Origin of the sequence: Micromonospora sp. NPDC049903 (genome assembly GCF_044460945.1) — a bacterium.
Lineage (GTDB): Bacteria > Actinomycetota > Actinomycetes > Mycobacteriales > Micromonosporaceae > Micromonospora.
Map to the genome: position 1 here is coordinate 81,484 of NZ_JBITKL010000002.1, position 56,005 is coordinate 137,488.

The following is a 56,005-nucleotide window of genomic DNA, read 5'->3' on the forward strand; positions in this document are numbered from 1 at the left end:
CCGGGCGCCGCGGGCGGGCCACCCCCCGCGCCAACACCCCCCAACCCCCCTTTAAAAGACGGTGTGTGGTGGGGTGGGGGGGGGGGGCCCCCCCCCCGGGGGGGGGGGGGGGGGCCCCGGCCGTCCGTCAGAAGTACAAGGTGCGGCTGGAGATCAGCGCTTCGAGTACTGAGGAGCCTTACGGGCCTTCTTGAGGCCGTACTTCTTGCTCTCCTTGACCCGGGCGTCACGGGTCAGGAAGCCGGCCTTCTTCAGGGCCGGGCGGTCGTCGGGCTCGTTGACGATCAACGCCCGGGCGATGGCCAGCCGCAGCGCACCGGCCTGGCCGGTGGTGCCGCCGCCCCGCAGGTTGGCGATCACGTCGAACGCCTCGGGCTTCTCGGCGGTGACCAGCGGGTCCTTGATGAGCTGCTGGTGCACCTTGCTCGGGAAGTACGCTTCGAGGTCGCGCCCGTTGCAAGTGATCTTGCCCGTGCCCGGCACGATCCGGACCCGGACGATGGCTTCCTTGCGCCGACCCACGGTCTGGATCGGGCGGTCACCACGAGGCGCGCGGGCGACGGGCGCCGGCGCCTCGGTGGCCTCGGGGGCGACCTCGGTGGCGGTGATGTCGGTCATGCTGCTTCCTTCGCCCGCGCTCACTGCGCGATCTGCTTGATCTCGAACGGCGCCGGCTGCTGCGCGCCGTGCGGGTGCTCGGCACCGGCGTAGACCTTCAGCTTCTTGATCAGCTGACGGCCGAGCTTGTTGTGCGGGAGCATCCCCTTGACAGCCAGCTCGATGGCCCGCTCGGGGCGCTTGGCGAGCAGCTCCTCGTAACCGACCTGCTTCAGGCCGCCCGGGTAGCCGGAGTGGCGGTAGGCGATCTTCTGCTGACGCTTGTTACCGGTCAGCGCGACCTTGCCCGCGTTCACGATGACGACGAAGTCGCCCGTGTCGACGTGCGGCGCGAAAGTCGGCTTGTGCTTGCCCCGCAGCAGCGTGGCGGCGTGGGTGGCCAGGCGGCCCAGCACGACATCAGAGGCGTCGATGACGTGCCACTGACGCTCGATCTCACCCGGCTTCGGGCTGTACGTACGCACAGGTCTACCTTGTCTCGTCGTCGGTCTGGGGTAGCGCGCCGAGGTGACCAGGGCTTCCCGGTCGGACCAGCGCGCACGAACGACCAAGCGTACCTCAGGCGGCACGCCCACAGATGTCGTACAACAGCAGGCAACGATACCCGTAGCCCCGTCGGCCGGTCAAAACGGGGGTCCGGCGGGCGCGCCGGATGGAGGGACAATACCCCCTCATACCCGGGCCCGCGCCATCCGGGACCCCGGCCGCAGGTACGCCACCCAGGTGACCGCCAGCAACACCAGGAAGAAGCCCACATAGAAGCGCAGTGCCGGCTGGATCCCGCCGTAGGTCGACCGGGCCCAGGCGTAACAGATCGGCACCAGGAAGCCGCCGAAGGCGCCGACCGAGGAGATGATGCCCAGCGCGCCGGCGGCCTGCCGGCGCATCGCCAGCATCACCTCCGGGCCCCCGCCCAGGTCCTCGCCCTTGACCCGGAAGATCTTGCTGATCATCCGGTAGGTCGAGCCGTTGCCCACCCCGGTGGCGACGAAGAGCAGCAGGAAGGCCGCGAAGAAGAGGGTCATGCTGCGCCGCTCCACCGACCAGAGGGCGGCCAGCGCGCCGACGGCCATCAGCACGAAGCTGACCACGGTGACCCGGGCGCCGCCGACGAGGTCGGCCAGGCGACCGCCGAAGGGCCGGCAGAACGAGCCCACCGCGGCACCGAGGAAGGCCCAGGCCAGCGCCGTGTCCGGTCGGCCGAACACCGAGGTGAGCAGCGTCGGGAAGGCCGCCGAGTAGCCGATGAACGAGCCGAAGGTGCCGATGTAGAGCAGGGACATGATCCAGGTGTCCCGGTGCCGCAACGACGACCAGACCGGCCCCACGTCCGCCTTGGCCTCGACCAGGTTGTCCATGAAGAGGTACGCGCAGACCGCGGCGATCACCGCGAGCGGGATGTACATCAGCCCGGCCCGAGCCAGCACGAGCCCGCCCCCAAGCACGATCACCTGCGGCACGACGAACTGCACCACCGCGACGCCGATGTTGCCGCCGGCCGCGTTGAGCCCCAGCGCCCAACCCTTCTCGCGTTCCGGATAGAAGAAGGAGATGTTGGCCATGCTGGAGGCGAAGTTGCCGCCGCCGAAGCCGGCACTGGCGGCGATCAGCAGCAGCGGCAGGAAGCCGATCTCGGGATGCTCGACTGCCCAGGCCAGACCGGCGCAGGGCACGATCAGCAACAACGCGGAGACGATCGTCCAGTTCCGTCCGCCGAACACCGGCACGGCGAAGGTGTACGGCAGCCGCAGCAGCGCACCCACCCCGCTTGGTACGGCGGTCAGCCAGAGCGCCTGGCTGGTGGTCAACTGCCATCCGGCGTCACCGAGCCGGACGACGACGATGCTCCACAGCAGCCACACCGAGAAACCGATGTGCTCGGCGAAGATCGACCAGATGAGGTTGCGCCGGGCGATCCGGCTGCCGGTCGTACGCCAGAATCCCGGATCCTCCGGCGTCCAGTGCCCGATCCAGCGACCGGGTCGGCGGTCCAGGTCCGGCTTGTCCTCGATAACCTCGGGGCGCGCGCTCGTGGTGGTCATGCGCCGAAGTTAGGAATCGAGCGTTACCGTGGCGTTCGTCCTCGGGGTCGGCGGCGCAACGGGGAGCGCACCGGCGCCGCGCGCCGGTGGTGAGGAAGGGGACGGTCAGAGCTGCTGGAGGATGCGCAGCGCCCGGTCGATCTGCCGCATGGTCTCGACGTCGGCCACGTCCACGCACTCGGCGAACCACTTCTTCATCGGTGACGAGATCCGGTCCGGCATCACCACCCAGCCGCCCATCCGCACCGCCAGGGGCGAGTCGCGCAGCAGCGCTGCCTCGACCACCTCGGCGACGATGACGATGGGCACCGCGGTGGAGTTGTAGACGTCCGAGCTGATCACGAGCCCGAGTCGCTCGCGGGCCCCGGCGATCCGCCAGACCTCGCCCCTACGCAGCACGCGGGCGACCGCCGAAGAGCAGGTCGTCGACCATGCCCACCTCCTGTGCGTCGGCCAGTGAGGCCGACTCCAGGTCCAGTCCCGCCCGCCCGACCGCGGCGGCGTGCGCCGCGAATACCTCACGCAGGGCCTTCTCCCGGGCCGCCTGGTCCATCCAGGCCGACAGGGAGAGCCCTTCGCGCTTGGCGAACCGCCGGGCCTCCGCGATCGTCTCGTCGGAGAACGACAGAGTCACCTTGGCTGTCATGCCGGTCAGACTACCCGCTGGTATGACCATCAGTCATCCATCGAATACCGCGAGCGGTCACCCGACGGTCGGGCCGGTGACGCCCGGGGCCCGGCCGCCGAAGACGGCGAATCGCCACGCCTTGAAGAAGCAGTCCACCTCGGTCAGCCCCGCCTCGGACAGCCAGCGGCACTGCTCCCCCACGGACGCGGGCCGGTCGTGCGCCATCCGCTGCGCGGCGGCGGCGATCTCGTCGGCGTCGGAGCCGCGCGCGGCGATCTGCGCCAACCAGACCTCGTGGTAGCGCCGGTCCAGCTCGGCCGTCGGGCCGGCGACCTGCTCGGCGTTGACGAAGACGCCGCCGGGCACCAGGGCCTCGGCCGCCCGTCGATAGAGGTCCCGCTTGCCGGCGTCGTCGAGGTGGTGCACGGCGAGCGCGCTGACCACGGCGTCGTAGCGTCCGTCGGGCAGCGGGTCGGTCAGGTCGGCCACCACCACCCGGTGCGGCACGCCACGACCGGTGAGCTGCTCGGCGGCGATGGCCAGCATCTTCGGCGCGGCGTCGACGAGGGTCAGCCGGACGCCGGGCACGGCAGCCGCGACCAGGGACGACAGCAGACCGGTGCCGGCGCCCAGATCCAACACCTCGGGGGTACGCCCGGCGGCGCGGGCGGCGTGCAGCGCCGGCTCGACGACCTCGACGGCGGTGCCGTAGAACCCGTCGAAACAGGGCACCAGTCGCCGCCGCGCGGCGTCGTAGCTGCCGGCCACCGCGTCGAACGCCCGAGCCACATCCATGTCGATCCCCTTCGCCGGAGCCTTCCCGAATATCAGGATTCTTGTCCCATATTGTAGACCCTTCGACCCCGCGCGCAGCCGACGTGCGGTGTGAGGCGCTCTTGACAGGGCCGAAACAAACGGGACGCTGGCCGGAAACCGCCCAACGGCACGCTTTGCCGACATGACAGACGGTGCACGGTTCGCGACTCGACCGGGGCGAGCGCCCCGGGAGGTGGCGACACACTGCCCGTACTGCGCCCTCCAGTGTGGGATGACCCTGCGCCAGGAAGAAGACCAGGTCTCCGTACTCCCCCGGGACTTCCCGACCAACCGGGGCGGCCTCTGCCAGAAGGGCTGGACCTCCGCCGAACTGCTCGACCACCCCGACCGGCTGACCACCCCGCTGCTGCGCGACCCGGCCACCGGCCGACTGCAACCGGCGAGCTGGGACGCCGCGCTGGACCGCATCGTCACCGGACTGGACGAGGTGCAGCAGCGGCACGGCCGCGACGCCGTCGCCGTCTTCGGCGGCGGCGGGCTCACCAACGAGAAGGCGTACGCGCTGGGCAAGTTCGCCCGCGTAGCGCTGCGCACCCGGCACATCGACTACAACGGACGGTTCTGCATGTCCTCGGCCGCCGCCGCCGGAATGCGGGCCTTCGGGGTCGACCGGGGACTGCCGTTCCCGCTGGCCGACCTGGGCCGGGCGGACACCCTGCTGCTGGTCGGCGCGAACCCGGCCGAGACCATGCCACCGCTGGTGCGCTGGCTGACCGAGCAGCGGCAACGCGGCGGCACGCTGATCGTGGTCGACCCGCGCGCCACCGCCACCGCCCGGCAGGCGGACCTGCACCTGCAACCCCTGCCCGGCACCGACCTGGCGGTAGCCAACGCGCTGCTGCACATCGCGCTGACCGAGGGCTACGTCGACGGGTCGTACGTCGCCACCCGAACCCGGGGCTTCACCGACGTACGCCGTACCGTGGCGGGCTGGTGGCCGGCCCGGGCCGAGGCGCTCTCCGGCGTACCGGTGGCCGACCTGGAGGCGACCGCCCGCGCCCTCGGCACCGCCGAACGGGCGATCATCCTCACCGCCCGGGGCGCGGAGCAGCACGCCAAGGGCGTCGACACGGTCACCGCCTTCGTCAACCTGGCGCTCGCCCTCGGGCTGCCCGGACGGCCCGGCTCCGGGTACGGCTGCCTGACCGGGCAGGGCAACGGCCAGGGCGGCCGGGAGCACGGGCAGAAGGCCGACCAGCTCCCCGGATACCGCAAGATCGACGATCCGGCGGCCCGGGCGCACGTCGCGGAGGTCTGGGGCGTACCCGAGGAGGAGTTGCCCGGTCCGGGCGTGCCGGCGTACCAGTTGCTCGATTCGCTGGGCACCACCGACGGGCCCCGGGCATTGCTCGTCTTCGGTTCCAACCCGGTGGTCTCCGCGCCGCGCGCGGCCCGGATCGAGAACCGGCTGCGCGACCTGGACCTGCTCGTCGTCGCCGACTTCCTGCTCTCCGAGACCGCCGCGCTGGCCGACGTGGTGCTGCCCACCGCGCAGTGGGCCGAGGAGGACGGCACCATGACCAACCTGGAGGGACGGGTGCTGCGCCGACGCGCGCTCCGCCCCCCGCCGACCGGCGTCCGCACCGACCTCGCGATCCTCGCCGACCTCACCACCCGCCTAGCTGTGAAAGGAGGGGTCCCTTCCTATCGCCTCGTGCATAGCAGGGGACCCCTCCTAACATCCGCCGCCGGTGCGGGCGCGGGTGCGGGTGCGGGTGCGGGTGCCGACTCGGCTGCGGGTCCGGCGGGGGCGGACCCGCAGGCGGTGTTCGAGGAACTTCGGCGGGCCTCGGCGGGCGGGCTCGCCGACTACGCCGGGATCAGTTGGGACCGCATCGACGAGACGGACGGGGTGTTCTGGCCCTGCCCGCGCAGTGACAAGTCGGACTCGCCGAGACTCTTCGCGGACCGGTTCGCCACTCCGGACGGGCTGGCCCGGTTCCACCCGGTGGAGCACCGGCCGGCGGCCGAGGAGGTCTGTCCGGAGTATCCGCTGTACTTCACCACCGGCCGGGTACTCGCCCAGTACCAGTCGGGCACCCAGACCCGCCGGGTGGCGGCGCTGCGCCGGGCCGCTCCCGACGCGTTCGTGGAGTTGCACCCCGACCTGGCCGACCGGCTCGGGGTGACCGACGGCGAACCGCTCCGGGTGGTGTCCCGGCGAGGTGAGTTCCAGGCACCCGCCCGGCTGAGCCCGGCGATCCGGCCGGACACCGTCTTCGCGCCGTTCCACTGGGGCGGCGCGGCACGGGCCAACTCCGTCACCAACGACGCGGTCGACCCGCTCTCCGGCATGCCCGAGTTCAAGATCTGCGCCGTCCGCCTGGAGAAGGTCGCTCAAGAGGGCGCGGAGCGCAGCGGAGCGGCGGCAAGCGAGCACCAGCGAGCGACCGGACAGGACGCCGCACGTCATGGCGACGCGGAGCGCAGCGGAGCGGGGACATGACCGAGCGCCAGCGAGCGGATCAGCAGTCCAGCGTCGGCATGCGCGGCGATCGGGTGGTCGTGGTCGGCAACGGGATGGCCGGTGCCCGGTTGGCGAGCGAGCTACGCGGGCGGGGCGGGGACCTGAAGGTCACCGTGCTCGGTGCGGAGCCGCACCGGGCGTACAACCGGATCATGTTGTCCACGCTGCTCACCGGCAAGATCAGCGAGCTGGACGTGGAGCTGGCGGAGGCGGCCGGGCGGGGTGTCGACGTCCGCACCGGGGTCGCCGTCCGGGCCGTCGACCGGGCCACCCGGGAGGTACGCACCGACGACGGCGACCGGATCCGCTACGACCACCTGGTGCTCGCCACGGGTGCGCGGGCGGTGGTGCCGCCGCTGCCCGGGCTCGATCCGGCGCGCCTGCCGGACCGGGTGATCGCGTTCCGCACGCTGGACGACTGCCGACGCATCATCGCGACGGCCCGAGACGCCCGACGGGCACTGGTGCTCGGTGGCGGGCTGCTCGGCCTGGAGGCGGCCCGGGGACTCGCCGCCCGGGGACTCGACGTCGCGGTGGTGCACCGGGTGCCGTACCTGATGGAGCGGCAGCTCGACGCCGTGGCCGCCACGATGCTGGCCGGTACGCTCGCCGGCCTCGGGGTGACCACCCATCTGGCCGTCACCCCGACGGCGCTCGCGGCGGACACCACCGGGGTACGCATGGAGCTGTCCGACGGGCGCTTCCTCGACGCCGACCTGCTGGTGCTGGCGTGCGGGGTACGCCCGGAGACCGCCCTGGCCAAGGCGGCCGGGTTGGCGGTGGACCGGGGCGTGCTGGTCGACGACCGGCTGCGGACCGACGACGAGCGGATCTCGGCGATCGGCGACTGTGCCCAGCACGGCGTCGCACCGACGGGGCTGGTGGCACCGGCCTGGGCGCAGGCCCGGGTGGTCGCCCACCTGCTGACCGGGGAGGACCCGTCGGCCCGGTACCGGCCCCGGCCGGTGGTGACCCGGCTCAAGGCGGCCGGCATCGACCTGGCCTCGATGGGTGACCCGACCGGTGGCCCCGGCGAGGAGCTGACCTTCGCCGACCCGGCCCGGGGCACGTACGCGCGGTTGCGGATCCACGACGAGCGGCTGGCCGGGGCGATCCTGCTCGGCGACAACCCGTCGGTGGGCACCGTGGTCCAGCTCTTCGACCGGGGTCAACCGGTCCCCGCCGACCGGCGGGCGCTGCTGCTGGGCCGGTCGCTCGGTGGTGCCGTCGCCGCTCCGGCCGCGTCCCCGGCGCTGATGCCGGACGCGGCCACGGTGTGCCAGTGCAACACGGTCAGCAAGGGCGCCCTGGTGGCCTGCTGGCGCGGCGGAGCCCGCACCGTCGACGAGGTCGTCGCCGGGACCAGAGCCGGGACCGGCTGCGGCGGATGCCGCGACGCGGTCGCCGGCATCGTCGACTGGTTGTCCAGATCGGATCCGGTGGAGGTGGGACGATGACCGGCGGCAACGTGGTCGTGATCGGCAACGGCATGGTCGGGCAACGGTTCGTCGACGCGGTGCGGTCGCGCGATCCGCGGGGACGGTGGCGGGTCACCGTCCTGGCCGAGGAGACCCGACCCGCGTACGACCGGGTGCGGCTCTCCGCGTACTTCGACGGGGCCGACGCGGACGAGTTGAACCTGCACACCCCGCACGACGGCGTCGAGTTGCGCCTCGGCGAGCCGGCCGTCGGGGTGGACCGGGCCCGCCGGGTGGTGACCACGGCGAGCGGCGAGCACCCGTACGACGTGCTGGTCCTGGCCACCGGGTCGTCGGCGTTCGTGCCGCCGGTGGCGGGTACGGACCTGCCGGGGGTGTTCGTCTACCGGACGCTGGACGATCTCGCGGCGATCCGCGAGCACGCCCGGGGCCGACGTACCGGCGCGGTGATCGGCGGCGGTCTGCTCGGCCTGGAGGCGGCGAACGCGCTGCGCCTGCTCGGGCTGGCCACCCGCGTGGTGGAGTTCGCACCCCGGTTGATGCCGGTGCAGGTCGACACCGCCGGTGGCGCGATGCTGCGCCGCTACGTCGAGGAGCTGGGCGTGGCCTGTCACCTGGGGGTGGCGACCACCGCGTTGCGGCCGGGCCCGGACGGCGCGGTCGGCGCCCTGGAGCTGGCCGACGGCACGCTGCTCGACACCGACCTGGTGGTGGTGGCCGCCGGCATCCGGCCTCGTGACGAGCTGGCCCGCGCGGTCGGGCTGGAGGTCGGCCCGCGCGGCGGCGTCCTGGTCGACGACGCCTGCCGGACCTCCGACGAGCGGATCTACGCGGTCGGCGAGTGCGCGGCGGTGCAGGGTACCTGCTACGGGCTGGTCGCCCCCGGGTACGCGATGGCCGAGGTGGTGGCCGATCGGCTGGTCGGCGGGGAGGCCACCTTCCCGGGCGCGGACACCGCCACCAAGCTCAAGCTGCTCGGTGTCGACGTGGCCTCCTTCGGTGACGCGCACGGCACCACGCCCGGGTGCCTGGACGTGACCTGGACCGATCCGGCCACCCGGGTCTACGCCAAACTGGTCCTCTCCGATGACGCGACGACGCTGCTCGGCGGCGTGCTGGTGGGTGACGCGTCGGCGTACCCGACGTTGCGGGCCAGCGTCGGCGGGCCGTTGCCGGCCGCGCCGCTGGCGCTGCTCGCCCCCGAGCAGGCGGCGGGTGCGGCGGCGAGCGCGTTGCCCGCGTCCGCCCAGGTCTGCTCCTGCAACGCGGTCACCCGGGGTGACGTGGACGCGGCGATCGCGGGCGGCTGCGCGGACGTGCCCGCGCTGAAGGCGTGCACCCGGGCCGGCACCAGTTGCGGCTCCTGCGTGCCGATGCTCAAGCAGTTGCTCGACGCGGCCGGTGTGGTCCAGTCCCGGGCGTTGTGCGAGCACTTCGACGTCAGCCGGCAGGAGCTGTTCGACATCGTCCGGGTACGCGGCATCCGGACGTTCTCCCGGCTGATCGCCGAGCACGGCCGGGGGCGGGGCTGCGACATCTGCAAGCCGGTCGTCGCCTCGATCCTCGCCTCGCTCGGCGGCGGGCACATCCTCGACGGCGAGCAGGCGTCCTTGCAGGACACCAACGACCACTTCCTGGCGAACCTGCAACGCGACGGCAGCTACTCGGTGGTGCCGCGGATCCCGGGCGGGGAGATCACCCCGGAGAAGCTGATCGTGATCGGCGAGGTGGCCCGCGACTTCCGGCTCTACACCAAGATCACCGGCGGGCAGCGGATCGACCTGTTCGGTGCGCGGGTGGACCAGTTGCCGCAGATCTGGCGTCGACTGGTCGACGCCGGTTTCGAGTCCGGGCACGCGTACGGCAAGGCGCTGCGGACGGTGAAGTCCTGCGTGGGCTCCACCTGGTGCCGGTACGGGGTGCAGGACGCGGTCGGATTGGCCGTCGCCCTGGAGCTGCGGTACCGGGGACTGCGCGCCCCGCACAAGCTCAAGTCAGCGGTCTCCGGCTGCGCCCGGGAGTGCGCCGAGGCACGCAGCAAGGACTTCGGCATCATCGCCACCGAGACCGGTTGGAACCTCTACGTCGGCGGCAACGGAGGCTTCCGGCCCCGGCACGCCGACCTGTTCGCCACCGACCTGTCCACCGAGGCGCTGATCAGGACGATCGACAGGTTCCTGATGTACTACGTCCGCACCGCCGACCGGCTGCAACGCACCGCCGCCTGGATCGAGGCGATGGAGGGCGGACTCGACCACCTCCGGTCGGTGATCGTGGACGACTCGCTCGGCCTCTGCGCGGACCTCGACGCCGCGATGGCCCGGCACGTCACGTCCTACTCGGACGAGTGGCGGGACGTGCTCGACGACCCCGACCGGCTGCGCCGGTTCACCTCCTTCGTCAACGCGCCGGACGTACCCGACCCGTCGATCACCTTCGCCACCGAACGCGGACAACCCGTCCCGGTCGGCGGTCGGTCACCCGCACCCGACGCCCGCCAGCCGGTCACCCTCGGACTGCCGGAGGTACGGCGATGAGCATCGCGACGACGACACTGCGCTGGCACGCGGTCTGCCCGCTGGACCGGCTGGACCCGGACCGGGGCGTCGCCGCCCTCGTCGACGGGGTGCAGGTGGCGCTCTTCCGCACCGAGGACGGGCTGTACGCGATCGACAACCGCGACCCGGTCGCCGAGGCGTACGTGCTGTCCCGGGGCATCGTGGGCAGCCGGCAGGGCGTGCCCACGGTCGCCTCGCCGCTGCACAAGCAGGTGTACGACCTGCGTACGGGGGTTTGTCTCGACCTGCCCGGCGTCGCCGTGGCCCGGCACGAGATCCGTTGCCGGGACGGCATGGTCGAGGTGCGGCTGCGACAGGAGGGGTGAATGGGCGAGGAACTGGCCGGCTTCACCGTCGGGGTGACCGCCGACCGACGGCGGGACGAACTCGCCGCGCTGCTGCAACGGCGCGGTGCCCGGGTGGTGCTCGCTCCCGCCCTGCGGATCGTGCCGCTCGCCGACGACACCGAGTTGCGCGAGGCGACCCGGACCTGCCTGGACCGTCCACCGGACGTGTTGATGGCGAACACCGGGATCGGTATGCGCGGGTGGCTGGAGGCCGCCGAGGGCTGGGGGTTGGCCGAGCCGCTGCGCTCGGTGCTCGGCGGCGCGTACGTGGTGGCCCGGGGCCCCAAGGCCCGGGGCGCGATCCGGGCCGCCGGGCTGCACGACCAGTGGTCCCCGGAGTCCGAGAGCTGCGACGAGGTGGTCGACCACCTGCGTCGGCGGGGCGTGGCCGGGCAGGTGATCGCCATGCAGTTGCACGGCGAACGGCAACCGGAGTGCACCCGCGCGCTGGAGGACGCCGGGGCCACGGTCATCGAGATCCCGGTCTACCGGTGGGCCCCGCCGACCGACCCGGCCCCGCTGCACCGGTTGGTCGACCTGGTGGCCGGCCGGTTGGTGGACGCGGTCACGTTCACCTCGGCACCGGCCGCGGAGGCGTTGCTGCGGGCCGCCGGTGACCGCACGGAGACGGTGCTGGATGCCCTGCGCGGAGACGTGCTGGCCAGTTGTGTCGGCCCGGTCACCGCCGAGCCGCTGGTGCGCCGGGGTGTGCCGGTGAGCGCGCCGAGCCGGGCGAGGTTGGGGGCGCTGGTCCGCACCATCGTCGACGAACTGCCCCGCCGGACGGTCACCATCAAGGCCGCCGGACATCTGCTCACCCTGCGGGGACACGCGGCGGTGATGGACGGCGAGTTGAGACCGCTCGCCCCGGCGCCGATGGCGGTGCTGCGGGCGCTGGCCCAGACGCCCGGCCGGGTGCTGTCGCGTACCGCCCTGCTGCGGACGTTGCCGCGCGGCGCCGACGAGCACGCGGTGGAGATGGCGGTGGCCCGACTGCGCGCCGGCCTCAAGGCCCCTCGCGTGGTGCAGACGGTCGTCAAACGCGGTTACCGGCTGCGGGTCGACTGACCGCACCGACCGCACCGACCGCACGAAGGAGCCCGCCGGTGGAGATCCACCGACGGGCTCCCGCCGACACTCAGCCGACCGGGGTCGGAAAGCCCCGGTCGTGCTCGGCCTGCAACCGCGCCATGGCGTGCTCGACGACGGTCATCAGCACCCGCTTGACCGAGTCGCGCTGCCGGGCGTCGGTCAGCACCAGCGGTACGTCCGGCGAGATGGCCAGCGCCTCGCGGACCTCCTCCAGTTCGTACTGCTGCGCGCCGTCGAACCGGTTGAGCGCCACCACGTACGGCAGCCGGCGGCTCTCGAAGTAGTCGAGCGGAGCGAACGCGTCGGTGATCCGGCGGGTGTCCACCAGCACCGTGGCACCCACCGCGCCTCGAATGATCTCGTCCCACATGAACCAGAACCGGGTCTGCCCGGGTGTGCCGAAGAGGTACAGGATCAGGTCCTGCGCCATGGTGATACGGCCGAAGTCCATGGCGACCGTCGTGGTCTCCTTGCCCGGCACCTTGGACGGGTCGTCGATCCCGACGCCCGCCGCGGTCATCACCGCCTCGGTGGTCAGCGGTGTGATCTCCGAGATCGCGCCGACCAACGTGGTCTTGCCGACACCGAAGCCACCCGCGACGACGATCTTCGCGGAGATGATTCCCCGGCTCTGGCGGGCCCCGGCGGGGTCATAGCTCGCGAAGTCCACTCAGCACCCTTCCCAGCATTTCCATCCGCTCCTCGAAACCTGTGGCGGGAGCGGCCGTCTGAAGCGTCAACAGGCCCTCGGCCACCATGTCGGCGACCAACACCCGGGCGACACCCAGCGGTAGCCGGGTGTACGCGGCGATTTCCGCCAGCGATTCGGGCCGGCTCTCGCAGACCATGGCGATGCGATGCTTGTCATGCCCGGCAAACCGCGACTCGGCGATCTGGGTGGGGCTGGCTACCAGCACCGCTTCCAAGGCGATGTCCTGCCGCGGCTCGGTCCGTCCCCGGGTGACCGCGTACGGCCGCACCAGTGCGCCACGCGGGTCACGTCGGTGTTGCTCCATCCGCGATCACCTCCTCTCCCCTCCGCCGGCGTGTCGCCACCGGATCTCCTCCGTACCGACGCGGGATTGCGCCGGTGCTGTCCCTGTTATGACCGCACCGCGTCCCGGGGCAGCGGCACCAGCGCTGCTCCGACCCGCTCGACCAGCAGTGCCATCTCGTAACCCACCTGCCCGACGTCGCAGCTACGCGCCGCGAGCACGGCCATCGACGACCCGTCGCTGATCGACATCAGGAACAGGTAGCCGCTGTCCATCTCGATGACCGTCTGCAGCACCCCGCCGGCACTGAACATCCGCGCGGCACCCTCGGTCAGGCTCACCACGCCGGAGGTGATCGCGGCTAGCTGGTCCGCCCGGTCCCCCGGCAGGTCACGGGAGGAAGCGAGTAGCAGTCCGTCGGCGGACACCGCCACCACGTGGGCGATACCCGCCACGCTGTCGGCGAAGTTGGTGAGCAGCCAACCCATGTCCTGCATGGCCGCTGGCCTGTTCATCGGCTCGTCTCCTTGGTCGAGGTGCTGTCCTGACTCGCTCCGGCCGTCCGTCCGCGCTGCACGCCACGGTGGTAGGCCGAGAGCAGACCGCGTACTTCGTCCGGCGTACGGCGGCTGCGCTCACGTCCGCCCCGGGGCTCGATCCCACCGGGGACGAGCTGTTGCTGCGGAACCCGCTTGGGCAGTCCGGACCGGGTGGTGCCGGCCGGGGTCGGCTCGGCCGCCTTGCTGGCCCGCGTCCAGCCCTCGTCGGCCGCGGTCCGCCAGGCGTCGGACTCCGGTGGCGGGGACGCCGCGGGGGGCGCCGCCGGGGGCGGCGTGGCCGGCGCGGCGCGCGGCGGCGTCGGCGCGGCGGCCGGAGTCACCGTGGGCAGCGGCGTGGTCGCGGCGGTCGACGCGGTCGACGCGGCCGGTGACGACTGGTACGGGGGTGGTGGCGCGGGCTGCGCGGCGGCTGCCGCACCAGGTGTACGAGTAGGCAACGGGCTCCGTCCCCGAGTCGGCTCGACGGCCGGCGTGGGTGGGCCGGCAGCCGGTTGCGGCGGCTCGTCGAACTGCGGTCGGCTGAAGATGGCGGTGGCGTCGTTGCCGTGCGAACGGAACCAGACCGCTTCCATCTCGCGGAAGATCGGCGCCTCGGCCTGGGGTTCCGGCGGGGCGGTGATCGGCGCGGTGGCCTGTGGCGCGGTGGCGGCCAGGCTGGCGCCCAGGCCACGGAAGGGGGTGTCGGACTGCGGGGTGGCACCCACACCGAACGCGGTGGGTGCGCTCATCGGCGCCCCGGCGACCGGACCGGCCGGCAGCACCGGCTCGGGTCGGTCGGCGGGCGGCGCGCTGCGCTGCGGCAGCGGGTCGAGCGACGGCTGGGCGACCGTCGGCGTACCGGCGTTGAAACCACCGGCGAAGGCGGGCGGCGCGGTACGGGCCGGCGGAGCCGGCGGCTCCGGGGTGGGGGCCGGGTTCGCGGCCGGCCAGGGCGCCGACGAGGGGGTGCTGTCACGCCACCGCTCGGTCGTCAACGTGGCGAGGTTGCTGCGACCGGCGCCGGTGAGCGGCTCGCTGGGGGCCGCCGGTGGCGTCGGCGGGGTCTGCTCGACGGCGAGCGGCTGACGCGGCCGGTTGATCTGGTCGCGGCCCCGCAGGCTCGGCAGGATCACCGTCGAGGCCGGCAGGGTGATCTGCGCCACGGTGCCGCCCTCGACGTTGCGGCGCAGCTCGACCCGGATGTTGTAGCGGGCCGCGAGGCGGCTGACCACCGCGAGACCCATCAGCCGGAAGGCGGCCACGTCGACGGTGGACGGCGCGGCGAGCCGCCGGTTGAGCGAGTCGAGCTGCTCGTCGCTGAGGCCCAGGCCCCGGTCCTCGATCTGGATGAGCACGTAGTCGCGGATGCGGCGGCCGTCGGCGACCACGGTGGTGTTCGGCGGCGAGAAGCGGGTGGCGTTGTCGAGCAACTCGGCCACCAGCCGCACCACGTCGTTGACCGCGTGCGCGGCCACCGAGACGTCGGTGTCGACCGTGCCGAACTCGATCCGGTTGTAGAGCTCCACTTCGGACTGCGCGGCGCGCAGCACGTCCACCAGCAACGCGTCGTCGCGACGCGGCACGGCCGAGTCCGCGCCGGCCAGCACGAGCAGGTTCTCGTCGTTGCGGCGCATCCGGGTGGCGAGGTGGTCGAGCTCGAAGAGCTGGGCGAGCCGCTTCGGGTCCTCCTCGCCACGCTCGATCGCGTCGAGTTCGCCGATCATCCGGTCGACCAGGGTCTGACTGCGCCGGGCCAGGTTGAGGAACATCGCCGAGACGCTGGTCCGCAGGGCCGCCTGTTCGGCCGCGACCCGGACCGCCTCCCGGTGTACGACGTTGAAGGCCAGGGCGACCTGCCCCACCTCGTCGCGGTTGTTGAGTTGGATCGGGTCCCGTACCTCGCGGACGATCTCGTCGACGCTGCCGTCGCTGACGTTGCCCATGCCCTGGAGGCGGCGCACCGCCTCGGGCAGGTCGTGGTTGGCCACCGAGAGCGCACCCTCACGCAGTCGCCGCAGCGAGTGGTTCAGCGAACGGGCCAGCACCACGGCCAGCGTCACCGCGATGATCAGGGTGAGCAGGACCAGCGTCGACTCGACGATGGCCTGCCGGATGACGCCGGTTCGAGCCTGCTCGGCCTGATCGAGCAGCCGGTCCTGGAGCTCGATCTCGGCCCAGCGCATCAGCTCGTTGACGGCGCCGATCGCCGCGGTGGCGTCCTGGGCGCTGACCGGCGAGCGGTTGCCCACCGAGCGGCTGATGTCGGTGGCGATCCGGTCGGCCAGCACCACCGCGTCACCGGAGACGGTGGTCTCGACCAGGGCCCGCTGGGTGGGGTCGGCGGCCAGAGAGAAGGCCAGCAGCGCCTCCTGCTGCCCGGTCAGGGTGGCCACGAAGGCGGAGAACTGCTCGTTGTCGAGCCGGCCCCGGCTCAACGCGGTGAACGCGATCGACTGTTCCTCGGCGACGGCGGCCTTCGCACGGGCGAAGGCGGCCACCGCGCGGCGGCTGTCGGCCAACTGCTCCTCGCCCGGCAGCTGGGCCAGGCCGTCGCCGTAGGCGACCAGGTCGGCCAGGACCACGCCGTACCGCAGGGCCGCCTCGGCGACCTCCATCTGGGAGCGGTCGAGCACCTCCTGCCGGGTGCCGTCCAGGGTGTCCAGGTGCGTGTCGATGGTCCGCAGGCGGTCGCCGACCGCGCTGGGCACCTCACCGATCTTGGACCGCTCCGCGCGGTACGCGTCGATCCGTTGCTGGGTCTGGCGGACCCGCAGGTTGTACGCGTCGGCCTGCGGCTGCGGCTGGGCCAGATAGGCCGCCGCCGCCATCCGCTCGGCGTGCAGGTCATTGGTGAGCGCGGAGATATTGATGGACAGTGCGGTCAGCGACCGCGCCTGGGTGGCGTCGTAGGCGCCCTCGCCGACGGAGACGAGACGGACGGTGGCCAGCGCGATGACCGCGGCGACCGGCACGACCAGGATCAGCGCCAGCTTGGACCGGATCCGCGCGTCACGCAGCCGGAACAGGCGGCGAGGCGCCTTCGGTACGGCGTCACCGCTGGCGGGCAGGGTCGTCGGTCCGGTGCTCACGACATCGCCTCCGTCGTTTTCTCCACGCCTGGCCCGTCGATCCGTGCATGGAGCGACGGCCAGCGCCACGCGCGGCACGGCCGCGATTTCATCAGACGAGATCGTGTTTGGGAAGCCGCAGGCGGGCAGGAATCGGTCGGACGTCGCGCATCCCGTGATCCGGTCAACTAATACCTACATTTCCACAGCGCCCTGAACAGGGCATGTAACTCCAGAGTGGCGAGGCATGTCGCCACAGTAAGCAACGGAAAACATCTGGTTACCCCAACATGTGGGATCGGCGTCCCGAAACGCCTCCAGTGGTCCCGCTTGACCGCAGCGCCCGGCATTGGCAAGGTTTTGCAGGCTTCGCGCACACGGTACGGCAGACCCTTCCCAATTATCCACTGAGGACGGTTGCCGCCACCAGTGACCGGGCCCCGCCCGCGCCACACCAGGAGGACTGAGTTGACCCCCTTCCGCTCCGCGACCGCCACGGCGCTCGCATCCACCCTGCTGGCTTCTCTGCTCGCCGGCTGCCAGTTCGGCGGGGAGGCGAAGGACACGAGCCCGATCGTCATCGCCGCCGACCTGGAGCTCTCCGGAGCGGCGGCCGGAGTCGGCAAGGCCTACCGGCAGGCGCTGGAACTCAAGGTCGAGCAGTTGAACGCGTCGGGTGCGTTGAACGGCCGTTCGATCGATCTGCGGGTGAAGGACAATCGTTCCGACGCCAGCGAGTCGCTGCGAAACATCGCGGACTTCAGCAACGATTCGGCGGTCAGCGCCATCATCATGGGCGGCTGCAACGAATGTGCGGTCGGCGCGGTGCGCACCATCAACGAAAAGCAGATCCCGACCATCGCGCTCGCCGCCGCCGGCGCCATCACCAGTCCGGTCGCAGAACGACGGTACGTGTTCAAATTGGCACCGAACGCAGCGGACAGCGCCGACGCGCTCACCGTCGAACTGCGTCGGCGGAACATCGACACGGTCGGCATTCTGCACACCGAGGACACGTACGGCCGGGAGGGCGTCGCCGCGCTCCAGCGCGAGTTCGACAACGCCGATATCCGGGTGGTGGCCCAGGCCTCGGTCCGGGGCACGGACACCGATGTGGACGGGCAGGCCGCCACGCTGGCCGCGGCCGACCCGGACGGGGTCATCATCTGGACCTCGCCGGAGCAGGCGATGCTCGCCGCCGCAGCGGTGAAGCGGGCCGATTTCACCGGGGCGCTGTACCTCGACGCCGCCGCTGCCGGCGACCTCTTCCTCGGGTCGGCCTCCCGGGCGGCGGAGCGGGCGACCCTGGTGTTCACCCAGACCATGGTGATCGACGATGTCATCGCCACCACCCCGGCCAAGGCGGCCCGCCGCCAGTGGTTCCAGGACTACACCGCCCGCTTCGGCGGCTACCACGGTTCGTCGTCCTTCGCGGCGGACGCCGTCCAGCTCATCGCCGACGCCGAACTGCGCTCCGGCGGACCGGTCGGACAGGTCAACCGCGACGGCCTCCGCGACGTGCTGGAGACGTCCCAGTTGGACGGCCTGTCCGGACCGATCCGGATGACGCCGGACAACCACTCCGGGCTGATGCCGCAGGCGCTCACCACGCTGGTCGCCCGGAACGGTCGGTGGCGCCTGGCGGGCTGAGCGAGCTCAGCGGCTGGAGGTGGTCTCGCGCACCCACGGCAGGCTGCGACGCTCGACGAACGCCAACACGGTGTACAGCAGGATGCTGACCAGGGCGACGAGCATGATCGCCGCCCACGCCGTGGCGGTGTCGCCGATGCCCGCGTACTGCACGATGACGAAGCCGAGACCAGCCTCACCGGCCTGGAACTCGCCGATCACCGCGCCGATCGCGGCCAACGGCATGGCCACCTTGAGCCCGATGAAGATCTGCGGCAGCGCGGCCGGGAAGCGGACCTTGCGGAACGCCTGCCAGCGGGAGGCGTTCCAGGACCGGACCAGCTCGGCCAACTCGGCCGAGGTGGTGGTCAGGCCGGTCGCGGTGGAGAGCACGATCGGAAAGAAGCAGAGCAGGAAGACCATCGTCAGGATGGGTTTCTGACCCCAGCCGAGCGCCACCACCAGCAGCGGCCCCAGGGTGATCTTCGGGACCGCGTTGACGGCGACCAGCAGCGGCGTGAACATCCGCTCGACCGTCCGCGAGGCGGCCAACGACAGGCCGATCAGCACGCCGGCCACCGCCGAGAGCAGGAAGCCGAGCAGGATCTCGCCGGTGGTGGTGATGGTGTGTTCGAGCAGTCGGTCCTGACCCAGCCGGAAGGCGTTCAGCACGTCACCGGGCGGCGGCAGGGCGGCCGGGTGGACCAGCTCCAGCCGGGCGACCAGCCACCACACACTGAACGCGACCAGCAGGCCGGCGGCCGGCAGCAGCGCGGCCGTCGCGCCGTCCCGCAGGTCTGCCGGCCGCCACCGCCGGCCACGTGGTGCGGCCGGAGCCGGCTCCGGGGCGGGTGCCGCCTCCGGCTGCCGTGAGCGGACGTCGGTCATCGGATCCTCCTGCGGTTCGGGTGGTCAGACGCGGGATCGGGGTACGCCGTACCGGCTGACCGGCACGGCGTACCCCGTGGTGGAACTGAAACGGACTGGTCGACCTCAGGCCTTGGGGGCCAGGTTGAAGTCGACGATCTGGTCCGGGCTGAGGTCGGACTTCAGGGCACCGGCGCCTCGCAGGATCGCGATGCTCTTGGCCACCCGGCCACTGTCCAGCGCGCCCAGGGCGGTGCCGGAGTTGCTGGAGCGGACGTACCCGGCCATCAGCTCCAACTCGGCGGCAGCTGCGGCGGGCACCACAGCCTCGACGTTCTTGGCCAGGATCTCGGCGGCCTCCTGCGGGTGCTCCAGGGCGTACTCCAGGCCCTTGAGCAGTGCCTCGGTGAACCGCTTGACCATGTCCGGCTTGTCGGTGGCGATCTGCTTCGAGGTGATCAGCACCATGCCGTAGAGGTCCTGCATGACGTTGCTGTACGGCAGCAGGACGGCCTTCTTCTTGGTCACCGCCTCGATGGTCGGCTGGCCGACGACGAACTGGCCGATGCCGTCCACCGAGCCGGCGGCCAGCGTGCCCATCAGGCTCTGCGGGTCACTGTTGACCCAGGTCACCTTCTCGTAGTCGATGCCGGCCAGCCGCGCGTACGTCGGGAAGAGGTTCCGGACGACGGAGCCGGGGGCGTCGGCGAGCTTCTTGCCCTCCAGGTCCTTCGGCGTGCTGATGCCGGTGCCCTCGACGGTCGCGATGGCGGCCATCGTGCGCTGCTGGATCGCCGCCACCGCGACGAAGTCCTTGGCCTCGCCGTTGCCGAGCTGGAGCAGGCCGCCGGTCAGGTCGATCGGGCCGAACTGCGCCTGACCACCGACGATCGTCTGGATCACACCGTTGGTGCCCTGGCCGGGCTTGATCTCGACGTCGAAACCGGCGTCCTTGAAGAAGCCCTTCTCCTTCGCCACCCAGGCGTAGGAGTCACGCCCGAAGTTGCCGAACGAGGTGAGGTAGGTCACCTGCTCCAGCGAGGACCCGACATTCTCGTCGGCATCGTCCGAGCCGCTGCTGCACGCGGAGACCAGGGCGAGCGCGGTGGCCATCGTGGCCGCGGCGACCGTACGGGTCAGCCTTCTCATCAGTACACCTTGTCCTTTCCCACCGGGGCGTCGCGGGCCTCCGGGAGGGGATGTTGGGGCGGTACCGGCAGCCTGGGACGGAAGCCGACACCGCGTATCGAGGGGACTCTTCGCGGGCACAGCGTACGAGAACCCCACCTTTGCGACGCCAGGCATACCGGGTTGCGGAACGGAAACAACTCACCTCCACCCCGGACGGTGAGATAACGGTGGAGACCGCTAACCTTTGCACCGAATCCTGACTACCCACTCAGGGAGGCCGCCGGAGATGATCCGCCTGTCCGAGGTGTCACGCACCTTCGACGGCCGTAGCGGGCGCGTAGAGGCGTTGCGCGGCATCAACCTCGACGTGGCCGACGGCGAGTTCGTCGCCATCCTCGGTCGCTCCGGCTGCGGCAAGTCGACCCTGCTCCGGCTGATCGCCGGACTGATCCCGGTCACCTCCGGCCAGGTCACCGTGGGTGGCGAGACGGTCACCAAGCCGCGCCGGGACATCGCCATGCTGTTCCAGCGGCCGGCCCTGCTGCCGTGGCGCACGGTGCTGGACAACGTCCTGCTGCCGGTGGAGATCTTCGGCTGGAAGCGCGCCGACTACCGGGAGCGCGCCCGGCAACTACTCGACGTGGCCGGGCTGGCTGGTTTCGAGAAGCGGCTGCCGCACGAGCTGTCCGGCGGCATGCAGCAGCGGGTGTCGCTGTGTCGGTCCCTGATCGGCGATCCCCGCGTGATGCTGATGGACGAGCCCTTCTCGGCCCTGGACGCGCTCACCCGGGAGGAACTGTCCGGGGAGTTGCAGCGGGTGCACATGCGCAACCGCGCCACGGTCGTCTTCGTCACCCACTCCATCGACGAGGCGGTGCTGCTGGCGGACCGGGTGGTCGTGCTCAGCCCGCGCCCCGGCCGGGTCCGCAAGATCGTCGACGTGACCATCCCCCGTCCCCGTACCCTTGGCCGAAACGCGCACCTGGCGGAGGTCGCCCAGGTCAGCGCCGACCTGCACGAGCTGCTCATGGAGCGGGACCACCCGGCGGCCGCTGGCACGCTGAGGTAACCGTGCGGGTCACCGTCTTCACCGAGCCGCACCGGGGCGCCAGCTACGACGACCAGCTCCGCTTCGCCCGACTCGCCGAAGACGGCGGTTTCGAGGGCTTCCTCCGCGCCGACCACTACCAGTCGATGAGCGACGGGCCGGCGCTGCCCGGCCCGACCGACGCCTGGCTGACGCTCGCCGCGCTCGCCCGGGAGACCAGCCGGATCCGGCTCGGCACCCTGGTCACCTCCGCGACCTTCCGGCTGCCCGGCCCGCTCGCGGTGATGGTGGCCCAGGTCGACCAGATGAGCGGCGGCCGGGTCGAGCTGGGCATCGGCGCCGGCTGGTACGCCCGCGAGCACACCTCGTACGGCATCCCGTTCCCCGGCACCAGCGAACGCTTCGACCGGCTCACCGAGCAGCTCGACGTACTCACCGGACTGTGGCTGACCCCGTCGGGCAGCACGTACAGCTACAGCGGCGACCACTACCAGTTGGTGGACGCCCCGGCGCTACCCAAGCCGGTGCAGAGCCCGGGGCCGCCGATCATCATCGGCGGACGCGGTCCCAAGCGCACCCCGGACCTGGCGGCCCGCTTCGCCGACGAGTTCAACGTGCCCTTCACCGACGTCGCCCGGACCGCCGAGTCCTACGAGCGGGTACGCGAGGCGTGCGACCGCGTCGACCGCGCCGGCACCGGCCGGGCACCGCTGGTGCTCTCCGCCGGCATCGTGGTGGCGATCGGACGCACCGACGCCCAGGCCCGACGACGGGCGGCACCACTGCACGTGACCAGCGCCCTCCCGCCCGAGGAGGCGGTGGTCGGTTCTCCGGAACAACTGGTCGACCGGATCGGCGAGTTCGCCGCCGTCGGCACCGCCCGCGTACACCTGCGGTTGGTCGACCTCGACGACCTGGACCACCTGGAGCTGATCGCGGCCGAGGTGCTGCCCCGACTGCCGGGGACCCGATGAGGCGCCGCACATGCTGACCAACGTCGGGGACACGACATACCCGGCTCGCCTGGTCGAGCTCAAGTAGACCCGCCGGGCGCAGGTAGCAGCCGTCCCACGGCGCGCCGGTGGCGATCGGCCGCCACGGACCGTAACGTGCCGACCATGGCCCATCGGACCTTGAGCCGGCTACTGCTCACGGCGTTCGGCGTCAGCCTGCTGGCCGCCGCCGGTCAGCTGGGCGTCGCCTTCGGCTTCGGCATTCTCCGCCTCACCGGTGCCTTCACCGGCACCACCGTCAACCAGTGGCCGGCCCAACTCGTCTGGGCCGGGTGGTTCGCGGCGAACGCCGCCGTCGTCGGCGCCGTACTCACCGAACGTCTCGCCGAGCGCCACGGCGGGCTCACCGGTACGCATCGCCAACTGGCCGTGGCGTGCAGCGCCGCGCTGGGTGCCGTCGTGGTGGCACCGCTGTGCATGCGACCGGCCCGCGCTGTCGAACTCGTCTCGGTCGACCCGGTCTGGGCCGTCGCCATCTGCGCCGTCCTCGGTGCGGTGGTGGGCGCGGGCGCCGCGCTGGCCGCCCTGCTCCGGCGCGCCTTCGCCTGGAACATGGCCGGCATCGCCGGCACGGTCTGGCTGCTCGCGCTGCTGTCGGTCGCGCCGTCGCTCGCGGCGACCGGGCCACTGACCCCGGTACGCCTCGGCGTGCTGGAACCGAGCTGGCTCTCCGCCGACGCGGCGCAGCGACTGGCCCTGCTCCTCCTGCCGTTGCTCAGCCTGCTGGCCGGTGCCGCGACCGGTGCCCTGGCCCGGTGGCGCGGCCAGCCGCCGCTGATCAGCGGGCCGAGCGGGGTGGCCGGGCCGATCCTGGTGGCGTTCGCCTACCTGGCCGCCGGGCCCGGTGACGCGAGCGACCGGTACCAACTCGCGCCCTACTACGGCGCCCTGATCGCGGTCGCGGTCGGTGCCCTCGGGTCGGCCGCCGCCGCGCTGCTCCCCATCGCCGCCCTCGACCGCGACACCGCCGAGACCGCCATCGAACCGACCGCGATCCTCCAGCCCCTGCCGGCCTCCCCCACCCTGCCGACGCAGCCCGACCGCCCAGCCGGCACAGGTGCCGGCACGGAGGCAGCCGCCGGTGCCGTCGTGGTGGACGACCCGCCCGGCGGTACGCACACCAGGCCCGACCTGCCCGTCACCGGCGACACGTCGCCACCCCACTGGCACTGGCCCGGTGAGCCGGCTCCCCCGGTGCCCGCCGCGCCGGGCAGCCTGCCGATCGCGCCGGCATCCGAGACCGCGCCGGGACCCGGACTTCCCCCCGCCACCGGCCCGACCATCGACGGTGACGTCGCACCGGCCGTCGACGGCACCGCTTCCCTCGCGGCATACGAGGACTCGCCCGCCAGCGCCCCGTCGACCATCGGCGCCCCGTCGACCATCGGCGTCAGCGGACCGGACGAGTCGGACGTCGACGCCGGTCCCACCGCGGCCGAACCCGCCTCCGTCGACACCGCGTCCGGCACCTCCCCTGCCGCTGACTCCGACTCCGCCACCCGCGCCGCAGACACCGCCGACCACGACGCGGCCACGACCTCTGATCTCGACACGGCCACCACCGTCGGCCCAACCACCGTCGTGCCCGCCGGCACCGACCCAACCGCCGCCGGACCCACCGCCGCCGGACCAATCGGTAGCGGGTCCACCGTCAGCGGTCCCGACACTGTCCGCCCCGACACTGTCAGTTCCGCCGTCGTCGGGACGCCGGCCCTCGCGGTGCACGCGACGGACCCGGCGAGCGGTGCGACCGGACCCGACCCGGTAGGCGACGGCGGTGACCTCACCCCGGCGACGGGCACGGCGGACCGGGCACCCCGACGTACCCGCACACCGCGCCCCCTGGCCCAGGCACCGAACCGAGCGGTGCCCGCGACCCGGGACGGCGACCAGACCCGATCGCCGAGCCCGTTCGACGCTCCGAGCCCGACCGAGCACACGGACCGGACCTCGGTACCCAGCCAGGCCGGTGGTACGGATGCCGCCGACGCCACGCCCGTACCCCCGGGAACCGATCCTGGTCCGACTGTCCACGCCGACGCGCCGGGCAGCGGCGGTCTACCGGGCAGCGCCGTGACACCGGCCGCCCGTCCGGTCGAAGGGCCGGAGAGCGCGCCCTGGCCCCGGCACCGGCTCCCGATGCCCGACCTGAACACGACGGATACCTGGAACGCCTTCGCACCGGCCCGCCGCCCCGACCCGGCGGACGAGGCCGCGTCACCGACCGGGCCGGGCACCGCCGGACCGTCGGATGCGGATGGCGCCACCGACCGGGTCGAGTCGAGCGCCGGTGCCGACCCGGCGACCGCCGCCCGGGACGTCTCGGCGGCCTTCGCCAGCTCGGCACCGGCTGTCTCCACCGACCCGGCGGCGGCCGCCCGCGACCTGACAGCCGCGTTCACCAAACCGCCGACCCCGCGCGCCGAGCCAGGTCCGCAGAAGCACGACCGTGAGAAGGGCCGGCGGGGCCTGTTCCGGCGTAGCCGGCCCCGCCCCGCGGAGACCGACCCCGCGGAGCAGGAGGAACCGCTGGCCGAGCAGGACGAGGAGTACGTGGACTGGGTGGCCGGACTCGGCCGCCCGTCGTCCGACGACGAGCCGCTCCCGAAGGAGACCCGCCGACGGCTGCGGCCGACCGGCCGGCACCATCGGGAGTAGCCGGCCGCGAGCGTCAGGCCAACGGCAGGTAGACCCGCCCGCCGGAGGCGAGGAACTCCTCGGACTTGTCCTGCATCCCCCGGGCGGCGTACTCCTTGAGGTCCTGACTGATCTTCATGGAGCAGAACTTCGGCCCGCACATCGAACAGAAGTGTGCGGTCTTCGCTGGCTCGGCGGGCAGCGTGGCGTCGTGGTACGACCGCGCCGTCTCCGGGTCCAGCGAGAGGTTGAACTGGTCCTCCCACCGGAACTCGAACCGCGCCTTGGAGAGCGCGTCGTCCCAGGCCTGCGCGCCCGGGTGCCCCTTGGCCAGGTCCGCCGCGTGCGCCGCGATCTTGTACGCGATGACCCCCGCCTTGACGTCGTCGCGATCCGGCAGCCCCAGGTGCTCCTTGGGCGTGACGTAGCAGAGCATCGCCGTGCCGAACATGCCGATCATCGCCGCGCCGATGGCCGAGGTGATGTGGTCGTACGCGGGCGCGATGTCGGTGGTCAGTGGACCGAGCGTGTAGAACGGCGCTTCGTGGCACCATTCCTGCTGGAGGTCCACGTTCTCCTTGATCTTGTGCATCGGCACGTGGCCCGGACCCTCGATCATCACCTGCACGTCGTACTCCCAGGCGATCCGAGTCAGCTCGCCCAGCGTCCGCAGCTCGGCGAACTGGGCCTCGTCGTTGGCGTCCGCGATCGAGCCGGGCCGCAACCCGTCGCCGAGCGAGAACGTCACGTCGTAGCGGGCCAGGATCTCGCACAGTTCCCGGAAGTTCGTGTAGAGGAAGTTCTCCTCGTGGTGCGCCAGGCACCAGGCCGCCATGATCGAACCGCCCCGCGACACGATGCCGGTCACCCGGTCGACCGCCAGCGGCACGTACGGCAGCAGCACCCCGGCGTGCACCGTCATGTAGTCCACGCCCTGCTCGGCCTGCTCGATCACGGTGTCCCGGAACACCTCCCAGGTCAGCTTCACCGGGTCGCCGCCGACCTTCTCCAACGCCTGGTAGATCGGCACCGTACCGATCGGCACCGGCGAGTTGCGCACGATCGACTCGCGGGTCTCGTGGATCCGCTTGCCGGTGGACAGGTCCATCACGGTGTCCGCGCCCCACCGGGTGGCCCAGGTCAGCTTCTCCACCTCCTCGGCCACCGAGGAGGTCACCGCCGAGGTGCCGATATTGGCGTTGACCTTGACCAGGAACGCCTTGCCGATGATCGCCGGCTCGCACTCCGGGTGGTTGATGTTCAGCGGCAGCACCGCCCGACCCGCCGCGATCTCGTCCCGGACGAACTCCGGCGTCATCCCCTCCCGGATCGCCACGAACTCCATCTCGGGGGTGACGACCCCGGCCCGCGCGTACGCGAGCTGCGTCGGCCGTTTGCCGTCCACCCCGCCCAACGGGGTGCCGGCACCGCGTACCGGGGCCACGTCGCCCCGCTCGGCGATCCACGGCCCCCGCAGCGGCGGCAGGCCGACCTCCGGGTCCGAGCCCGGACCGGCGGTGTCGTAGAGCCGGACCGGCGGGTTGTCCCCGGTCAGCTCCACCTCCGCGAACGGCACCCGGACGTCCGGTCGCGAACCCTCGACATAGACCTTGCGACGTGCCTGCATGACAGCCTCCCTCGCCTAAGCGGACCAGCCGAAGTGGTCCATCGGGCCGCGTCCCGCGCCCAACTCCCAGTCCCGCGCACCGGCCAGCGCGCGGGTCACGTACTCCTTAGCGGCGGCGACCGCCACCGGCACCGGATCGCCCAGTGCCAGCCGCACGGCGGTCGCCGCCGAGAACGAACAACCGGTGCCGTGGGTGTGCCGGGTCGGCACCCGGGGTGCCCGCAGCACCGTCGTGCCGTCCGGGCCGTGCAGCACGTCCACCGCCTCGTCGCCGGTGTCCACGTCACCGCCGGTCACGATCACCCACTCGGCCCCGCCCGCCGCCAGCGCCCGCGCCGCCGCCGTCATCTCCGCCACGCCGGTCACCGGCGCCCCGGTGAGGGCGGCGGCCTCCGCGCTGTTCGGCGTCGCCACCCGGGCGTACGGGAGCAGCCGCTCCACCGCCTCCACCACCCCGAGTCGGTGTCCACTGGTGGCCACCAGCACCGGATCGACCACGAGCTGCGGCAGTCGACCGGCCGCCGCCGCCTCGGCGATCGCACCCGCCACGGCCGGCGTACCGAGCATCCCGGTCTTGACCGCGCGCACCGTGAAGTCGGACAACACGCTGTCCAACTGGTCGCTGACCGTCTGTGGCGGCAACGGCAGCACCGCGTCCACGCCCCGGGTGTTCTGCGCGGTCACGGCGGTGAGCACACTCGTGCCGTACGCGCCGAGCGCGGCGAAGACCTTGAGGTCGGCCTGGATGCCGGCACCGGCACCGGAGTCCGAACCGGCGACGGTGAGGACGGTCGTTGGGGTTCTCACGTGTCTCCTCTTGGCTTGTTCTTGGCTTGTTCTTGCTTGGGTTGCGGTTTGGGGCTGCGGCCGACCGTGCCCACTCCGGGCGGTCAGGCTTGATCCCTGCGTGGGCACGGTCGGCCGCAGCCCCGTCGTAGTCGACGCCCGTCGAGACGGATCGGTGGCGGCTTCGGGTGTCCCGCCTTGGGAGAGGCTGGCGGGGTGGGGCTTCGTGGGCGACGCCTGCCGAGGGGCGGGTGAGGGCTTCGGGTGGGGCCGGCGGGGCGGGGTGGGGGTCATCGCTGGGCCGGGGTGGTAGGGGCGGGGCTTTGGGGGGCGGGGGCGGGGCCGGTGCGGTGGGGGGTCTGGGGCGAACTCGTCTGGAGTAGCTCGTGGCGGGCGGTGGTGAGGGTGGTGGCGACCTGCCGAGGGTTTCGAGCGCGCATGATGGCGCCCTGTACGGCCACGCCGCTGGCGCCGGCCTCCAGGCAGGCGCGGACCTGGGCGGGAGTCTCGATGCCGCCGAGAGCGAGAACGGGCACCGGGCTGCGACCCACCAGGGCAGCCAGACCGTCGGGGCCCAGCGGTGGGCCGTAGCCGGGTTTGCTGCGGGTGGGGAAGACCGGTGACAGGGTCACGTAGTCCTCGGTGGTGAGTCGGTCCAGCTCCGCCTCGTCGTGGCAGGAGCGGCCGACCAGGTCGGCGACGGGTGGCGGGTACGGACCGGCGGCCGGAAGGTGGAGCGCGACGAATGCCCCGCCGAAGGTGCTGGGGATCCGTGGGGCGGGCTCGGTCTCGGGCAGGAGTGGGTCGGGGCCGGCCACGATCAGGATGCCGCCCGCCTCGGCCAGGATCGGTCGTAGCTCGGCGGCGAGCACCAGGCGCTCGGCACGCGGCAGGTCCTTCTCGCGCAGCATGACGCACCGCACTCCCCCGGCCACCGCCTGCGCCACCGCATCGCACAGGTCCCCCCGCACCGCCCGGCGATCCGTCAGCAGCACCACACCCGAGACCGGTTGGATCTTGGTGCGAAACGGCCTCTGGAGGGTCGGTTTCGCACCAAGATCGGCGAGGTGGCGGGTCACAGGTCGGGTCGACCGTCGTCGGGGGTGGAGGCGAGCGCGTGGAAGCGACGCGGAATTCGTCCCGCGCCGTACGCGAGGCGGCCCGCCTCGATCGCGTACCGCATCGCGGTGGCCATCGCGACCGGGTCCGCGGCTCGGGTGACGGCGCTGGCCAGCAGGACCGCGTCGCAGCCCAGCTCCATGGCCAGGGCCGCGTCCGAGGCGGTGCCGATGCCCGCGTCCAGGATCACCGGGACCGTCACGTCCTGACGGATCAGCCGGATGTGGTGCGGGTTGTTGACGCCCAGCCCGGAACCGATCGGCGCGCCGGCCGGCATCACCGCCGCGCAGCCCACGTCGGCCAGCCGCCGGGCCAGCACCGGATCGTCCGACGTGTACGGCAGCACGGTGAACCCGTCGTCGACCAGTTCCTCGGCGGCGCGCAGCAACTCCACCCCGTCGGGCAGCAGCGTGCGCTCGTCGCCGATCACCTCCAGTTTGACCCAGTCGGTGTCGAACGCGTCCCGGGCCAGCCGGGCCACTTTCACCGCCTCACCGGCGGTGTAGCAGCCGGCCGTGTTCGGCAGCAGGCGTACGCCACAGCGGTCCAGCAGGTCGAGCAGGCCGCCCGAGCCGACCGCGACGGTGTCCACCCGACGCAGCGCCAGCGTGACCAGCTCGGTGCCGGAGGCGCGGATGGCCTGTTCCAACACGTGCAGGTTGGCGGCTCCGCCGGTGCCGAGGACCAGCCGGGATGAGAACCGGACGCCGCCCAGCTCGAAGCCCTTCGTCCCGGAGTCCGTCTCGTGCCCGTCGATCGACGGTGTGCGGTCCATCCCGCTCACCCACCCTGGGCGGCGCTGAGCACCTCGACCCGGTCGCCGCCCCGCAGCACCGTCGCCGGCCAGTCGGTACGCGGCACCACCTCGCCGTTGACCGCCACCGCCACGCCGCGCTGCTGCGGGGTCACGTCCCGGACCAGCTCGGCGACCGTGACCTCGTCCGGCACGCTGCGCCCGACACCGTTCACCGTCAACTCCATCAGGACTCCTCCGTTTACTGAGTGGGTCGGGTGGCGTCGCCGGACGCGCCGAAGCCCTCGCCCGATCCGACGGCGACGAAGCGTTCGGGGCGGAACGGGCTGCCGATCGCGTCGGGGGAACCGCCGGTCACCAGGTCGGCGATCAGGTCGGCGGTCACCGGGGTGAGCACGATCCCGTGCCGGTGGTGGCCGGTGGCGACCAGCACGTCCGGCCGGCCCGGCAACGGACCCAGGATCGGGGCGTTGTCCGGGGTGCCGGGGCGCAGTCCGGCGATCGCCTCCACCAGGTCGTACTCGGCCAGCTCCGGCAGCAGGTCGATCGCGGCCCGCAGCAGCCGCAGCACCGCACCGGCACCGACCGCCAGGTCGGAGCGCTCCTCGACGGTCGCCCCGACCACCACCTCGCCGTCGGCGCGGGGCACCAGATAGACGTGCTCGCCGTCGGCGTACCCCCGGATCACGTGCCGGAAGCCCGGCGGACCGCCGTCGGGCGCGCGCAGCCGCAACACCTGGCCCTTGACCGGGCGGACCGGTAGCCCGGTGAGCGCGGCCGACCCGCAGCCGGCGGCGACCACGGTCACCCGGGCGCCGACGTCGGCCAGGGTCCGCACCGGCTCGGGAACCAGCGTCGCACCGGCCCGCTCGGCGGCGAGCCGCAGCGCCGGCACCAGCCGGCGCGGGTCGACCTGGTGATCGGTGGCGGCGAGGGCGCCGCCCCGGACCCGGACGGCGAGCGCCGGCTCACGGTCGCGGAGCTGCGAGGGGCGCAGCGGCGTCACCGGCAACCCCAGTTCCTGCTGGTACGCCCAGAGTCGACGCGCCTCGGCGAGGTCGTCTGCGGTCAGCCCGACCATCAGCGTGCCCTCGGTGCGGTAGCCGATGTCGGCGCCGGTCGCCTCGGTCAGCTCGGCGGCGAACGCCGGCCAGCGGGCGGCCGACTCGGTGAGCAGGGCGGTCAGCTCGTGCTCGCCGAAGTACGCCTCGGCCACCGGCGCGAGCATCCCGGCGGCGACGTGCGAGGCACCCGAGCCCGGCGCGGGATCGTGCACGACCACCCGCAACCCGCGCGCCGCGCAACGCCAGGCGATCGCCAGCCCGATCGGCCCCCCACCGACCACCGCAAGGTCGGGGGGAAGGAAGGGCCCCCTGTTAACGCCTGCGGTATAGGAAGGGTCCCCTGCTAACACGTCAACGCCCCGATCAGCTCGCCCGCGATGCGCGCGGGATCGGCTGCGGCGGAGAGCGCACCGACCACCGCCACCCCGTACGCCCCGGCGGCGCGCAGCGCGGGCACGTCCGCCGCCGTCACCCCGCCGATGGCGATCACCGGCACGGTGACCGCCTCGGCCACCGCCCGTACCCCGGAGACGCCGATCGCCGGCGGCAGCCCGTCCTTGGTGGTGGTGGCCCGGCACGGTCCGACGCCCAGGTAGCTCGCACCGGCACCGACGGCCTCGGCTGCCGTCGCCGGTTCGCGGGCGGTGGCGCCCAGCACGGCGGCCGGGCCGAGCACCTGCCGCGCCGCCGCGACCGGCAGGTCGTCCGCACCGACGTGGCCACCGGCCGCACCGGTGGCCAACGCCACGTGCAGCCGGTCGTTGACCAGGCATTCGACCGCGTACGGCGCGCAGAGGGCGAGCACCCGTCGGGTCAGGTCGTACGCCTCGCGGTCGGTGGCGGAGTCCTCCACCCGGACCTGCACCAGCAGTTCGGTACGCGCCACCGGGAGTACGGCCCGGAGCACGGCGAGCGGATCCCGCCCGGGCCGGGTGTCGGTGATCAGATGCAGTCGTCCCAGGGACGGCACGGCAACTCTCCTCCCTGCGCCGGCATTACCCGGATCAGGTTCGACGGTCGGGGGCTCACAGCCCCCCTCTCAGCCCGGTCGACCGGGCTCCCGTGGGTCACTTGCGTGGCCACCGTACGACAGATCCGCTGACCTGCCAAGGTGCGTCCCGCAGGGACGACGGCTCTGCCTCAGGTGTTAGCAGGGGTCCCTTCCTATACCGCAGGCGTTAGCAGGGGACCCCTCCTTTCATCGGTGGAACGCGTGCTTCGTACATATAAACGGTAATTACAGCCCACCGATGCCGAAACGTTATCCATCGAGACCTTGCCATGGATCGATTCAGCGGAATTAATTTGTTCAGCGATTCGACATAATGCCGCAACGGAAGCCCTGGCACGGCCCTCCGGCTGCGGCTCCATCAGGGACGGTCTTCGGCGAGCCGGCCCCCGCGACCCCTGTCCGGCAAGGATCAAGGAGACCGGAGTGTTCCGACCACGCCGTATGCGCGTGCCCATGACCGCCACCCTTCTCACCCTCGGACTGGCCGCGACCACGCTCGCCGGTGCACCCGCCGCCCAGGCCGCCCCCGCCCGGACCGTCCCGGTCGCCCAGGCACCGGCGCCGCAGGCCGACGCCGACCCGTTCTCGGTGCTGGTCTTCTCCAAGACCGCAGGCTTCCGGCACGGCTCGATCCCGGTCGGCATCGCCGCCATCCAGCAGCTCGGCGCGGAACACGGGTTCACCGTCGACGCCACCGAGGACAGCACCGCCTTCACCGACCAGAACCTCGCCGGATACCAGGCCGTGATCTGGCTCTCCACCACCGGTGACGTGCTCAACGCCGACCAGCAGGCGGCGTTCGAGCGCTACATCCGGGCCGGTGGCGGATACGCCGGCATCCACGCCGCCTCCGACACCGAGTACGACTGGGAGTGGTACGGCGGTCTGGTCGGGGCGTACTTCAACAGCCACCCGGCCAACCAGCAGGCCACGGTCAAGGTGGAGGACCCGGCCCACCCGTCCACGGCGGATCTGCCGGATCGCTGGTCCCGGTTCGACGAGTGGTACAACTACCGGACCAACCCGCGCGGCAAGGTGCACGTGCTGGCCACGCTGGACGAGACCAGCTACTCCCCCGGCTCCGGCGCGATGGGTCACGACCACCCGATCGCCTGGTGTCAGGACTACGACGGCGGCCGGGCCTGGTACACCGGTGGCGGCCACACCAACGAGTCGTACGCGGAGCCGCAGTTCCTCGGCCACCTGCTCGGCGGCATCCGGACCGCAGCCGGGGTGCAGGACGCCGACTGTGGCGCCTCGCTGACCGCCAGCTTCGAGAAGGTGACGCTGGACAGCAACACCAGCAACCCGATGGAGCTGGACGTGGCCTCGGACGGCCGGGTCTTCTACATCGAGCGCGACGGCCGGGTGCAGATCGTCAAGCCGGACACCGGCAACACGGTCACCGCCATCGACCTCGACGTCTTCACCGGCAACGAGGACGGGCTGATCGGCATCCGCCTCGACCCGGACTTCGCCACCAACAACTGGGTCTACCTCTACTACGTGCCCAACGACGGGGTGGCGCGCAACGTGCTGTCCCGGTTCACGGTGAGCGGTGACGCGATCGACGCGGCCTCCGAGAAGGTCGTCCTGACGGTCGACACCCAGCGCAACACCTGCTGCCACGCGGGCGGCACCATGACGTTCGACTCGGCCGGCAACCTCTATCTGGCCACGGGCGACAACACCAACCCGTTCCAGTCGGACGCGTACACGCCGATCGACGAGCGGCCGGGCCGTGCCGACTACGACGCGCAGCGCACCTCCGGCAACACCAACGACCTGCGGGGCAAGGTCCTGCGGATCCACCCGGAGGACGACGGGACGTACACCATCCCGGAGGGCAACCTGTTCCCGCCGGGCACCGAGAAGACCCGGCCGGAGATCTACGGCATGGGCTTCCGCAACCCGTTCCGGATCGGCATCGACCCGGCCACCGACACCCTCTACGTCGCCGACTACGGTCCGGACGCCGCTTCGGCCAACCCGAACCGTGGCCCGGCCGGTCTGGTCGAGTGGAACATCGTGGCCGAGGCCGGCAACTACGGCTGGCCGTACTGCCACGGCGGGAACCAGGCGTACAACGACTACCAGTTCCCGTCCGGCCCGAGCGGGCCGAAGTTCGACTGCGCCGCCGTGGTCAACAACTCGCCGAACAACACCGGCCTGACCAACCTGCCGCCGGCCATCCCGGCCACCGTCGACTACGGCTACGCGGGTGACCCCCGGTTCCCGGAGATCGGTGGCGGCGGCGCGCCGATGGGCGGCCCGGTCTACCGGTACGACGCCGACCTCGACTCGGACCGCAAGTGGCCGGCGTACTACGACGGCAAGGCGCTGCTCGGCGAGTGGAACCAGTCCAAGATGTACACGATGCAGGTCAGCGCCGACGGGCAGGAACTGGTCGACATCAACCAGTTGCTCACCGGGATGACCTTCATCAGGCCGATGGACTTCGAGTTCGGCCCCGACGGCGCGATGTACCTGATCGAGTGGGGCAGCGGCTTCGGCGGCAACAACGACAACTCCGGCGTCTACCGGATCGACTACATCGCCGGCGACCGGGCCCCGATAGCAGTGGCCTCCGCCGAGCCGACCTCCGGTCCGGCGCCGCTGACGGTCGAGTTCTCCAGTGCCGGGTCACGTGACCCGGACGGCGGCGTGCTGACGTACTCCTGGGCGTTCGGCGACGGCGGCACCTCCACCGAGGCGAACCCCACCCACACGTACGCCGAGGCCGGCAACTACACCGCCCAGCTCACCGTGACCAACCCCAACGGCCGTACGGCGGTGGCGAACGTCCCGGTGACCGTGGGCAACACCGCGCCGACGGTGGAGATCGAGTTCCCGCCCAACGGTGGCTTCTTCAACTGGGGCGACCAGGTCAAGTACTCGATCACGGTGACCGACCCGGAGGACGGCGAGATCGACTGCGCCGACGTCCAGCTCCAGGTGCTGCTCGGGCACGACGAGCACGCGCACCCGCTGGAGCAGCACACCGGGTGCAGCGGCACGGTGCAGACCCAGCTCGCCGCCGGGCACGGCGCCGAGGCGGACGTCTTCACCGTCCTGGAGGCGACCTACACCGACAAGGGTGGCTCCGGCGGCGCCAGCCCGCTGACCGGCCGGATCATCGAGATCCTCCAGCCGAAGCGCAAGCAGGCCGAGTACTTCAGCGACACCGGCCGCACCGCGGACGGCACCGGCGGCGGTGAACCCGGCGTGCAGCGGGAGACCACCGGCGACACCGCGGGCGGCGGCGAGAACATCAGCTTCATCGAGGACGGTGACTGGTGGTCGGTGGACCCGGCCGACCTGACCGAGATCGACGAGATCCGGTTCCGCGCCTCCTCGGGCGTTCAGGGCGGTGTGATCGAGGTCCGGGCCGGCGCGGTCGACGGACCGGTGGTCGCCACGGCCACCGTTCCGGGCACCGGTGACTGGCAGACGTACACCGACGTCACCGCAGAGGTCACCGGGCCGGCGAGTGGATCGCTGTTCTTCGTGGCCCGGCACCCGAGCGGCGGCTCCGGCTCGCTGTTCAACGTCAACTGGGCGGACTTCGTCGGCAAGGGCGTCACCGACAACGCCCCGCCGACGGTCACCGCCACCGCCACGCCGGGCACCGGCACCGCGCCGGTCACCATCGCGTTCGGCGGCACGGCCGTGGACCCCGAGGGGGACACCCCGCTGACGTACGAGTGGGACTTCGGTGACGGTGGCACCGCCGACACGCTCCAGGCCGAGCACACGTACGAGCGGCCCGGCAACTTCACCGCCACCCTGACGGTGACGGACAGCCGGGGCGCGTTCTCGTACGCCACCGTGCCGGTCCGGGTCGACGCGCCGAACACCTCCTGCGTCGGCACGCGCTCGGACGACTTCGGCGGCACCACCCTGGACCGGGAGCGCTGGACCAGCGTGGTGCGGGAGAACCAGCTCCTGTCCGTCGGCGACGGCGCGCTACGCCTGCCCACCTCGGCCGGTGATCTGTACGGCAGCCGCAACGACGCCACCAACCTGGTGCTCCAGCCGGCACCGTCGGGCGCCTGGTCGGCGACCACCAAGGTGACCCTGCCGGTGACGGCCGACTACCAGCAGGCCGGTCTGCTGGTCTACGGCGACGACGACAACTACGCCAAGGTGGACCTGCTCTACAACGGCAGCCGACGGGTGGAGTTCATCCGGGAGACTGCGGGTACGCCTCGCAACGAGGGTGCCGACAGCACGGCGGCACCGGCCGGTGACACCGTCCACCTGCGGATCAGCAGCGACGGCACCAGCCTGACCGCCGCGCTCTCGTCCGACGGGCTGACCTTCACCCCGGTCGGTCGGGCGGCGGCGCTGGAGGGCATCGAGAACCCACGGATCGGTCTGTTCGCCCTCAACGGCGGTACCACCGCGCCGGTGGTGGACGCCGCGTTCGACTGGTTCCAGGTGACGCCGGACGAGCCGGCCGGACCGGTCGACCCGTCCGACGAGTTCACCGGCGCGGCGCTGGACAAGTGCCGGTGGAACGCGATCCTCCGGGAGGACGCCACCGCATACCTCGTGGCCGACGGGGCGTTGCACATCGACGTGCCCAACGGTGACATCTACGGCACCGACAACACCGGGCCGACGAACTTCATCCTGCAGAACGCGCCGGACGGCGACTGGACGCTGGAGACGAAGGTCGACGGCAGCCTGCTGGACGAGCAGTACCAGCAGGGCGGGTTGATCGTGTACGGCGACGACGACAACTACGTCAAGTTCGACTTCGTCGTCGACAACCAGGCCGGCTCGCCGGTGTCGCGACGGATCGAGTTGCGCAGCGAGATCGACGGGGTGATCCAGAACCCGCAGCCCGGCGCGGAGGGCCTGACCGAGTCGGTGTGGCACCTGCGGCTGGCTCGCAGCGGCGACACCTTGACCGGGTCGTACTCGGCGGACGGGGACACCTGGACGACGCTGACCGAGCTGACCAACGCGGCGGTCGGGCCGACCCCGAAGGTGGGCCTGTTCGCCCTCGGGGGCAACCAGACCGCCTCGAAGCAGGTGTCGTTCGACTACTTCCGGCTGAGCACCGGCACGGTCGACGACACCGCGCCGGTGACCACCGCCGAGGTCGCCGGCACGCCGGTGGAGGGCTGGTACACCGGCCCGACGACGGTCACGCTGACCGCCACCGACGAGGGCGGCAGCGGGGTGGCCCGCACCGAGTACCAGCTCGACGACGCCGACACCTGGACCGCCTACACGGCTCCGGTGGCGGTCTCCGGGGACGGTGAGCACGAGCTGCGGTTCCGCTCGGTCGACGAGGCCGGCAACGTGGAGGAGACCCGGACGGTCGACGTCCGGATCGACACCACCGCGCCGGTCAGCACCGCGGCGTTCGCCCCGGCGAACGACGCGGGCTGGCACGACGGCACCGTTCCGGTGGTGCTCTCCTCGACCGACGCCGGGTCCGGGGTGAAGTCGCTGGAGTGGTCGCTGGACGGCGGCGACTGGACGCCGTACACCGAGCCGGTGGAGATCAGCGGCGACGGGGCCCACGAGCTGCTCTACCGGGCCACCGACAACGTCGGCAACGCCGAGACGCTCAAGTCGGCGGTGGTCCGGATCGACGGCACCAAGCCGACGCTGCTGGTCTCCGGCATCGCCGACGGCCAGCTCTACGGCGACAGCCAGGACGTACGGGTGTCCTGGCAGGCGGTGGACCCCACCTCGGGGATCGCCACCGTGGTCGGCCGGCTCGACGACCGCCCGTACGTCAGTGGCACCCTCCAGGCGATGTACGAGCTGCCGCTGGGGCTGCACGAGTTGACCGTGACCGCGACCGACAAGGCGGGCAACGCCACCACCACGACGGTCCGGTTCTTCGTCACCACCTCGTTCCGGGACATGCAGAACCTGCTGGACCGGTTCAAGGCGACGGGCCGGCTCTCCACTCGGGCGCACACCCAGTTGTCGAACCGGCTCTCCAACGCCCGTACGGCGGAGGCGGCCGGTAACGACCAGCGGGCGATCAACCAGCTCACCGCGTTCCGAGGGCTGGCCGCCGACGCCTCGCTGGTCGGTGAGGCGGAGATCCGGGACGTGCTGGTCCGGGACACCGATGCCATGATCGTCCGGCTCGGCGGCACGGCCAGCAAGGCGGGCGTACGCGCCAACGACGGCGAGTCCGTCGCCGGCACCGGACGGCTGGGTGGCGATCCCACCCGGCTCGCGCCCGGCCGGAAGTTGTAAGAGCGACCGGCAGTAGGGCGGTGGAGGCGAGGCGGGTCCTGGCCGAGGATGGCAAGGCGGAGGAGGAGGCCATGCCGGTGTTGCATGGCCGACGACTACAACGCCGCCAGCCGACGTGCCAGGGCGCGCCGCAGCCCCGCCAGTCCTACTGCCGGTCGCTCTCAGCGAGTTCTCGGGGCCCCGTCCGGCTGTCCGCCGGGCGGGGCCCCTTCGCGTGCGCTGTCCCCTACCGGTCGAGCACCGCGCGCAGCGCCTTGAGGTCCACCTCGCCCGGCTGCCAGTTGCCCGCCTCGGCGTTGGCGCGCACCTGGTCGGGCGTGGTGGCTCCGGCGATGACCGAGGTCACCGCCGGCTGGGCGGCCAGTCCGCCGATCGCCACGTGCAGCATCGACACCCCCCGCTCGGCGGCGTACGCCTCGATGCCCTCGATGGTGTCCCAGTCGGCGGCGGCGAGCCGCTGGGCGTATCGGCCGCCACCGGCGAGGCGGCTGCCGGCCGGCGGCGCCTCGCCACGCTTGTACTTGCCGGTGAGCAGCCCGTTGGCCAGCGGGAAGAACGGCAGCATGCCGAGACCGAACCGCTCGCAGGCGGGCAGCACCTCGATCTCGGCGTCCCGGTTGAGCAGGCTGTAGTGGTTCTGGGCGCTGACGAAGCGGGCGGTCCCCCGGGTCTTCGCCGTCCAGTCGGCGTCCGCGATCTGCCAGCCGGCGAAGTTGGAGTTGCCCAGGTAGCGCACCTTGCCGGCCCGGACCAGGTCGTCCAGGGCGGCGAGCGTCTCCTCGATCGGGGTGCCCGGGTCGGGCTCGTGGAACTGGTACAGGTCGATGTAGTCGGTGTCCAGGCGACGCAGGGACGCCTCCACCGCCCGGATGACGTACCGCCGCGAGCCGCGCACGCCGAAGTCCCGTCCGTTGTCGCCACCCATCGACATGCCGAACTTGGTCCCGATCACCACGTCGTCACGGCGGCCCTTGAGGGCCGCACCGAGCTGGGCCTCCGACGCGCCGTGCGGCTCGCCGTAGATGTCGGCGGTGTCGAAGAAGTTGATCCCGACGTCGAGGGCGGCGTCGACCACCGCGCGGGTGCCGTCCAGGTCGAGTTTGCGGCCGAAATTGTTGCAGCCGATCCCCACGACGGACACCACGAGCCCGGAGTCGCCCAACCGGCGATAGGTCATCTCAGTCACGAGATCAACCCTATGTCGATCGCCCGACCTCCCACACCGGCTCCGGCGTCTCCACCACCTCACCGTCACCTCTGAACAGCAGAAAGCGGTCGAAGGTCCGGGTGAACCAACGGTCGTGGGTGACCGCCAGCACGGTGCCGGAGAACGCGGCCAACCCGGCCTCCAACGCCTCGGCCGAGGCCAGGTCGAGGTTGTCCGTCGGCTCGTCGAGCAACAGCAGGGTCGCCCCGGACAGCTCCAGCAGCAGCACCAGGAAACGGGCCTGCTGGCCGCCGGAGAGTGTGCCGAATCGCTGGTCGCCCTGCCCGGCCAACTCGTACCGGCTGAGCGCGGCCATGGCCGCGTGCCGGTCCATGCCGGCGCGGTGGTCGTCGCCCCGCCACAGGATCTCGGCCAGTGTCTTCGCCATCAGCTCCGGCCGGTCGTGGGTCTGCGAGAAGTGCCCGGGACGCACCCGCGCACCGAGCCGGGCCGTCCCGTCGTGCGCCACCGGCGCGAGCGCCGCCGCCCCGTCGACCGGACCGTTGGCCGGGTCCGGGTCGGTGCCGCCTCGGGCCAGCAGGCGCAGGAAGTGGGACTTGCCGGTGCCGTTGGCGCCCAGCACCGCCACCCGGTCGCCATACCAGACCTCCAGGTCGAACGGGTAGGTCAGGCCGTCGATCTCGAGCTGTTCGCAGACCAGGGCCCGCTTGCCGGTCCGGCCGCCGGCCAGCCGCATCCGGATGTCCTGGTCCTTCGGTGGTACGGGCGGCGGCCCGGCCTCCTCGAACTTGCGCAACCGGGTCTGCGCCGACTGGTACCGGGAGGCCATGTCCGAGTTGTACGCCGCCTTCTGCTTGTACATCAGCATCTGCTCGCGCAGCTTGTGGTGCTCCTCGTCCCACCGTTTGCGCAGCTCGTCGAGGCGGGCGTGGCGGGCCACCCGCGCCTCGTGCCAACTGGCGAAGCCGCCCGGGTGCACCCAGGCGCTGCCGCCCTCCACCGCGACCACCCGGTCGGCGGTGTGCGCCAGCAGCTCCCGGTCGTGCGAGACATAGAGCACCGACTTGGCGGACTCCCGCAGCCGCGCCTCCAGCCAGCGCTTGCCGGGCACGTCGAGGAAGTTGTCCGGCTCGTCGAGCAGCAGCACCTCCTCCGGGCCGCGCAGCAGCAGTTCGAGCGCGAAGCGCTTCTGCTGTCCACCGGAGAGGGTGCGGACCGGACGCTGCCGGGCGGTGTCCCACGGCAGGTCGAGCACGATGGTGGCGACGGTGTCGAAGAGCACCTCGGCGTCGTACCCGCCGGTCTCGCCCCAGGCGGCCAGCGCGTCCGCGTACGCGAGCTGGGCCTTGCCCGCAGTGGTGCTGTACTTGCCGCGCAGCTCGGCCGCGCGCATGGCCGCCTCGGTCTCGGCCAGCCGGCGGCCCGCGTCCCGAAGCGGCGGCGGAGCCAGCGACAGGGCCAGGTCGGCCAGCGTCGACTCGTCGCCGATCATGCCGATGAACTGGCGCATCACGCCCAGGCCACCGGCGCGTGCGATGGTGCCCGTGCGGACCGGCAGGTCACCGGCGACCATCCGCAGCAGGGTGGTCTTGCCGGCGCCGTTCGGCCCGACCAGGGCCACCTTGGCACCCTCACCGACCCGGAACGACACGTCGGTGAAGAGTTCCCGTCCGTCCGGTAGTACGTGCCCGACCGCTGCCACGTCGACGTATCCCACGCCGGCATCCTGCCGGAGCCGGGCCGGGTGGCCAACCGATTAGTCGCGCCGAACGGTCAGCGGGTGATGCGGAGCACCCGGAAGCCCTTCTGGCTGGCGTGCCGCTCGACCTGCCAGCCTTGCTCGACCAGCCAGCGGTGCAGCGAGTCGCCGCCGAGGTGGCGGGCCACCACCAGCCAGGCCACCCCGCCCGGGGCCAGTCGCGGCAGCCAGCGGCCGAGTAGTCGGTGCAGGTCCTCCTTGCCGATCCGGATCGGCGGGTTGGACCAGATCTGCGCGAATTCGAGGTCCGCCGGCACGTCCTCCGGAGCGGCCACCCGTACCCGGTCCGCGACTCCGAGCCGTTGCGCGTTCCCGGTGGTCAGCTCCCGGGCCCGCTCGTTGACGTCCACCGCCCAGACGGTCGCCTCGGGCGCCACGCTTGCCAGGACGCAGGCGATCGGCCCGAACCCGGAGCCGAGGTCGAGCAGCGGACCGTCGGCCGACGTCGGCAGCTCAGCCTTGCGCAGCAGCACGGCGGTGCCGGGGTCCAGCCGGGTGGCCGAGAACACCCCGCCCGCCGACGCCAGGGCGTAGTCGCGTCCGGCGACGCTGAACTGCACCTCGCGCGCCTGGGCGGGCGTACTCGGTTCGGCGGTGAAGTAGTGGTCCCCGGTCACGCCGGCCATTCTCGCACCGAGCCGGTACCGACCGGACCGACGGGAGTGGTCCGTACCGTCGGCACATCCGGCAAAATGCCCACTAATGGGGTAAAAATCCTTACTCTGGTCACCATGTATCGGTACGACTCCGATGAGGACGCATACCTCCAGTACGGCGACGACGATGCCGAGTCAGTCCCGGCCGGCGACGCCCGCCGTCCGGGTGGTCCCTCCCCGTCGCGCTTCCCCACACCGTCGCTGACGCGCCCCAACCAGCTCCTGCTGCCCTCGGCGGCAGCGGCCCCCGACGCGGAACCTCCGCCTTTGCCCGAGCTGGCCACAACGCCGGAGCCGATCGGCCCGCAGGCGTCCCATCCGCCGGAGCCAGACCCGGTCCTGCCCCCCGGGGTGTACGCGTCGAGCACCGCCGCACCGGCCTCGACGTCTCTCACCGGGTACGAGCAGACCGCCGCCGCGCCACCGTCCACACCGGTGAGCCCGCCACCGCCGCGCGTCGGCGGCAACCGCACCTGGCAGGTGCTGATCGGCGGTGCCGCCGCGCTCGTGCTGCTCGGGCTCTGCGGCCTCACCGCCGGCGCCCTGATGGACGGTGGACAGTTCATCGGCCAGCAGGCGGCACCCACCGCCGAGCCGCAGGACACCCCGGGCAGCGAGCCCGCCGCCAGCGACCTGGACTCGCGGGACACCGACTCCGCGCCGCTGTCCGCCCGCGAGGTCTTCCCGGCCAGCACCCTGACGATCGACGGCGGCAACGCCGGCTACGAGGTCCTGCGGACCCAGTCCAGCGCGAGCTGCGCGGTCGCGGCCACCGGCGAGGTCGCCGAGTCCCTGACCCTGCTCGGTTGCAACCAGGTGGTCCGGGCCACGCTGCGCACGCCCGACGGCGAGCACCTGGTCACCACCGGGTTGTTCAACCTGACCGACCGGTCCAGCGCGGAACGGGCCCGGGACCGCATCCGGCAGGCGCTCGACGCACGGCAGGGCCGGTTCCGGGGCATGTCGGCCGGTGACGGGACCGACGTCATCACCTCCGCGCCCGCCCGGGTCGGCTGGCAGGTACGCGGCCACTACCTCGGCTACGCGGTGGTGGCCCGCACGGACGGCGCGGCGGTCCGTTCCGGCGACACCACGGTCCGCGAGATCCTCTTCGACATGTTGGAGATGCACCTCAACCGTGACGTGCTGGAGCGGCGGGCAGCCGGTGGAACGGCCACCCAGCCGAACCCGACGCCCACCGACGACACCGGCGACCAGGGCCCCGACAACGGAAACTGAGGAGGCGGCTCAGGTCTCGGCCGGCACCCGCAGCTGTCGGGTGGCCTCGGCCCGGCGGGCGTACTCGGCCGGATCGTCCGGGTAGCCGACCGCCACCAGGGTCAGCCCGTGCGCCGGTGCCACCGTCACCTCGCTGGATCGCTCCCGCCGCGTGAGCAGGCCGGCCGGCCACTCGACCGGCCGGCGCCCGTCCCCGGCGACCAGCATCGCGCCGACCAGGCTGCGCACCATCGCCTGGCAGAACGCGTCGGCCTGCACGGTGGCGACCAGGACGCCGTCGGCCTCGCGCCGCCAGTCCAGTCGGGTCACCTCCCGCAGCGTGGTGGCGTTCTCCTTGCGCCGGCAGTACGCGGCGAAGTCGTGCTCCCCCACCAACCCGGCCGCCGCAGCGGCGAGCCGGTCGACGTCGAGCGCGCGCGGCCAGGCCAGGATCTCGTGCCGGCGCAGCGGCTCGGCGCCCCAGGGCGCGTCGGTCACCCGGTACTCGTAGCGCCGGAAGGTCGCCGAGAAGCGCGCGTCGAAGCTTTCCGGCACCACGCTCATCGCGCGTACCCGCACGTCACCCGGCAGCAGCCGGGCCAGCCGACGCAGCAGGCGGCCCTCGTGCGCCCGCCACACCTCGCCGGGCACGTCGACGTGGCAGACCTGCCCGCTGGCGTGCACCCCGGCGTCGGTGCGTCCGGCGACCGTCAGCCCGGCCGCGACACCGGCCCCGAGCACCAGGTCCAGCGCCTCGACCAGCACACCGGCGACGGTGCGCCGCTCCGGCTGGGCGGCCCACCCCGAGAAGCCGGTCCCGTCGTACGCGACGTCCAGCCGCAGCCGGGTGCGCTCCTCCACGTCGTACCTCCTCGACGAATCGGGCCCGGCACCCCCGTGGGGATGCCGGGCCCGACGACGGCCTGACTCAGGCCTTGCCTTCCTCGGTGGCCAGGTCGCTGTCCTCGCGGGCAGCGGCGGTGTCACCGGACGCCGACACCGGCGGCTCGGCGTCCTGGTCGTCCGACCGGTTCGCCGGGGCCTCGTCGGTCGGGGCCAGCGCCTCGACCTTGTCCTGCTGCGCGGCCTTGCGGGCGGCGGTCTTCTGGTTCACCTTCGGCTCGGCGACCTGAAGCTCCTCGACCAGCTCGATGATCGCCATCGGCGCGGCGTCACCCTTGCGCGGACCGGTCTTCACGATCCGGGTGTAGCCGCCGGGCCGGTTGGCGTACCGCGGCGCGATCTGGTCGAACAGGGCGTAGACCACGTCCTTGTCCTTGACCACGGTCAGCACCCGCCGACGCGACGCGAGGTCGCCCCGCTTGGCCTTGGTGATCAGCTGCTCGGCGAGCGGACGCAGCCGCCGGGCCTTGGTCTCGGTGGTCTTGATCTTGCCGTGCTGGAACAGCGCGGTGGCCAGGTTGGCCAGCATCAGCCGCTCGTGCGCGGGGCTGCCGCCGAGGCGGGGGCCCTTGGTGGGCGTGGGCATGCTTGGTGCTCCTCAGGTGTGGCGGCAGCGCGGACTAGAGCTGCTCGGTCTCGCGGTAGTCGTCGGTGTCGTAGTCGGCCTCGCCGAAGGTGTCCACGACATGCGCCGGGTCGAAGTTCGGAGCCGAGTCCTTCAGCCCCAGACCCATTCCGGCGAGCTTCATCTTGACCTCGTCGATCGACTTCTGGCCGAAGTTGCGGATGTCGAGAAGGTCGGCCTCGGTACGCCCGATGAGCTCACCAACGGAGTTGATGCCCTCGCGCTTGAGGCAGTTGTAGGAGCGGACGGTCAGGTCCAGCTCCTCGATCGGCAGGGCCAGGTCCGCCGCCAGCTGCGCGTCCTGCGGCGACGGGCCGATGTCGATGCCCTCCGCCGTCTCGTCCAGCTCCCGGGCCAGCCCGAACAGCTCCACCAGCGTCGAACCGGCCGAGGCCAGTGCGGTACGCGGGCCCATCGACGGCTTGGTCTCGACGTCGATGATCAGCCGGTCGAAGTCGGTCCGCTGCTCGACACGGGTCGCCTCGACGCGGTACGTCACCTTGAGCACCGGCGAGTAGATCGAGTCGACCGGGATCCGGCCGATCTCGGCACCCGCCTGCTTGTTCTGCGCCGCCGTGACGTAGCCCCGACCCCGCTCGACGGTCAGCTCCATGTCGAGCCGGCCCTTGCCGTTGAGGGTGGCGAGCTTCAGGTCCGGGTTGTGCACCGAGACACCGGCCGGGGGCTGGATGTCACCGGCGGTCACGTCGCCCGGGCCCTGCTTGCGCAGGTACATGCTGACCGGCTCGTCGTGCTCGGAGCTGACGCAGAGCTCCTTGATGTTCATGACGAGCTCGACCACGTCCTCCTTGACCCCGGGGATCGTGGTGAACTCGTGCAGCACACCATCGATCTTGATCGAGGTGACCGCAGCACCCGGGATGGACGACAGCAGCGTACGCCGCAGCGAGTTGCCCAGGGTGTAGCCGAAGCCCGGCTCCAGCGGCTCGATGGTGAACCGGGACCGGGTCTCGTTGATCGACTCTTCGGAGAGAGACGGTCGCTGGCTGATGAGCATGTTTTCTCTTCTCTTCCGGGACGCCCGCTATATGACGTCCACGACACAACGTGTTCCGGTGGCCCGCCCGTCGCCGGGCGGGCCACCGCAACGAGCCCTTACTTCGAGTAGAGCTCGACGATCAGCTGCTCCTGGACCTGGGTGTCGATCACCTGGCGGGCCGGGAGCGAGTGCACGAGCACCTTCATCTGGCTGGGGATGGCCTCGAGCCACGCCGGGACCGTCTTGGAGCCGGCCTCGGCCTGCGCCACGATGAACGGGGTGAGCTCCTTGCTCTTCACCCGAACCTCGATGATGTCGTGCTCCTTGACGCGGTACGACGGGATGTCGACCTTCTTGCCGTTCACCGTGAAGTGACCGTGCTTGACCAGCTGACGGGCCATGTCCCGGGACTTGGCGTAGCCGGCCCGGTAGACCACGTTGTCCAGCCGCGACTCGAGGATCTGCAGGAGGACCTCACCGGTCTTGGCCTGCTTGGCCACGGCCTCCTCGTAGTAACCGCGGAACTGCTTCTCCAGCACGCCGTAGACCCGGCGAGCCTTCTGCTTCTCACGGAGCTGGAGCAGGTACTCCGTCTCCTTGGTGCGGCCGCGGCCGTGCTGCCCGGGCGGGAACGGCCGGGACTCGAACGGGCACTTCGGACCATCGCACTTGCTGCCCTTGAGGAACAGCTTCATCTTCTCCCGCCGGCAACGGCGGCAGTCAGCACCGGTGTAACGAGCCATCTCTCTCTAACCTCTCAGACCCGACGACGCTTCGGCGGACGGCACCCGTTGTGCGGCTGGGGGGTGACGTCGGAGATCTGCCCGACCTCCAGACCCACCGCCTGCAGCGAACGGATGGCGGTCTCCCGGCCGGAACCGGGACCCTTGACGAACACGTCGACCTTGCGCATGCCGTGCTCCATGGCCCGACGCGCGGCGGCCTCGGCGGCCAGCTGCGCGGCGAACGGAGTCGACTTGCGCGAGCCCTTGAAGCCGACCTGGCCGGCGGAGGCCCACGAGATGACGGCACCGGTCGGGTCCGTGATGGACACGATGGTGTTGTTGAAGGTGCTCTTGATGTGCGCCTGCCCGTGGGCGACGTTCTTGCGTTCCTTGCGCCGGACCTTCTTGACTGCGGCTCCGGCACGAGCCTTCGGTGGCATAAGTCTGTGCGCTCCTGTTTTTGGTTCTCGATCGGGTTCCGGTCTCTCGCCCCGCTACTTCCGTAGACACCGGCTCCGGTGGGAGTCCGGCCGACCTCGGCGGAGAAGGACCAGAATTCCGGTTGAAGAACTACTACTTCTTGCCGGGCTTCTTCTTGCCGGCGACCGTCCGCTTCGGGCCCTTGCGGGTACGCGCGTTCGTGCGGGTCCGCTGGCCACGGACGGGCAGTCCCCGGCGGTGCCGGATACCCGCGTAGCAGCCGATCTCGACCTTGCGACGGATGTCAGCGGCGACCTCGCGGCGCAGGTCGCCTTCTACCTTGTAGTTGGCCTCGATGTGGTCACGGAGCTGGACCAGCTCCTCGTCCGTGAGGTCCCGGGCGCGCTTGTCCGGCGAGATGCCGGTGGCGGCGAGCGTCTCCAGAGCGCGGGTACGACCCACGCCGAAGATGTAGGTGAGCGCAATCTCCAGCCGCTTCTCGCGGGGGAGATCCACGCCGACTAGACGTGCCATCTGCGGGCGTACTCCTTGTGGTTTTCTGCCGGAGGTGTGGTCCCGTCCCACCCCGCTACGCGGCCGTCCCGTCTTTCCGGCGCGATACACGCCGGCGACCGGGATGGTCGCTGCCCGAGCGGGCCCCGGCCTCCGACCGGGGGTCAACCACGAGTGAGTACGCGCTGCGCACCGCTCGCGGCTGGGACGAGCATGTGTGATGTGTGGGCTGGGTTCAGCCCTGGCGCTGCTTGTGGCGCGGGTCGGTGCAGATCACCATGACCCGGCCGTGCCGGCGGATAACCCGGCACTTGTTGCAGATCCTCTTGACGCTCGGCTTGACCTTCACGGTTGCCTTACTTCCCATCTGGCCCGGCGCCACGAGGCGCGACACCGGACGTCGAAGACGGACACGGGACGATTCCCGGCCGCCGTCAGGCTTACTTGTAGCGGTAGACGATGCGCCCGCGAGTCAGGTCGTACGGCGAGAGCTCGACGACGACCCGGTCCTCCGGCAGGATGCGGATGTAGTGCTGCCGCATCTTGCCGCTGATGTGAGCCAGCACCTTGTGGCCGTTGGCGAGCTCCACCCGGAACATGGCGTTCGGCAGGGGCTCGATGACCCGACCTTCGATCTCGATGGCTCCGTCTTTTTTCGGCATGTCCTCCGCTGTCCTGACGTCGGTTACTCCGGACGGCCCACAACGTCTTACACGGGTGACTGATCAAGATCAGATTTCCCGCGCCAGCCGCGGCTCCGCGTCCCACCGAAGCGCTGGTGGGCATGGCGGAGTGGACGCTGTGCGCCGATCAGAAAGTGTACGCCCGCCTGCACGTCGTCGCCAAACCGACCGGCCAGAGTACGCCGATGGGATGGACAAACCCGGCGTTCAGCCCGCCGCGTCGCGCTCCGCACGGCGTACGCCACCGGTGGACTCAGGCTCGGCTGGGGTGCCGCTGCGGGCCTCCGTGCCCTGCTCCTCGGCCTGCGGGTCCGCCCCCGGCCGCTCGCGCTCCGCGCCTGGCCCGGTGACTCCGGTCGGCCGGTCCCGCTCATCGCCCGGCCCGGTGGACCCGGCAGCCGTGGCGGTGATCTCGGCGGGCTGCTCGGCGGCGAGCGCGGCACGCTCCCGCTTGCGGGCCTTCTTCTCTTTCCGACGCTGCCGACGGCGTTCCTGCTGCGCCGCCCACCGTTGCGGCTCGCCGGTGCTCAGCCCGGTGACGGTACGCACCACCTGCACCGCGCCCCACGGCCCAGCCACCCAGATGGGCCAGAAGTACACCAGATCGCGGGCGGCGAACGAGGTGACCGCCCAGATGGCGACCACGATGCCGACGGTCTTGAGCCAGGGCTCCCACACGTCGACCAGCCAGCGGACGGTCACTCCACGCCCGGCGTCGGGGAGCACCGGCGCGTCGGGCTCCTGCCGTGCCGGCACCGCCCCGGGCAGGTCTCCCGTCAGGGCGTCGAGTTCCGCGTACGTCCGTGCCGCGTAGGCCCGCTGCAACCGCTCGTCGTACTCGTGCAGGTCCAGCCGGCCCTCGTCGAGCGCCTCCCGGAGCCGTTCGGCGACGGCCTGCCGGTCGGAGTTCGCTGCCCGCATCCCGTCCTGCCCGTCCATGTCGGCAAGCATGCCATCGTGCTGCCAGTCCGGCTAACCTGCGCCCGCCCACCCGATCGTCGGGCGAGGGCGACGACAGTCACCCGGCCGCGATAACGGAGAGTGAACACCGTGACCGGGTCGTGTCGAACGTCACACTGCCGTGGTGGGGCGGCGGCCGTTGCTGGTCGTGGGTGGGCCGCGACCGGGGCAGGGCCTCCTCGTCCGGCCGAGGGCCAGCTCGTCGGCGGCGCCGCGCCGATGCCCGGCCACGGCCGACTTCGCGCCGACCGCCGGAACAGGGTCGGTTCAGCCAGCCGGCGAGTCGGCGGGCTGGCGGGCGGTGACCAGCTCACCGAGGCGGGCTCGGCCACCGTCCTGGGCGGTCAGCACCCAGACCCCGTCCGGCAGCAGCGCCATGGTGTGCTCGACGTGTGCCGCGCGCGACCCGTCCCGGGTGACCACCGTCCAGCCGTCGGCCAGTTCGGCGGTACGCGGCGAGCCCATCGTGATCATGGGCTCGATGGCCAGCGCCATGCCCGTCACCAGACGCGGCCCCTTGCCCGGCCGCCCGTGGTTGAGCACGTGCGGATCCTGGTGCATCTCGGTGCCGATGCCGTGGCCGCCGTAGCCGTCGACGATGCCGTACCGACCGCCCTTGCGGACCGCGTTCTCCACCGCGTGGGAGATGTCGGTCAGCCGGCCCTTGCCGCTGGCCGCGCCCCGGGCGGCGGCGGCGATACCGGCCCACATCGCGTCCTCGGCGACCGTGGCCATCCGCAGCAGAGCCGGGTCGACGTCGCCCACCCCGACGGTGATGGCCGCGTCGCCGTGCCAGCCGTCCAGCACCGCGCCGCAGTCGATCGAGATCAGGTCGCCCTCGGCGAGGACCTGGTCCGGCGAGGGGATCGCGTGCACGATCTGCTCGTTGACCGACGAGCAGATCGAGGCCGGGAAGCCGTGGTAGCCCTTGAACGAGGGGGTCCCGCCGGCTTCACGGATCGTCGACTCGGCGATAGCGTCCAGGTCGGCGGTGCTCACCCCGGGCGCCACCGCCTCGCGCATCCGGCGTAACGCCTCGGCGACCACCAGCCCGGCGGCACGCATCTTCTCGATCTGCTCGGGGGTCTTCAGCTGGATGTCCAGCTGGGGACGACGCATCGGGGCGCTACCTTTCGTTGCCGAACCAGCGGGGCACGCCGGACGTACCCCGCTGTTCGCACTCTATCCGGCCGGCGACTACGCCGATCTCAGCCGCCGTAGGACCGCAGGGCGTCGATCGCGCGGACGGTGACGTCCTCCACCGGACCGGTGGCGTCGATCCCGACCAGCTTGCCCTGGGCGCCGTAGTAGTCCACCAGCGGCGCGGTCTTCTCCGCGTACTCACGCAGGCGGGCGGCGATGGTCTCCGGCTTGTCGTCGTCGCGCTGGAACAGCTCGGCACCGCAGCGGTCGCAGATGCCGTCCCGACTGGTCGGGTCGAACTCGACGTGCCAGATCTTGCCGCAGCCCCGGCAGGTGCGCCGGCCGGAGAGCCGCCGGATCACCTCGTCGTCGTCGACCACCAGCTCCAGGACGACGTCCAGCGCGGTACCGAGGTCGGCCAGGAGCTTGTCCAGCGCGGCGGCCTGCGGAGTGGTCCGCGGGAACCCGTCGAGCAGGAAGCCCTCGGACGCGTCCGGCTCGGCGAGCCGGTCCCGCACCATGTTGATGGTGACCTCGTCCGGTACCAACTTGCCGGCGTCCATGTAGCGCTTGGCCTCGACCCCGAGCGGGGTGCCCTGCGACACGTTGGCACGGAAGATGTCACCGGTCGAGATCTTCGGCACGGAGACGTGCGCGGCGATGAACTCCGCCTGCGTTCCCTTGCCCGCCCCCGGCGGGCCAACCAGAACCAGTCTCATCTACCGCAGGAACCCTTCGTAGTTCCGCTGCATCAGTTGGCTCTCGATCTGCTTGCTGGTCTCGAGAGCCACACCGACCATGATCAGCACAGCGGTACCGCCGAACGGGAAGTTGAGGTACTGCTGCCGGTCCAGCCAGATGAAGAAGAAGTTCGGCAGGATCGAGATGATCGCGAGGTACAGCGCCCCGGGCAGCGTGATCCGGCTCAGGATGAAGTCCAGGTAGTCGGCGGTCGGCTTACCGGGGCGGATGCCCGGCACGAAGCCGCCGTACTTCTTCATGTTGTCCGCGACCTCGGTCGGGTTGAACGTGATCGAGACGTAGAAGTACGTGAAGAAGATGATCAGCAGGAAGTAGACCGCGATGTAGATCGGGCTGGTCGGGTCCACCAGGTTGTTCTGGATCCACGCCTGCGTCTGACCCGGGTCGTTCTGGTCGAAGAACTGCAGCGCCAGCTGGGGCAGGTAGAGCAGCGACGAACCGAAGATGACCGGGATGACACCCGCCTGGTTGACCTTCAGCGGGATGTAGGTCGACGTGCCGCCGTACATCCGCCGGCCGATCATGCGCTTGGCGTACTGCACCGGGATCCGGCGCTGGGCCTGCTCGATGAAGGTGACCGCGGTGATGACCACCAGGACCAGAGCGATGACGAGGAAGAACTTGGCCCAGCCCTGGCTCTCCTTGATCCGCCAGCCCTCGCTGGGGAGGCGGGCGGCGATCGAGGTGAAGATCAGCACGGACATGCCGTTGCCGACGCCGCGGTCGGTGATCAGCTCGCCCAGCCACATGACCACGCCGGTACCGGCGGTCATCGTCATCACCAGGATGGACAGGGTCAGCCAGTCCGGGATGCCGGTGCCCTCGGGGATGATCGGGAACTGGTCGCACTGGTTGTTGAAGAGCTGCCCGGAGCGGGCCAGCGCCACGAACGCGGACGCCTGCAGGACACCCAGGCCCAGGGTCAGGTACCGGGTGTACTGGGTGATCTTCGCCTGGCCGGCCTGGCCCTCCTTGCGGAGCTGCTCGAGCCGGGGGATCACCACTGTCAGCAGCTGCAGGATGATCGACGCGGTGATGTAGGGCATGATGCCCAGCGCGAAGACCGAGAGCTGGAGCAGCGCGCCACCGGAGAAGAGGTCGAGCAGGTTCAGTACCCCGGTCGAGCCGTCGATGGTGTCAAGGCACTGCTGGACGTTGCCGTACGACACGCCTGGGCTGGGCAGCGTCGCGCCGAGCCGGTAGATCGCGATGATGCCTACTGTGAACAGCAGCTTCTTGCGCAGGTCAGGCGTACGGAACGCACTGAGAAAGGCGGACAGCAACTTCTTCCTCCTGCGCGAGGCGGGCCGCCGGTCGTCCCTGGCGGTTTGGGGTGGGTGCCGGGCAGGTGCCCGATATCCATGGCTGGGAAGGGACTCTAACAGCCCGATCCCCGTCCGGGCAGATGTGCCCGGCTACATAAACCGAATCCGATGTTACCGGGCGCACAGGCCCCGTGGAGACCATGGCGCCCGCCAGCTGGGATCAACTGGCGGGCGCCATCGTTCGTACTGCTTACAGCTCGGTGACCGAACCACCGGCGGCAGCGATCTTCTCCTTGGCCGACGCGCTGAACGCGTGCGCCGAGACCTGGAGCGACACGTTGCCGAGGTCCCCGGTGCCGAGGACCTTGACCGGCTGGCCCTTGCGGACCGCACCGGCCTCGACCAGCTCGGCCGGGCCGACCTGACCGCCGTTGGGGAACAGCTCGGCCAGGCGGTCCAGGTTGACCACCTGGAAGACCACCTTGAACTTGTTCTTGAAGCCCTTCAGCTTCGGCAGGCGCATGTGGATGGGCATCTGCCCACCCTCGAACGCCGCCGGGATGTTCTTCCGGGCCTTCGAACCCTTGGTACCGCGACCGGCGGTCTTGCCCTTGGAGCCCTCACCGCGACCCACACGGGTCTTCGCGGTCTTGGCTCCCGGTGCCGGGCGCAGGTGATGGACCTTGATCGTCATTACTCGACCTCCTCGACCTTCACGAGGTGGCTCACCTTGAAGATCATGCCCCGAATCTCGGGCCGGTCCTCCTTGACCACCACGTCGTTGATCCGCTTGAGACCGAGCGACCGCAGCGACTCACGCTGGTTGTGCTTGGTCCCGATGTCGGACCGGAGCTGGGTGACCTTGAGACGCGCCATCAGGAGGCCACCTCCGCCCGCGAGGCGAGCATGGCGGCCGGAGCGACGTCCTCCACCGGCAGGCCCCGACGCGCCGCGACAGCCTCCGGGGACTCCAGCCCCTTCAGGGCCGCCACGGTGGCGTGCACGATGTTGATCGGGTTCGACGATCCGAGGCTCTTGGAGAGCACGTCGTGGATGCCCGCGCACTCCAACACGGCACGGACCGGACCACCGGCGATGACACCCGTACCGGCCGAGGCCGGCTTGAGCAGCACCACACCGGCGGCGTCCTCGCCCGTGACCGGGTGCGGGATCGACGAGCCGATCCGCGGCACCTTGAAGAAGTGCTTCTTGGCCTCCTCGACACCCTTGGCGATCGCCGCGGGCACCTCCTTGGCCTTTCCGTAGCCCACGCCCACGGTGCCGTCGCCGTCGCCGACGATCACGAGGGCGGTGAAGCTGAAGCGACGACCACCCTTCACGACCTTGGCGACGCGGTTGATCGCGACGACCCGCTCGAGGTGCGGGGTCTTCTCGGCGGGCGCGTTTCCGCGGCCGCCCTCACGGCGGTTGTCGCGGCGACCACCCTCGTTGCCACCGGACCCGCCGCCACGGCGCTGTTGACCTGGCATCAGCAGCCTTCCTTCTCTCTCGTGACGGGGATTGTCAGAACTCGAGCCCGGCTTCGCGGGCGGCGTCGGCAAGCGCGGCGACCCGCCCCGCGTACCGGTTGCCACCGCGGTCGAAGACGACCTTGGAGACGCCGGCGGCCTTGGCCCGCTCGGCGAGCAGGGAGCCGACCTTGCCGGCCAGGGCGCTCTTGTCGCCCTCGGTACCGCGCACCGAGGCGTCCAGCGTCGAGGCCGACGCCAGGGTGTGCCCCTTGGTGTCGTCCACGATCTGGGCCACGATGTGCCGCAGCGAACGGGTGACCACCAGGCGCGGACGCTCGGCGGTGCCACTGACGTTCTTGCGGACCCGGAAGTGCCGACGCGCACGCCCGACGGCACGCTTGGCGGCGACACCGCGGCGGCGCTTGAGCAGCGTGGCGCTCACTTCTTACCTGCCTTTCCAGCCTTGCGACGGATGACCTCGCCCTGGTACTTCACGCCCTTGCCCTTGTAGGGCTCCGGCGGGCGGATCTTCCGGATGTTGGCGGCGACCTCACCGACGAGCTGCTTGTCGATACCGGCCACGTGGAACAGCGTCGGCTTCTCCACCGTGAAGGTGATGCCGTCGGGCGCCTGCACCTGCACCGGGTGTGAGAACCCGAGTGCGAACTCCAGGTCCTTGCCCTTGGCGGTGACCCGGTAACCGGTACCGGCGATCTCCAGGCTCTTGCGGTAGCCCTCGGTGACCCCGACGATCATGTTGGCGACCAGGGTACGGCTCAGGCCGTGCAGTTCCTTGGCCTTGCGCTCGTCGTTCGGGCGGTTGACGCTCAGCTGCCCGTCCTCGGCCCGCTCGATCGTGATCGGCGCGGCCAGGGTGTGCGACAGCTCGCCCTTGGGGCCCTTGACCTTGACGGTCTGGCCGTCGATCGTCACGTCGACGCCGGAGGGCACCGGGATCGACTTACGTCCAATTCGCGACATTTCTACCTGTCTCCCGTTACCAGACGAAGGCGAGGACTTCCCCGCCAACGCTCCGCTTGCGGGCCTGCCGGTCGGTGAGCAGCCCCTGGGACGTCGAAATGATCGCCACGCCCAGCCCACCGAGCACCCGCGGGAGCCCGTCCGACTTGGCGTACACCCGCAGACCGGGCTTGGAGACGCGCTTGATACCGGCCAGGCTCCGCTCCCGGTTCTGGCCGTACTTCAGCTCGACGACCAGTCGCTTGCCGACGGCGCCCTCTTCGGGCTCCTCGACCGCCCAGGTGGCGATGTAACCCTCGGACTTGAGGACCTCGGCGATGTTGGCCTTGATCTTCGAGTAGGGCATCGTCACCCGGTCGTGGTACGCCTGGTTGGCGTTACGCAGACGCGTGAGCATGTCTGCGATGGGGTCGGTCATCGTCATGAAAACTCGTCAACCTTTCTCGCCGGGGTTCCCGCGACTCGCGCAGGCCTACGGCGAAGAGACAGTCCAGCTGATACGCCGAAGCGCGCCGGGCTATTACCAGGAAGCCTTGGACACGCCGGGCAGCTCACCGCGGTGGGCCATCTCCCGGATGCACACCCGGCAGAGCCCGAACTTGCGGTAGACCGCCTTGGGACGCCCGCACCGCTGGCAGCGGGTGTAGGCGCGAACCGAGAACTTCGGCTTCGCGGCCGCCTTGAGGATCAGCGCCTTCTTGGCCATCTCAGTTCTCCTTGAACGGGAAGCCCAGGAGCTTCAGCAGCGCCCGGCCCTCGTCGTCGGTCGTGGCGGTGGTCACCACCGTGATGTCCATGCCCCGCTGGCGATCGATCTTGTCCTGGTCGATCTCGTGGAACACCGACTGCTCGGTCAGACCGAACGTGTAGTTGCCGTGCCCGTCGAGCTTGCGCCCGTCCAGGCCGCGGAAGTCACGGATACGCGGCAGCGCGATGGAGAGCAGCCGGTCCAGGAACTCCCACATCCGGTCGCCGCGCAGGGTCACCTTCGCGCCGATCGGCATGCCCTCGCGGAGCTTGAACTGCGCGATGGACTTGGTCGCCCGCCGGACCTGCGGCTTCTGGCCGGTGATGGTGGCCAGGTCGCGGACCGCGCCGTCGATGAGCTTGGCGTCCCGAGCGGCCTCGCCGACGCCCATGTTCACGACGATCTTGACGAGCCGCGGCACCTGCATCGGGTTGCCGTACTCGTGCTGCTCGCGCAGCTGGGCCACGATCTCGTTGCGGTACCGCTCCTTGAGGCGCGGCATGGTCTTGGTTTCGGTAGCCGTGGTCATCACAGGTCCTTACCGGTGCTACGCGCGATGCGGACCTTCTGGCCGTTGTCGTCGATCCGGTAGCCGACGCGGGTCGGCTTGCCGTCGGAGTCCACGACCATCACGTTCGAGACGTGGATCGGGGCCTCCTGGGTGACGATGCCACCGGTCTTGGCGCCACGCTGAGTGGTGCTGATGCGGGTGTGCTTCTTGACCCGGTTCACGCCCTCGACCAGGACCTTGTCCTGCCGCGGGTAGGCCGCGATGACCTTGCCCTTGGCGCCCTTGTCCTTGCCGGCGATGACGACGACCGTGTCGCCCTTCTTGACCTTCACGGTCACAACACCTCCGGCGCGAGAGAAATGATCTTCATGAACCGCTTGTCCCGCAGCTCACGACCGACCGGGCCGAAGATACGGGTACCGCGCGGGTCCCCACCGTCCTTGATGATGACGGCGGCGTTCTCGTCGAAGCGGATGTACGACCCGTCCGGCCGCCGCCGCTCCTTGGCGGTACGGACGATGACGGCCTTGACCACGTCGCCCTTCTTGACACCGGCACCCGGGATCGCGTCCTTGACGGTCGCCACGATGACGTCGCCGATGCTCGCGTAGCGCCGACCGGAGCCACCGAGAACCCGGATGCACAGGATCTCCCGGGCACCCGTGTTGTCGGCGACGCGCAGTCGCGACTCCTGCTGAATCACGTCTATCTCCTATGTCTGCCGGTTCTCCGGCCGCCGGGGCGGCCGGAGCCTGGCGGAACCTGCGCCCGACCGATCTCGGCCGAGCTCGAGCCTTCGCTACTTGGCCTTCTCGAGGATCTCCACGATTCGCCACCGCTTGGTGGCGGACAGCGGCCGGGTCTCCATGATCAGGACGCGGTCGCCGACACCGGCGGAGTTCTGCTCGTCGTGGACCTTCAGCTTGCTGGTACGGCGCATGATCT

54 protein-coding genes, 2 pseudogenes and 1 riboswitch (1 of these 57 cut by a window edge) are annotated in these 56,005 nt (G+C 71.3%); of the genes and pseudogenes, 11 read left to right on the forward strand and 45 right to left on the reverse strand.

Translation table 11 applies throughout. From position 1 onward, the window contains the following. Positions 1-153 precede the first annotated feature (153 nt). The 6 genes from rpsI to ACIBO1_RS05130 all read right to left on the reverse strand — a co-directional run bounded on the left by rpsI (position 154) and on the right by ACIBO1_RS05130 (position 4,083). Positions 154-618 (reverse strand): 30S ribosomal protein S9, encoded by a 465-nt coding sequence (rpsI, locus tag ACIBO1_RS05105; RefSeq protein WP_102658823.1) that lies wholly within the window; start codon positions 616-618, stop codon positions 154-156. A gap of 20 nt (positions 619-638) precedes the next feature. Next, positions 639-1,082 carry a 50S ribosomal protein L13 gene (gene rplM, locus ACIBO1_RS05110; RefSeq protein WP_350692820.1) on the reverse strand — a complete coding sequence of 148 codons (444 nt, stop codon included), beginning with the start codon at positions 1,080-1,082 and terminating at the stop codon, positions 639-641. 207 nt (positions 1,083-1,289) lie between these two features. Beyond that, a complete protein-coding gene (locus ACIBO1_RS05115) occupies positions 1,290-2,660 on the reverse strand; it encodes an MFS transporter (RefSeq protein WP_396741648.1) in 1,371 nt (456 codons plus the stop codon). 105 nt (positions 2,661-2,765) lie between these two features. After that, entirely contained in the window at positions 2,766-3,059 is a 294-nt protein-coding gene (locus tag ACIBO1_RS05120; RefSeq protein WP_396741650.1) for a type II toxin-antitoxin system PemK/MazF family toxin, read from the reverse strand. Next, positions 3,049-3,336: a hypothetical protein gene (locus ACIBO1_RS05125; protein WP_387260316.1), complete on the reverse strand. Its 288-nt coding sequence runs from the start codon at positions 3,334-3,336 to the stop codon at positions 3,049-3,051. Before ACIBO1_RS05125 ends, ACIBO1_RS05120 begins: the two co-directional genes overlap by 11 nt. Before the next feature lie 27 nt (positions 3,337-3,363). Further along, positions 3,364-4,083: a class I SAM-dependent methyltransferase gene (locus tag ACIBO1_RS05130; protein ID WP_396741653.1), complete on the reverse strand. Its 720-nt coding sequence runs from the start codon at positions 4,081-4,083 to the stop codon at positions 3,364-3,366. A 253-nt stretch (positions 4,084-4,336) separates the two neighbouring features. Here ACIBO1_RS05130 and ACIBO1_RS05135 point away from each other — a divergent pair. The 5 genes and pseudogenes from ACIBO1_RS05135 to ACIBO1_RS05155 all read left to right on the forward strand — a co-directional run. Further along, a pseudogene (locus ACIBO1_RS05135) lies at positions 4,337-6,460 on the forward strand (molybdopterin oxidoreductase family protein); the annotation flags it as partial. A 149-nt stretch (positions 6,461-6,609) separates the two neighbouring features. Next, on the forward strand, positions 6,610-8,049 hold the full coding sequence (locus ACIBO1_RS05140) for an FAD-dependent oxidoreductase (RefSeq protein ID WP_396742439.1): 1,440 nt from the start codon (positions 6,610-6,612) through the stop codon (positions 8,047-8,049). Continuing rightward, entirely contained in the window at positions 8,046-10,568 is a 2,523-nt protein-coding gene (nirB, locus tag ACIBO1_RS05145) for a nitrite reductase large subunit NirB (RefSeq protein ID WP_396741655.1), read from the forward strand. Before ACIBO1_RS05140 ends, nirB begins: the two co-directional genes overlap by 4 nt. Beyond that, a complete protein-coding gene (gene nirD / locus ACIBO1_RS05150) occupies positions 10,565-10,915 on the forward strand; it encodes a nitrite reductase small subunit NirD (protein ID WP_396741657.1) in 351 nt (116 codons plus the stop codon). The genes nirB and nirD overlap by 4 nt, the downstream gene beginning before the upstream one ends. Then, complete coding sequence (locus ACIBO1_RS05155; RefSeq protein WP_396741659.1) at positions 10,916-12,004, forward strand: uroporphyrinogen-III synthase; 1,089 nt, start codon at positions 10,916-10,918, stop codon at positions 12,002-12,004. 70 nt (positions 12,005-12,074) lie between these two features. Here ACIBO1_RS05155 and ACIBO1_RS05160 read toward each other — a convergent pair whose 3' ends face one another. From ACIBO1_RS05160 to ACIBO1_RS05175, 4 genes are all read right to left on the reverse strand, one after another. Further along, the gene (locus ACIBO1_RS05160) at positions 12,075-12,698 is read right to left on the reverse strand and encodes an ATP/GTP-binding protein (protein ID WP_117226207.1); all 624 of its coding nucleotides are present in this window, start codon (positions 12,696-12,698) and stop codon (positions 12,075-12,077) included. Next, entirely contained in the window at positions 12,679-13,044 is a 366-nt protein-coding gene (locus tag ACIBO1_RS05165; RefSeq protein ID WP_117226208.1) for a DUF742 domain-containing protein, read from the reverse strand. Before ACIBO1_RS05165 ends, ACIBO1_RS05160 begins: the two co-directional genes overlap by 20 nt. A gap of 86 nt (positions 13,045-13,130) precedes the next feature. Then, complete coding sequence (locus tag ACIBO1_RS05170) at positions 13,131-13,538, reverse strand: roadblock/LC7 domain-containing protein (RefSeq protein WP_007465177.1); 408 nt, start codon at positions 13,536-13,538, stop codon at positions 13,131-13,133. Then, complete coding sequence (locus ACIBO1_RS05175; protein ID WP_396741662.1) at positions 13,535-16,651, reverse strand: nitrate- and nitrite sensing domain-containing protein; 3,117 nt, start codon at positions 16,649-16,651, stop codon at positions 13,535-13,537. The genes ACIBO1_RS05170 and ACIBO1_RS05175 overlap by 4 nt, the downstream gene beginning before the upstream one ends. Positions 16,652-17,098: 447 nt before the next feature. Between ACIBO1_RS05175 and ACIBO1_RS05180 the strand changes: the two genes are divergently transcribed. Next, positions 17,099-18,280, forward strand: coding sequence for an ABC transporter substrate-binding protein (locus ACIBO1_RS05180; RefSeq protein WP_396741664.1), 1,182 nt, complete (start codon positions 17,099-17,101; stop codon positions 18,278-18,280). A gap of 6 nt (positions 18,281-18,286) precedes the next feature. Here ACIBO1_RS05180 and ACIBO1_RS05185 read toward each other — a convergent pair whose 3' ends face one another. Together ACIBO1_RS05185 and ACIBO1_RS05190 are read right to left on the reverse strand one after the other, a co-directional pair. Beyond that, a complete protein-coding gene (locus ACIBO1_RS05185) occupies positions 18,287-19,147 on the reverse strand; it encodes an ABC transporter permease (RefSeq protein ID WP_396741666.1) in 861 nt (286 codons plus the stop codon). A 105-nt stretch (positions 19,148-19,252) separates the two neighbouring features. After that, the gene (locus ACIBO1_RS05190) at positions 19,253-20,275 is read right to left on the reverse strand and encodes an ABC transporter substrate-binding protein (protein WP_396741668.1); all 1,023 of its coding nucleotides are present in this window, start codon (positions 20,273-20,275) and stop codon (positions 19,253-19,255) included. Between the two features lie 268 nt (positions 20,276-20,543). Between ACIBO1_RS05190 and ACIBO1_RS05195 the strand changes: the two genes are divergently transcribed. The 3 genes from ACIBO1_RS05195 to ACIBO1_RS05205 all read left to right on the forward strand — a co-directional run bounded on the left by ACIBO1_RS05195 (position 20,544) and on the right by ACIBO1_RS05205 (position 24,976). Then, positions 20,544-21,326 (forward strand): ABC transporter ATP-binding protein, encoded by a 783-nt coding sequence (locus ACIBO1_RS05195; RefSeq protein ID WP_396741670.1) that lies wholly within the window; start codon positions 20,544-20,546, stop codon positions 21,324-21,326. A gap of 2 nt (positions 21,327-21,328) precedes the next feature. Continuing rightward, positions 21,329-22,279 (forward strand): LLM class F420-dependent oxidoreductase, encoded by a 951-nt coding sequence (locus ACIBO1_RS05200; protein ID WP_396741672.1) that lies wholly within the window; start codon positions 21,329-21,331, stop codon positions 22,277-22,279. Positions 22,280-22,423: 144 nt separating this feature from the next. After that, complete coding sequence (locus tag ACIBO1_RS05205; protein ID WP_396741674.1) at positions 22,424-24,976, forward strand: hypothetical protein; 2,553 nt, start codon at positions 22,424-22,426, stop codon at positions 24,974-24,976. 13 nt (positions 24,977-24,989) lie between these two features. On the opposite strand, the gene thiC is transcribed toward ACIBO1_RS05205, so the two are convergent. The 7 genes from thiC to thiE form a co-directional block, all read right to left on the reverse strand. Further along, entirely contained in the window at positions 24,990-26,582 is a 1,593-nt protein-coding gene (gene thiC, locus ACIBO1_RS05210; RefSeq protein ID WP_396741676.1) for a phosphomethylpyrimidine synthase ThiC, read from the reverse strand. A gap of 15 nt (positions 26,583-26,597) precedes the next feature. Next, complete coding sequence (gene thiD / locus ACIBO1_RS05215) at positions 26,598-27,389, reverse strand: bifunctional hydroxymethylpyrimidine kinase/phosphomethylpyrimidine kinase (RefSeq protein ID WP_350692845.1); 792 nt, start codon at positions 27,387-27,389, stop codon at positions 26,598-26,600. A 269-nt stretch (positions 27,390-27,658) separates the two neighbouring features. After that, positions 27,659-28,384, reverse strand: a complete 726-nt coding sequence (locus ACIBO1_RS05220; RefSeq protein ID WP_396742441.1) for a thiamine phosphate synthase — start codon at positions 28,382-28,384, stop codon at positions 27,659-27,661. A gap of 59 nt (positions 28,385-28,443) precedes the next feature. Further along, positions 28,444-29,262, reverse strand: a complete 819-nt coding sequence (locus ACIBO1_RS05225) for a thiazole synthase (protein WP_350692847.1) — start codon at positions 29,260-29,262, stop codon at positions 28,444-28,446. 5 nt (positions 29,263-29,267) lie between these two features. Further along, positions 29,268-29,468 carry a sulfur carrier protein ThiS gene (thiS, locus tag ACIBO1_RS05230; protein WP_396690286.1) on the reverse strand — a complete coding sequence of 67 codons (201 nt, stop codon included), beginning with the start codon at positions 29,466-29,468 and terminating at the stop codon, positions 29,268-29,270. A gap of 14 nt (positions 29,469-29,482) precedes the next feature. Then, complete coding sequence (thiO, locus tag ACIBO1_RS05235; RefSeq protein WP_396741678.1) at positions 29,483-30,655, reverse strand: glycine oxidase ThiO; 1,173 nt, start codon at positions 30,653-30,655, stop codon at positions 29,483-29,485. After that, on the reverse strand, positions 30,649-31,275 hold the full coding sequence (thiE, locus tag ACIBO1_RS05240; RefSeq protein WP_396741680.1) for a thiamine phosphate synthase: 627 nt from the start codon (positions 31,273-31,275) through the stop codon (positions 30,649-30,651). Before thiE ends, thiO begins: the two co-directional genes overlap by 7 nt. Continuing rightward, a riboswitch (TPP riboswitch) is annotated at positions 31,270-31,378 on the reverse strand. (Overlaps the previous gene by 6 nt.) 392 nt (positions 31,379-31,770) lie before the next feature. Here thiE and ACIBO1_RS05245 point away from each other — a divergent pair. Beyond that, positions 31,771-37,548 carry a ThuA domain-containing protein gene (locus ACIBO1_RS05245; RefSeq protein WP_396741682.1) on the forward strand — a complete coding sequence of 1,926 codons (5,778 nt, stop codon included), beginning with the start codon at positions 31,771-31,773 and terminating at the stop codon, positions 37,546-37,548. Between the two features lie 226 nt (positions 37,549-37,774). Here ACIBO1_RS05245 and ACIBO1_RS05250 read toward each other — a convergent pair whose 3' ends face one another. From ACIBO1_RS05250 to ACIBO1_RS05260, 3 genes are read right to left on the reverse strand one after another with little or no spacing between them, the layout of a single operon-like run. Continuing rightward, positions 37,775-38,725, reverse strand: coding sequence for an aldo/keto reductase (locus ACIBO1_RS05250; RefSeq protein ID WP_396742443.1), 951 nt, complete (start codon positions 38,723-38,725; stop codon positions 37,775-37,777). A gap of 19 nt (positions 38,726-38,744) precedes the next feature. Further along, on the reverse strand, positions 38,745-40,433 hold the full coding sequence (locus ACIBO1_RS05255; RefSeq protein ID WP_396741684.1) for an ABC-F family ATP-binding cassette domain-containing protein: 1,689 nt from the start codon (positions 40,431-40,433) through the stop codon (positions 38,745-38,747). Positions 40,434-40,489: 56 nt separating this feature from the next. Continuing rightward, positions 40,490-41,092 carry a class I SAM-dependent methyltransferase gene (locus ACIBO1_RS05260; RefSeq protein WP_396741686.1) on the reverse strand — a complete coding sequence of 201 codons (603 nt, stop codon included), beginning with the start codon at positions 41,090-41,092 and terminating at the stop codon, positions 40,490-40,492. A 114-nt stretch (positions 41,093-41,206) separates the two neighbouring features. On the opposite strand from ACIBO1_RS05260, the gene ACIBO1_RS05265 reads away from it, so the two are divergent. After that, positions 41,207-42,370 carry a hypothetical protein gene (locus tag ACIBO1_RS05265; RefSeq protein ID WP_396741688.1) on the forward strand — a complete coding sequence of 388 codons (1,164 nt, stop codon included), beginning with the start codon at positions 41,207-41,209 and terminating at the stop codon, positions 42,368-42,370. Between the two features lie 9 nt (positions 42,371-42,379). On the opposite strand, the gene truA is transcribed toward ACIBO1_RS05265, so the two are convergent. The 23 genes and pseudogenes from truA to rpsQ all read right to left on the reverse strand — a co-directional run. After that, entirely contained in the window at positions 42,380-43,210 is an 831-nt protein-coding gene (truA, locus tag ACIBO1_RS05270) for a tRNA pseudouridine(38-40) synthase TruA (RefSeq protein WP_396741690.1), read from the reverse strand. A 67-nt stretch (positions 43,211-43,277) separates the two neighbouring features. After that, positions 43,278-43,838, reverse strand: coding sequence for a 50S ribosomal protein L17 (gene rplQ, locus ACIBO1_RS05275; RefSeq protein WP_350692862.1), 561 nt, complete (start codon positions 43,836-43,838; stop codon positions 43,278-43,280). 34 nt (positions 43,839-43,872) lie between these two features. Then, a complete protein-coding gene (locus ACIBO1_RS05280) occupies positions 43,873-44,895 on the reverse strand; it encodes a DNA-directed RNA polymerase subunit alpha (protein ID WP_074472529.1) in 1,023 nt (340 codons plus the stop codon). Positions 44,896-44,993: 98 nt separating this feature from the next. Next, positions 44,994-45,620: a 30S ribosomal protein S4 gene (rpsD, locus tag ACIBO1_RS05285; RefSeq protein ID WP_350692864.1), complete on the reverse strand. Its 627-nt coding sequence runs from the start codon at positions 45,618-45,620 to the stop codon at positions 44,994-44,996. 14 nt (positions 45,621-45,634) lie between these two features. Beyond that, a complete protein-coding gene (gene rpsK, locus ACIBO1_RS05290) occupies positions 45,635-46,042 on the reverse strand; it encodes a 30S ribosomal protein S11 (RefSeq protein WP_007073011.1) in 408 nt (135 codons plus the stop codon). A 133-nt stretch (positions 46,043-46,175) separates the two neighbouring features. After that, positions 46,176-46,556 (reverse strand): 30S ribosomal protein S13, encoded by a 381-nt coding sequence (gene rpsM, locus ACIBO1_RS05295; RefSeq protein WP_117226239.1) that lies wholly within the window; start codon positions 46,554-46,556, stop codon positions 46,176-46,178. Between the two features lie 214 nt (positions 46,557-46,770). After that, positions 46,771-46,884: a 50S ribosomal protein L36 gene (gene rpmJ, locus ACIBO1_RS05300; protein WP_012184307.1), complete on the reverse strand. Its 114-nt coding sequence runs from the start codon at positions 46,882-46,884 to the stop codon at positions 46,771-46,773. Between the two features lie 91 nt (positions 46,885-46,975). Then, positions 46,976-47,197, reverse strand: coding sequence for a translation initiation factor IF-1 (infA, locus tag ACIBO1_RS05305; protein WP_007073013.1), 222 nt, complete (start codon positions 47,195-47,197; stop codon positions 46,976-46,978). 414 nt (positions 47,198-47,611) lie between these two features. Beyond that, a pseudogene (locus ACIBO1_RS05310) lies at positions 47,612-48,157 on the reverse strand (DUF1707 domain-containing protein); the annotation flags it as partial. 288 nt (positions 48,158-48,445) lie between these two features. Continuing rightward, the gene (gene map, locus ACIBO1_RS05315; RefSeq protein ID WP_350692866.1) at positions 48,446-49,297 is read right to left on the reverse strand and encodes a type I methionyl aminopeptidase; all 852 of its coding nucleotides are present in this window, start codon (positions 49,295-49,297) and stop codon (positions 48,446-48,448) included. Between the two features lie 89 nt (positions 49,298-49,386). Continuing rightward, complete coding sequence (locus ACIBO1_RS05320) at positions 49,387-50,040, reverse strand: adenylate kinase (protein ID WP_117226242.1); 654 nt, start codon at positions 50,038-50,040, stop codon at positions 49,387-49,389. Further along, positions 50,041-51,366, reverse strand: coding sequence for a preprotein translocase subunit SecY (secY, locus tag ACIBO1_RS05325; protein ID WP_350692868.1), 1,326 nt, complete (start codon positions 51,364-51,366; stop codon positions 50,041-50,043). A gap of 232 nt (positions 51,367-51,598) precedes the next feature. Next, entirely contained in the window at positions 51,599-52,042 is a 444-nt protein-coding gene (gene rplO, locus ACIBO1_RS05330) for a 50S ribosomal protein L15 (protein ID WP_350692869.1), read from the reverse strand. Then, positions 52,042-52,224 (reverse strand): 50S ribosomal protein L30, encoded by a 183-nt coding sequence (gene rpmD, locus ACIBO1_RS05335; protein WP_117226245.1) that lies wholly within the window; start codon positions 52,222-52,224, stop codon positions 52,042-52,044. Before rpmD ends, rplO begins: the two co-directional genes overlap by 1 nt. Then, entirely contained in the window at positions 52,224-52,838 is a 615-nt protein-coding gene (rpsE, locus tag ACIBO1_RS05340) for a 30S ribosomal protein S5 (RefSeq protein WP_093403623.1), read from the reverse strand. Before rpsE ends, rpmD begins: the two co-directional genes overlap by 1 nt. A gap of 34 nt (positions 52,839-52,872) precedes the next feature. Further along, positions 52,873-53,262 carry a 50S ribosomal protein L18 gene (gene rplR / locus ACIBO1_RS05345; RefSeq protein ID WP_350692870.1) on the reverse strand — a complete coding sequence of 130 codons (390 nt, stop codon included), beginning with the start codon at positions 53,260-53,262 and terminating at the stop codon, positions 52,873-52,875. Next, a complete protein-coding gene (gene rplF / locus ACIBO1_RS05350; protein ID WP_350692871.1) occupies positions 53,259-53,801 on the reverse strand; it encodes a 50S ribosomal protein L6 in 543 nt (180 codons plus the stop codon). The genes rplR and rplF overlap by 4 nt, the downstream gene beginning before the upstream one ends. A 16-nt stretch (positions 53,802-53,817) precedes the next feature. Beyond that, on the reverse strand, positions 53,818-54,225 hold the full coding sequence (rpsH, locus tag ACIBO1_RS05355) for a 30S ribosomal protein S8 (RefSeq protein WP_093403619.1): 408 nt from the start codon (positions 54,223-54,225) through the stop codon (positions 53,818-53,820). Between the two features lie 96 nt (positions 54,226-54,321). Further along, a complete protein-coding gene (locus ACIBO1_RS05360) occupies positions 54,322-54,507 on the reverse strand; it encodes a type Z 30S ribosomal protein S14 (protein ID WP_007073023.1) in 186 nt (61 codons plus the stop codon). A 1-nt stretch (position 54,508) separates the two neighbouring features. Next, positions 54,509-55,078, reverse strand: a complete 570-nt coding sequence (gene rplE / locus ACIBO1_RS05365) for a 50S ribosomal protein L5 (RefSeq protein WP_350692874.1) — start codon at positions 55,076-55,078, stop codon at positions 54,509-54,511. Further along, positions 55,078-55,398, reverse strand: coding sequence for a 50S ribosomal protein L24 (gene rplX, locus ACIBO1_RS05370; protein WP_018217055.1), 321 nt, complete (start codon positions 55,396-55,398; stop codon positions 55,078-55,080). Before rplX ends, rplE begins: the two co-directional genes overlap by 1 nt. Continuing rightward, on the reverse strand, positions 55,395-55,763 hold the full coding sequence (rplN, locus tag ACIBO1_RS05375; protein WP_023358185.1) for a 50S ribosomal protein L14: 369 nt from the start codon (positions 55,761-55,763) through the stop codon (positions 55,395-55,397). Before rplN ends, rplX begins: the two co-directional genes overlap by 4 nt. Positions 55,764-55,859: 96 nt before the next feature. Further along, positions 55,860-56,005: the 3' portion of a 30S ribosomal protein S17 gene (gene rpsQ, locus ACIBO1_RS05380; RefSeq protein WP_396741695.1), read on the reverse strand. The gene runs 133 nt beyond the window's last position; the window shows 146 of its 279 coding nt (coding positions 134-279); its start codon lies beyond the right edge, outside the window — the gene reads right to left on this strand; it ends in the stop codon at positions 55,860-55,862.

What these genes read in the sequence shown, in the direction of transcription:
- thiC (WP_396741676.1), bottom strand. Translation starts at nt 26,582, where the DNA reads ATGCAGGCACGTCGCAAGGTCTATGTCGAGGGTTCGCGACCGGACGTC.
- rpsK (WP_007073011.1), bottom strand. Translation starts at nt 46,042, where the DNA reads ATGCCACCGAAGGCTCGTGCCGGAGCCGCAGTCAAGAAGGTCCGGCGC.
- ACIBO1_RS05115 (WP_396741648.1), bottom strand. Translation starts at nt 2,660, where the DNA reads ATGACCACCACGAGCGCGCGCCCCGAGGTTATCGAGGACAAGCCGGAC.
- ACIBO1_RS05130 (WP_396741653.1), bottom strand. Translation starts at nt 4,083, where the DNA reads ATGGATGTGGCTCGGGCGTTCGACGCGGTGGCCGGCAGCTACGACGCC.
- ACIBO1_RS05155 (WP_396741659.1), top strand. Translation starts at nt 10,916, where the DNA reads ATGGGCGAGGAACTGGCCGGCTTCACCGTCGGGGTGACCGCCGACCGA.
- ACIBO1_RS05265 (WP_396741688.1), top strand. Translation starts at nt 41,207, where the DNA reads ATGTATCGGTACGACTCCGATGAGGACGCATACCTCCAGTACGGCGAC.
- ACIBO1_RS05245 (WP_396741682.1), top strand. Translation starts at nt 31,771, where the DNA reads ATGACCGCCACCCTTCTCACCCTCGGACTGGCCGCGACCACGCTCGCC.
- ACIBO1_RS05225 (WP_350692847.1), bottom strand. Translation starts at nt 29,262, where the DNA reads ATGGACCGCACACCGTCGATCGACGGGCACGAGACGGACTCCGGGACG.
- rplQ (WP_350692862.1), bottom strand. Translation starts at nt 43,838, where the DNA reads ATGCCCACGCCCACCAAGGGCCCCCGCCTCGGCGGCAGCCCCGCGCAC.
- rpsH (WP_093403619.1), bottom strand. Translation starts at nt 54,225, where the DNA reads ATGACGATGACCGACCCCATCGCAGACATGCTCACGCGTCTGCGTAAC.
- nirD (WP_396741657.1), top strand. Translation starts at nt 10,565, where the DNA reads ATGAGCATCGCGACGACGACACTGCGCTGGCACGCGGTCTGCCCGCTG.
- ACIBO1_RS05140 (WP_396742439.1), top strand. Translation starts at nt 6,610, where the DNA reads ATGCGCGGCGATCGGGTGGTCGTGGTCGGCAACGGGATGGCCGGTGCC.
- thiS (WP_396690286.1), bottom strand. Translation starts at nt 29,468, where the DNA reads ATGGAGTTGACGGTGAACGGTGTCGGGCGCAGCGTGCCGGACGAGGTC.
- ACIBO1_RS05280 (WP_074472529.1), bottom strand. Translation starts at nt 44,895, where the DNA reads ATGCTCATCAGCCAGCGACCGTCTCTCTCCGAAGAGTCGATCAACGAG.
- rpmD (WP_117226245.1), bottom strand. Translation starts at nt 52,224, where the DNA reads ATGGCGCGTCTCAAGGTCACCCAGCTCCGGTCCGACATCGGGACCAAG.
- rplO (WP_350692869.1), bottom strand. Translation starts at nt 52,042, where the DNA reads ATGACGATCAAGGTCCATCACCTGCGCCCGGCACCGGGAGCCAAGACC.
- rpsD (WP_350692864.1), bottom strand. Translation starts at nt 45,620, where the DNA reads ATGGCTCGTTACACCGGTGCTGACTGCCGCCGTTGCCGGCGGGAGAAG.
- ACIBO1_RS05195 (WP_396741670.1), top strand. Translation starts at nt 20,544, where the DNA reads ATGATCCGCCTGTCCGAGGTGTCACGCACCTTCGACGGCCGTAGCGGG.
- ACIBO1_RS05320 (WP_117226242.1), bottom strand. Translation starts at nt 50,040, where the DNA reads ATGAGACTGGTTCTGGTTGGCCCGCCGGGGGCGGGCAAGGGAACGCAG.
- ACIBO1_RS05185 (WP_396741666.1), bottom strand. Translation starts at nt 19,147, where the DNA reads ATGACCGACGTCCGCTCACGGCAGCCGGAGGCGGCACCCGCCCCGGAG.
- ACIBO1_RS05250 (WP_396742443.1), bottom strand. Translation starts at nt 38,725, where the DNA reads ATGACCTATCGCCGGTTGGGCGACTCCGGGCTCGTGGTGTCCGTCGTG.
- rpsE (WP_093403623.1), bottom strand. Translation starts at nt 52,838, where the DNA reads ATGCCAGGTCAACAGCGCCGTGGCGGCGGGTCCGGTGGCAACGAGGGT.
- nirB (WP_396741655.1), top strand. Translation starts at nt 8,046, where the DNA reads ATGACCGGCGGCAACGTGGTCGTGATCGGCAACGGCATGGTCGGGCAA.
- ACIBO1_RS05190 (WP_396741668.1), bottom strand. Translation starts at nt 20,275, where the DNA reads ATGAGAAGGCTGACCCGTACGGTCGCCGCGGCCACGATGGCCACCGCG.
- ACIBO1_RS05125 (WP_387260316.1), bottom strand. Translation starts at nt 3,336, where the DNA reads ATGGTCATACCAGCGGGTAGTCTGACCGGCATGACAGCCAAGGTGACT.
- infA (WP_007073013.1), bottom strand. Translation starts at nt 47,197, where the DNA reads ATGCCGAAAAAAGACGGAGCCATCGAGATCGAAGGTCGGGTCATCGAG.
- ACIBO1_RS05205 (WP_396741674.1), top strand. Translation starts at nt 22,424, where the DNA reads ATGGCCCATCGGACCTTGAGCCGGCTACTGCTCACGGCGTTCGGCGTC.
- map (WP_350692866.1), bottom strand. Translation starts at nt 49,297, where the DNA reads ATGCGTCGTCCCCAGCTGGACATCCAGCTGAAGACCCCCGAGCAGATC.
- ACIBO1_RS05165 (WP_117226208.1), bottom strand. Translation starts at nt 13,044, where the DNA reads ATGGAGCAACACCGACGTGACCCGCGTGGCGCACTGGTGCGGCCGTAC.
- rpsM (WP_117226239.1), bottom strand. Translation starts at nt 46,556, where the DNA reads ATGGCACGTCTAGTCGGCGTGGATCTCCCCCGCGAGAAGCGGCTGGAG.
- rplF (WP_350692871.1), bottom strand. Translation starts at nt 53,801, where the DNA reads ATGTCGCGAATTGGACGTAAGTCGATCCCGGTGCCCTCCGGCGTCGAC.
- ACIBO1_RS05360 (WP_007073023.1), bottom strand. Translation starts at nt 54,507, where the DNA reads ATGGCCAAGAAGGCGCTGATCCTCAAGGCGGCCGCGAAGCCGAAGTTC.
- ACIBO1_RS05170 (WP_007465177.1), bottom strand. Translation starts at nt 13,538, where the DNA reads ATGAACAGGCCAGCGGCCATGCAGGACATGGGTTGGCTGCTCACCAAC.
- rpsI (WP_102658823.1), bottom strand. Translation starts at nt 618, where the DNA reads ATGACCGACATCACCGCCACCGAGGTCGCCCCCGAGGCCACCGAGGCG.
- rplE (WP_350692874.1), bottom strand. Translation starts at nt 55,078, where the DNA reads ATGACCACGGCTACCGAAACCAAGACCATGCCGCGCCTCAAGGAGCGG.